Here is a 55090-nt window from a genome sequence, read left to right as displayed (position 1 = left end):
ACTGGCCATTGTCAGCGGCAGCACTGCTGGTATCGGTTTGGGCATCAGCCAGTCGCTGGCCGAGTCCGGCGCTACTGTCGTGGTGATCGGTCGCGACACGGGCAAGGTCGAACAGGCGTTGGCGAGCATTCGCGAGAAGGTGCCGGGTGCGCAGCTGCGTGGTTTGACCGCCGATCTTGGTACTGCCGAAGGCGCACAGAAATTGTTCGCCGCTGAACCGCGTGCCGACATTCTGGTGAACAATCTCGGCATCTTCGACGCCGTGGATTTCTTCGAAGCGCCGGACAGTGAGTGGACGCGCTTCTATGAGGTCAACGTGATTTCCGGCGTGCGTCTGGCGCGGCATTACGTGCCGGCGATGGTCGAGCAGGGCTGGGGCCGGGTGATCTTTTTGTCTTCGGAGTCCGGCGTGGCAACGCCAGCGGACATGATCAACTACGGCGTGACCAAAAGCGCCAATCTGGCGGTGTCCCACGGCCTGGCCAAACGTCTGGCTGGCACCGGGGTGACGGTCAATGCGATCCTGCCGGGGCCGACATTCACCGATGGCCTGGAAGACATGCTCAAGGATGCCGCCGCCGAATCCGGGCGCAACCTGCGTGATGAAGCCGACGCCTTTGTGCGCAAGGCCCGCCCGACCTCGATCATCCAGCGTGTCGCGGATGTCGAAGAGGTCGCGCATCTGGTGACCTACATTGCTTCGCCGCTGTCCTCGGCCACCACTGGCGCAGCCTTGCGCGTCGATGGCGGCGTGGTCGACAGCCTGACTATCTGAATTCTGGAGAGACGTTTATTTATGCCAACAGCATCCGCAACCATCGATATCCCGGCTTCGGCCGATCAGGTCTGGCAATTGATCGGCGGCTTTAACACGCTGCCCGATTGGCTGCCGTTTATTCCCAACAGTGAACTGAGCGACGGCGGCCGTGTGCGCACCCTGCAAACCGCCGATGGCGGCGTGGTGGTCGAGCGACTGCAAGCGTTCGACAACGCTGCCCGGACTTACAGCTATTCAATCGAACAGGCACCGTTCCCGGCCACTGATTACCTGGCGACGATCAAGGTCGAAGCCCAGGGGCAGGGCGCGCGGGTGACGTGGTCGGGGCGCTTCAACGCCAAAGGCGTGAGTGATGAGGAAGTGGTGGCGCTGTTCAGCGGCATCTATCAGGGTGGACTCGAAGCACTCCGAGCCAATTACCCAACCTGAGTTGATGATCGTTCCCACGCTCTGCGTGGGAATGCAGCCCGGGACGCTCCGCGTCCCTTTCGCAAGCTGGAACGCGGAGCGTCCCTTGAGATATTCCCACGCAGAGCGTGGGAACGATCATGTCGGGAGTCAGGAGTTTTCGATCAGGCTCTGCCGGCAATCGAGCACCAGTTTCGCTCCACCCAAATCGCTGCTGGCGACTTCAAGACTGAAGCCATGCAAGCTGACAATCGCCGCGACAATCGACAGCCCCAAACCAAAACCACCCTGCGGTTGCCCACCTTCGGCACGATAAAAGCGCTGGAACACCGCCTCACGCTCAGCCTCGGGAATCCCTGGTCCTGAGTCGTGCACCTCAATCCGCGTTTGCCCCCCGGCGTTGACGCCACGCAGCATCACCGTGCCGCCGACCGGGGTGAACTTGATCGAGTTGCTCAGCAGATTCGCCAACGCTTCGAACAACAACGCCCGATCACCGTTGAGTGGCGGCAGTGTTTCCGGCATGTTCAGGTCGAAACGCAGCTCGCCTTCCTCGGCCAGCGGCAGGTAAAACTCATGCAGTTCTTCCAGCAACTGCACCGGATCGAGTTGGACAAAACCTGAACGGCGCTGACGATCCTCCAGTTCGGAAATCCGCAGCAAGCCGCGGAACCGCGCCATCAGCGTGTCCGCTTCGGCCAGCACCAGATCCAGTTGCGCCGCTTCCTGCGAGCCTTCGCCAGCCTGCTGCTGCATGCGATACAACTGCGCGCGCAGGCGCGTCAGTGGCGTGCGCAAATCATGGGCGATGTTGTCGCAGACGCCTTTGACTTCATTCATCAAGCGTTCGATGCGCTCGAGCATGGCGTTGACGATGGCGGCGAGCATGTCCAGTTCATCGCGGCGATTGGACAACGGCAAACGGTGCGTCAGGTCGCCGGCCACAATCGCCTGGGCGCTGTCCTGAATCGCCCGAATTCGTCGCAACGGCCGACGGCGCAGCAAATGCCAACCGGCGATGCCCGGCAGAATCGTCAGCGACACCCCCCAGAACAACGCATGCAAAATGATCCGCGTCACCGCAAACAGCGAGCCGTTATCGCGCAGCAACACCAGCCAACGGCCGTCGCGAGTTTGCGTGGCCACCGCATCGCAGCTGTCATTGGGCAGGGTTGGGTCGTCGGAGTCGGCGCAGTCGGCGAGCATGTGGATCTTGCCATCCAGCGGCAGGCCCTCGGGGATCTGCTGCAACGCGCCGCCGAGGTAAACGCCATCGGCGTCGAACAAGCCATAGGCATCTATGCCGCGAATATCGAAAGTCATGCTGGCGGCGAGAGCGTCTTCCAGCTGTGCGCCGCGAAAGTGCGAGAACAAGTGCTGACGTTGCATCAGCGAGTGTTTGGCAAGGTTGTCGAGGTAGCCGGAGACCTCGTAATACATGACCCCCATGAGGATCGCGCTCCAGGCTACAAACAGCGAACTGTACAGCGCCAGTAAGCGGCTGCTGGAGGAGCGCCAGCCGTCAGACGGGTTCGGCAATGACATAACCCGAGCCCCGTACGGTGCGGATCAGCGGCACATGGCCGGCGGCGTCGATCTTCTTGCGCAGACGGCCGATGTGCACGTCGATCAGGTTGGTGCCGGGGTCGAAGTGATAGCCCCAGACCTCTTCGAAAATCATCATCCGCGAGAGAATCTGGCCGCTGTTGCGCATAAGGAATTCGAGCAGCTTGTATTCGGTTGGCAGCAGCGTCAGCACCTGCTCGGCACGTCGCGCTTCGTGGCTGATCAAGTCGAGTTCGAGGTCGGCGACCTGCAGCGTCGTTGCCTGAGTGGCGCCGCTGTTCTGCCGACGCAGCAATACTTCAACCCGTGCGGCCATCTCGTCAGTGGCGAACGGTTTGGTCAGGTAATCATCACCGCCAGCGCGCAAGCCGCGTACGCGCTCATCGACATCGGAGAGGGCGCTGATCATCAGAATCGGCGTAGCCACGCCCATGGTGCGCAGTGTAGTGACGATGGCCAGGCCATCGAGTTCGGGCAACATGCGATCAAGGGTTATCAAGTCGTAGTTGCCGCTCACGGCGCGGTCGAGGCCTTCGCGGCCATTGTCGACCCAGTCAACCTCTAGCCCGTGGCTGCTCAGTTCGGCGACGATTTCCCGGGCGGTCACGGCGTCGTCTTCGATGGTCAAGATACGAGTCATAGGCAGGCCTGCTGATCGGTTCAAACGGAATGGCAGCATTTTGCCAAGAAAATCCGCTGACGCTTTAAATTAACTTTCATGTTGTAGCTGTCGTTTGCGCGCCTTGGCGATTTATTTGCCGTAACGTTGATATCATCTGGCCATAAAATCAATCGGGAGTGGTTTCGTGCGTATTTCGCTTCGCCGTGGCTGGATGCCAACCATCGGTCTGTTACTGGTGCTGCTCAGCGCCTCGGCATGGGCGGCCAACACCCCGTGTTCCGGGAAGAAAGGTGGGATTGCCCGCTGCGACGGCGACCTGTTCCTGTGCAATGACGGCTCCATCAGCGGCTCGAAGAAAAGCTGCGCGGCGATGTTTGGCGAGCGCCAGCAGGCCCGTCCGCAAAGCTTCCTGCAAAGCGATGATGGCTGCGCTTGCGGCACCGGTTCGTTCTGCACCGGCCCACGCGGTGGCGTGTATTGCCTGACGCCCAGCGGTAACAAGAGCTACAAACGCAAATAACTGGCATTTGTGCCAATGCATAAAACCCGCTGTTATTCGGCGCTTGTTGCAATTTGCATGGTCTTAGGAAGTTCATTCTTTCTAACTGATTGAAACTAAAAGATTTATTTATTTATCGCGACTGGCACGGTCACTGCAATTCCTCTGATGACGAGTTGTAACACCATTTTTCATGCCTGGAGCAGAACAACAATGAATAGATCCCCTGATGGGTTTTATCCCGCCGTTGAAGAGTCGAGCAGCGTTTCGGGCGTGTCCTGGGGCGCGATTTTCGCCGGTGCTGCGGCTGCCGCTGCGCTGTCGATGATTTTGGTCCTGCTCGGGTTCGGTTTGGGTTTCTCTGCCGTTTCACCGTGGGCCGGAGAGGGCGTCAGCGCCAAGGGCCTGGGCATTTCAACGATTGTCTGGCTGGCGGCGACGCAGATCATCGCTTCCGGCATGGGGGGCTACATCGCCGGTCGCCTGCGGGTGAAGTGGGCGAACATGCACGGCGATGAAGTGTATTTCCGCGACACCGCGCACGGCTTCCTCGCCTGGTGTGTGGCCACGTTGGTCACTGCTGTTCTGGTGGTCGGTTCGGTCAGCAGCGTCATCAGTGGTGGTGTGCAGGCCGGTGCCAGTGTCGCTGGCGGTGCAGCCAGCGCCATGACCCAAGCGGCCGGTTCTGCTGCGGCCAACACCGACAGCAACCAGTACGGCTACTACATCGACAGCCTGTTCCGCGATGACCGCCCAGCCTCCGTCAGCGATGATGCCGCCCATGGCGCCGTGGCCCGGATCTTTGCGCAAAGCCTGGCCAACGGTCAGTTGAGCGCCGAAGACCGTACCTACCTGGCGCAACTGGTGGCGCAACGTACCAACCTGACTCAGGCCGACGCCGAACGTCGTGTTGACGAGATCTACGCACGCACCCAAAAAGCCCTGGCCGACGCCAAGCTGAAAGCTCAACAAGCCGCTGACACCGCTGCGAAAGTCGCTGCCTGGACCTCGCTGTGGATGTTCGTCTCGCTGTTGGCCGGTGCGTTCTTCGCCAGCCTCGCAGCCACCTTTGGCGGTCGTCGCCGCGATGCGGTCGAATACGTTGAAGTCGACACCTACACCACGACCACTCCAGTCCGTTAAACAAGGAGCATGACCATGCGCTCACTACTGCTGTTTTTCCTCGGCGTACCGATTCCGATCATCATCCTGATCGCCCTGTTCGTGCACTGATTGCTCGACTGAGGCCTATGCCTCGGCCGTTTCCACCTTCGGGTGGAAGCGGCTTTTTGCTTTCTGGCGATCAACAAGGGGAGAATCCGCGTCGGCAACGGGGCGGCCGTTGCGCGCATGTTTTAAGGATGAATACGTTGAACAAGCAAGCAATCAAACGAAAAGTCGTCGAAATGCTCGATAGCGGGCATTCCAGAACCGCAACCTTCAAGGCGCTTTCGGGTGGCAAGGTCAAGGATCGAGTGCTGGCGGGCTGGATCGGGGCGCATCCGGATCCCGCCCTGAGAAAACGACACGCCGTTAAAGTCAACATACTGGTCGCACTGATGGGTATCTGGGGACTCTTCGGGGCGATAGCCGGGCTTCTTCAAATCAATGACGGCGGCATCGCTATGGCATTGACCATGGTGTTGATTATTGGCGTGATTCCGCTCTTGTTTGCGTGGGGCTTTTACAAGGGCATCGCGGTGGTTTACACAATCTATGTCACCTTCACGATCAGCCAGATTCCTCGTGAATTTTACGGCTTCAGTGAAGAGCCCATGTCGACTCTGCTTGGCGTGGCGTTCATTCTGGCCATGGTGTTCTACGCCGGCTGGGTCAAATGGCTGTTGTTTCCGGACCTCGCTTTGGTCGGTACAAGGAAGATCAAAGGACAGTTCGTCTTCTCCAATTGATCGTTGGACAATCCAACCGCTTTCACTGGCCTGGATCAATATTTCCTCTGGCGATATCACCTAACGTAAATGATCCAGGCCTTTGCTGAGGTATGAACTACAGTGCTTCACGCGCACCTTGTTGCGCTGACGGAGTACCCGCGTCGACGCCCCATCACAGCAACAATAAACGCGTCGACACGGTGTAGTGCAGCAAGGAGCTGACACCACCTCAACCGAACCTTCACGGATGAACATTGCAATGCACTGCCAAGAAAGAACTTTCGATATCCAGCCGTTGGCGCAGGCGGATATGAGCGTCCACATCAACGGTCAAACGGTCACCGCTGCTATCGGCGAAACCGTCCTCAGCGTCATTCAATCCCTCGGCGTACGCCAGATTGCCCGCAACGATCACAACCAGATCACCGGCGCCTACTGCGGCATGGGGGTGTGCCAGTGCTGTCTGGTGAAAATCAATGGCCGGCACAAACGCCGCGCCTGCCAGACCGTGGTGCGCGACGGCATGCAGATTGAAACCCAGGTCAACCGCATCACCGCGCAGGAGGTCGTATGAGCCTGCAACCGGTGATCGTCGGCGGCGGCCCGGCGGGGATGGCGGCGGCCATCGAACTGGCGCGCCACGGTGTGCGCTGCACCTTGCTCGAAGAAGCTTCACGCCTTGGCGGCGTGGTCTATCGCGGGCCGCTGCGTGACGGCGTGCAACTGGATTATCTCGGCCCGCGCTACTCCGAGGCGCTGGGCAAACTGCACGGTGATTTTCAGGAGCAGGCCGGGCTGATCGACGTGCGCCTCAACCATCGCGTGGTCGGCGCCGAAGGCACCCGCGCGCTGGTGGTGCTCGATGGCGACGAGCAACTGCACGAGATCGAGTATCCGCAGTTGCTGTTGGCTGCCGGTTGCCATGAACGCAGTGTGCCGTTTCCCGGCTGGACCTTGCCGGGCGTAATCATGCTCGGTGGTCTGCAACTGCAAATCAAAAGTGGTGTGGTCAAGCCGCAGGGGCCGGTGATCATCGCCGGCACCGGGCCGTTGCTGCCATTGGTGGCGACACAACTGCATGCGGCGGGCGTCAGCGTCGCGGGCGTGTATGAGGCGTGTGCGTTCGGCAAGATCGCCCGGGAAAGTCTGGCGCTGCTGAACAAGCCGCAATTGTTCCTCGATGGCTTGAGCATGCTCGCCTACCTGAAATTGCACGGTATCCCGATGAATTACGGCTGGGGCGTGGTCGAAGCCCACGGCGAGGGCGAGCTGAAAAGCGTCAGCGTCGCGCCGTATTCGGCCACGTGGGAACCGGACATGAGTCGCGTCGAGCGCTTCGAAGCCAAGACCCTGGCGGTTGGCTACGGCTTTATTCCACGCACCCAACTAAGTCAGCAGATGGGCCTTGATCACGGCTTTAGCGACGATGGTTATCTGCGTGCCAACGCGAACGTCTGGCAGCAAAGCAACGAAGCCCACGTGCATCTGGCTGGCGACATGGGCGGGATTCGCGGCGGTGAAGCGGCGATGCTCGCCGGCAAGATCGCCGCAACCTCGATTCTGCTGCAACGCGGCGTGCTCGAAGAGGAATTGGCCCGCGTGCGCCGCGACCGTTACTTGAGCAAGCTCAAAGCCATCGTGCGCTTCCGCGCCGCCGTCGATCGCTACACCGAACGCGGCGTCGGCCAGACCGCATTGCCTGCCGCCGACACGGTGATCTGTCGCTGTGAACACTCGACCCGCGCTGACATCGACCTGGCGCTGGAGCAGGGTGTGCAAGACATCGCCAGCCTGAAAATGCGCACCCGCGTGAGCATGGGCGATTGCCAGGGACGGATGTGCGTCGGCTACTGCAGCGATCGCCTGCGTCAAGCGACCGGCCGCAAGGATGTCGGCTGGCTGCGCCCGCGTTTCCCGATCGATCCGATTCCATTTTCCGCGTTCCAGTCCGTCGGCACGGAGGCCGCTAGCCATGAGTAAGTTCTATGACGTGATAATTGCCGGTGGCGGCGTGATCGGGGCGTCCTGCGCCTATCAACTGTCCAAACGCAAAAACCTCAAAGTGGCGGTCATTGATGCCAAGCGCCCCGGCAACGCGACCCGGGCTTCGGCCGGTGGCTTGTGGGCGATCGGTGAGTCGGTAGGCCTCGGCTGTGGGGTGATTTTCTTCCGCATGATGTCGGCCAACCGCAAGCGCGAAACCCAGGGCGCGGCAGTGGCGGTGGACGCGAGCACGCCGCACATTCTGCCGGAGTCATTCTTCGATTTTGCCTTGCAGTCCAACGCGCTGTATCCGGCGTTGCACCGTGAGCTGAAAGACAACCACGGGATGGATTTCAAGTTCGAAAAGACCGGGTTGAAATTCGTTATTTATGACGACGAAGATCGGCTCTACGCCGAGCATATCGTCGGCTGCATCCCGCACTTGGCCGATCAGGTGCGCTGGCTCGATCAGGCGGCGTTGCGCGAATCTGAGCCGAGCGTCAGCCATGAAGCACGCGGGGCGCTGGAGTTTCTCTGCGACCATCAAGTCAGCCCGTTCCGCCTCGCCGACGCCTACATGGAAGGTGCGCGGCAGAACGGCGTCGACATCTTCGTCAACACCAACGTCACCGGCGTGTTGCATCACGGCAGCCGCGTGACCGGTGTGCAGACGGCCGAGGAGGGCGTGTTCCACTGCAAGACGCTGATCAACGCCAGCGGTGCCTGGGCGGCGGATTTGAGCGAATGGGCCACGGGCATTCGCATCCCGGTAAAACCGGTTAAAGGCCAGATTCTGCTCACCGAGCGCATGCCGAAAATCCTCAACGGCTGCCTGACCACCAGCGACTGCTACGTGGCGCAGAAGGACAACGGTGAGATCCTGATCGGCAGCACCACCGAAGACAAAGGCTTCGACGTCACCACCACCTACCCGGAAATCGCCGGGCTGGTTCAGGGCGCGGTGCGTTGCCTGCCGGAACTCAAGGACGTCAATCTGAAACGCACCTGGGCGGGATTGCGTCCGGGCTCGCCGGATGAGTTGCCAATACTCGGGCCGATGCGTGGGGTGGAGGGGTATTTGAATGCCTGCGGGCATTTCCGCACCGGGATTCTGACGTCGGCGATTACTGGCGTGCTGCTGGACAAACTGGTCAATGATGAGCCGTTGCCGCTGGATATCACACCGTTTCTGGCGGACCGGTTTGAGGTGGCACCGGTCAAGCAAGCGTTGGAACTGGAACTGGCCTGACCTTGGCAAGATGATCGTTCCCACGCTCCGCGTGGGAATGCCTCAAGGGACGCTCCGCGTTCCAGCTTGCGAATTGGAACGCAGAGCGTCCCGGGCTGTATTCCCACGCGGAGCGTGGGAACAATCGGGTGTGGCTCAGGTTTGGCGGGATTCTTCTTCGAGTTGGTCGGATTCGAACAACCGCGCCAATTCCGCACGGGCTTCCTGGGCGGTTTGCAGGACTTTCGCCGCGTCGTCGTAAATCGCGTGTTGCGCCTCCAGCACCTGTTCGTCGTGATGCTTGAAGCGCTTGATCCGCGCATCGGCCTGGGCCTGGGTCAGACCAAGTCCCACCAACGTGCGCCGGCTCATTTCCAGACTCGAATAATAAGTCTCTCGAATCGCCTCCGCGCCGACGTCAACCAAGCGGTGCACATGCTGACGGTTACGCGCCCGGGCGATGATCTTCATGTGCGGATACAGCTTGCGCACCACCTCAGCCGTCTTAATGTTGGTGTCTGGATCGTCGGTGGCAATCACGAAATATTCCGCCTCGCCAACCTTAGCCGCATTGAGGATTTCCGGGCGCATCGGGTCGCCGTAGAACACCGGCACCCCGCCGAAACTGCGCGACAGCTCAATGGTTTCCACCGAGGTGTCCAGTGCGACGAATTTGATGTTCTGCGCTCGCAGAATCCGCGCCACGATCTGGCCCATCCGGCCCATGCCGGCGATCACCACACGCGGGGTGTCAGTGTCGATCTCACGGTATTTCTCCGGCACTTCCACCGGCTGCACTTTCGGGCTGACCAGTCGCGCACAGATCAGCAGCAACAACGGCGTCACCGCCATCGACAGGGTGATGGTCAGCACCAGCAGGTCATACAAACGCGGTTCGAACAGGCCCTGATCACGACCGATCTTGAACACCACAAAAGCGAACTCTCCACCGGCCGCCAACACGATGCCAAGACGAATCGCACTGACCTTGTTCAAGCCACCGGCCAGACGCCCGACGACGAACAGCAGCGGCAATTTCAGCCCGATCAACAGCAGCGTCAGCCCCAACACAGTGATCGGCGCACTCAGCAGCAAGCTGAGGTTGGCGCCCATGCCGACGCTGATGAAAAACAAGCCGAGCAGCAAGCCCTTGAACGGCTCGATCTGCGCTTCCAGTTCATGGCGATATTCCGAATCCGCCAGCAGCAAACCGGCGAGAAACGCCCCCAGCGCCATCGACACACCGACCAGATCCATCAACCACGCCGTGCCAATCACCACCAGCAACGCCGTGGCCGTCGACACTTCCGGCAGACCGGTTTTCGCCACCACGCGGAACACTGGACGCAACAGATAACGCCCACCGACCACGACCACCGCGATACCGCCGAGAACTTGCAACGCGTGATTCAGACTTTCGGCGCTGCTGGTGTCGTGAGCGCCTCCGGCGAGCATCGGCACCAGTGCAATCAACGGGATCGCAGCGATGTCCTGAAACAGCAGAATCGCAAAAGCCAAACGCCCATGGGGGCTGGTCAACTCTTTGCGCTCGGCGAGGCTTTGCAGACCGAACGCCGTCGAGGAAAGGGCCAGGCCGAGGCCCAACACAATTGCACTGTTCAACGGCTGGCCAAACACCGACAGGGCCAGCACGCCGATCACCGAGGCAGTCAGCAGCACCTGCGCCAGACCGACGCCGAACACCGATTTGCGCATCACCCACAGGCGTCGCGGCGACAGCTCAAGGCCGATGATGAACAGAAGCAACACCACGCCCAGTTCGGAAATGTGCGCCACGCTCTGCGGATTGCCGATCAGGCCCAAAACCGAAGGGCCGATAATCACGCCGGCAAACAGATAACCGAGCACGGCACCCAGTTGCAGGCGTTTGGCCAAAGGCACGGTGAGCACGGCCGCGAACAGAAAGACGACAGCGGCTTGCAACAGATTGCCTTCATGGGGCATGGGGGGTTACTCCTGACAACGGTACGGCGGGGGTGACAAGGATAAGGGTTACAAAGACCTATAGGCCACTGGAGATCCAATGTGGGAGCGAGCTTGCTCGCAAAAGCGGAGTGTCAGCCAATAGTGTTTTCACTGACAGATTGCATTCGCGAGCAAGCTCGCTCCCACAGGGGTTCTGATGTCGAGTCTGTAATAAATTGCATCAATTGGTTACATTTATAGCCTAAGCAAATCAATCCCCCGAGTCCCGCCATGGCCATCAACTTCGACCTCAACGACCTGCAAGCCTTTCGCGCCGTGGTCGAGCAGGGCAGTTTTCGCAAGGCCGCCGACACGGTGCGCCTCTCGCAACCGGCGTTGAGCCGGCGCATCGAGAAGCTTGAAGACGCCCTCGGCGTAAAACTCTTCGAGCGCACCACACGCAAGGTCAGCCTGACCCAGGCCGGGCGCGGATTCATGCCCAGTGTCGAGCGTTTGCTCGATGATCTCGACGTGGCGTTGCTGGGCATCAGCGAAGTCGCATCGACGCGCCTGGGCCACGTTACCGTCGCTTGTGTGCCCTCGGCGGCGTACTACTTCATGCCCCGCGTGGTCGCGCGCTATCACCAGCAATTTCCGCGCATCAAGGTCAAAGTGCTCGACTCCAGTGCGCACGATGTCTTGAGTGCGGTGGTCAATGGCGAGGCGGATTTCGGCTTGAGTTTTCTCGGCACGCAGGATGCCAAAGTCGAGTTCGAACCGCTTGTGCAGGAGTGCTACGTCGTCGCCTGCCGGCGCGATCATGCGTTGGCCGGGCGCAACAGCGTGAGCTGGGACGAGTTCTATCAGCAGGATTACATCTCGCTCGACAAGACTTCCGGCAACCGCTTTCTGCTCGATCAGGCCTTGAGCAGCGTGGTGCCGCAACGTCCGAGCATCTGCGAAACCCGGCATGTGACGACGATGATCGGTCTGGTCGAGGCGGGGTTGGGCGTGGCGGCGGTGCCGCTGATGGCGATGCCCGGGCCGGATCATCCGATCCTGACGCGGGTGCCGCTGACCGACCCGCAAGTGATGCGCAGTGTCGGCATCATCAAGCGCCGGGGTCGCACGTTGACCCCGGCGGCATTGGAACTGGAGCGGCTGGTGGTGGAAATGAAGGTCCAGCCGCCTACGATCAGCGCTTGACCGAATCCAGCCCGGTGGCTCGCACGTCTGCTTGCGCGGCCGGTGCGGCGAGGTAAGCGAGCAAGGCTTTGGCCTCTTCTGGATGCTGCGCGCCGACCGGAATCCCGGCGGCAAATCGCGTCACCGACTGCACCGACTCCGGGATCTTCGCGACGAAACTCACCCCCGGCACCGGCAGCAATTCGCTGACTTGCTGGAAGCCCAATTGATAGTCGCCAGTGGCAACCACCGAGCCGACCGGGATTTTCACAATCATTTTGGCCTTCGGTTTCAGCTGATCTTCGATGCCCAATTTCTTGAACAACTGCTGTTCGATGTAGACGCCGCTGGCGCTGTCGGAGTAGGCCACCGATTGTGCGTCGAGCAGGGTTTTCTTCAAGGCGTCGACGCTGTTGATGTCCGGTTTCGGCGCGCCTTCACGCACCACCAGGCCGATCCGCGAATCTGCCAGCTCAACGCGCGAGGTGGGGTCGACCTTGCCTTGCTTGATCAGGTCATCGAGGGCGTAGCCGACCATGATCACCACGTCGGCGTGTTCACCGCGCGCGAGGCGATTGGGGATCGCTTCGGGGGCTTTGCCCATCGATGGGCCAAGGCTGGTGGTCAATGTGTTGCCGCTGGTGGCAGCGAATTTCGGCCCGAGGATTTTATAGGCGGCAGTGAAGCCGCCGGAGGTCATCACGCTCAATTCTTCGGCCTGGGCCGCGAGGTTGAACGCGAGACCGGCGAGCAGGGCGGTGACAGTAAACAGTTTTTTCATGGCGAGTTTTCCTCAGGCCGCGACAGGTTGCAGACGACCACCGGCACGGCGGTACAGATAAAGAGTGGCGCACAAGGCACACAGCGCACCGATGCTCATCCAGTAACCCGGCGCGGCTTTATCGCCGGTGTACTGAATCAGGAAGGTCGACATCGCCGGAGTGAAACCACCGAAAATCGCCGTGGCCAGGCTGTAGGCGAGGGAGAAACCGGCAACGCGCACTTCAACCGGCATGATCTCGGTGAGCGCCGGAATCATCGCGCCGTTGTACAAGCCGTAGATAAACGACAGCCACAACAGCGACAGCAACATGTGGCTGAAGCTCGGCGCCTGCACCAGATACGACAACGCCGGATACGTCGTGGCCAGGGCCAGCAGCGACATGGCGATCAGCACCGGACGACGGCCGATACGATCCGACAACATGCCGCCAATCGGCAGCCAGAAGAAGTTCGACACACCGACCAGCAAGGTCACCAGCAACGCGTCGGAGGTGCTCAGGTGCAGCACGGTTTTGCCGAAGGTCGGTGCGTACACGGTGATCAGGTAAAACGCGGTGGTGGTCAGCGCGACCATCAACATGCCACCAAGTACCACGCCCCAGTTCTGACCGAGGGTGCGGAACACTTCGCCCATGCTCGGGCGGTGTTTGCGTGCGGCGAACTCTTCGGTCTCCGCCAGATTACGCCGCAGCACAAAGATGAACGGCACGATCATGCAGCCGACGAAAAACGGAATCCGCCAGCCCCAATCGGCAATCACATCCGGCGCCATCCACGCGTTCAAGGCGTAGCCCAGCGCAGCGGCGACGATGATCGCCACTTGCTGACTGGCCGACTGCCAGGCGGTGAAGAAACCTTTGCGACCCGGCGTGGCGATCTCGGCGAGATACACCGACACACCGCCCAGTTCCGCCCCGGCCGAGAAGCCCTGCAGCAAGCGCCCGATCAACACCAGCGCCGGTGCAAACAGGCCGATGCTTTCGTAACCGGGCACCAGCACAATCAATATCGTGCCGCTGGCCATGATCGACAGGGTGACGATCAAACCTTTACGCCGGCCGACATCATCGATGTACGCACCGAGCACAATGGCGCCCAGTGGACGCATCAAGAAGCCTGCGCCGAACACCGCAAAGGTCATCATCAGGGAAGCGAACTCACTGCTCGCCGGGAAGAACACCGCCGCGATTTGCGTGGCGTAGAAGCCGAACAGAAAGAAGTCGAACTGTTCGAGGAAGTTGCCCGAGGTCACCCGGAAAATGGCACCGGCCCGCGAGCCGTTGTGTGGGATTGAGGCTGTCATAGAAAAGTACTCCACCGCTTTTATGACGTGCGCGACGGGAGGGCGGCGCACGGTTTTTATTGAGGCGGATGGTGGCGCAGGTGTAACGAGATGTTAATTGCATTATTGGCATGGATTGATGTGCAAAGTGGATCAATGGTTTTTTTGGGGACAAATCCATTGTTGCGGTAACGGCTGCTTATGGTTTCGCCTGACGGCGACTCACTCGTTGGTTTGGTGGTGTGGCTACCCCTCACCCCAGCCTTCTCCCGAGGGAGAGGGAGCCGATTTCGGTCGGTTTTGAAACTTGCATTCGACTCGGAATCGCACGTCGGCGCACTTCTACCAAACACCTCGGTCAGTCCCCTCTCCCTCCGGGAGAGGGAGCCGATTTCGGTCGGTTTTGAAACTTGCATTCGACTCGGAATCGCACGTCGGCGCACTTCTGCCAAACACCTCGGTCAGTCCCCTCTCCCCCCGGGAGAGGGAGCCGATTTCAGTTGGTTTTGAAACTTGCATTCGACTCGGTACCGCACGTCGGCGCACTTCTGCCAAACACTTCGGTCAGTCCCCTCTCCCTCCGGGAGAGGGCTAGGGTGAGGGGCTCTTGATTTTGCTTTTGTCTCCAGGACCCCCGAATTCCAATGACCTCTAGCGGCCACCCCCGGTAAAAAAGGAATGATTCCCGCCCCACGCAGTCGGAGTTGAGGTACTACCCAATTCAGGAGGTTCACCGATGAACAGCAAAACCCTAATCGCCAGCCTGGCCCTTGTCGCCGGCATCGCCGGGATCAGCCCACTTGTTCAAGCGGCGCAAACCTCAAATGAACAGGCCGTTCAATCCCCGGTCAGCGACCGCGAACTGAAGGTCAACGACCGCGCCCCGGATATTTATCAGCGCAGTGAAAAAGCCATCGACTGGAAAGCCAAGGGCCTGAAAAAACCTGTTGATCAGGCGCAGTGGGTACAGATCAATGATCAGTACGTCATGGTGATGATCACCAACGGGACGATTGTCGAGATGAAACCGGTCCCGCGTTAAACCTCCGGCAATAATCAGCCATGGACGGTTGATTGCAATCGAGCGCCGTTCGGGTAAAACCCTTGGGGCGTTTTGGATGTTGGGAAGTCAGGAGCAACACGTTGGAAAAGAAACCGCTGTATCGCAAAGAAAACACCACCGCCCACAATGTCTGGCGCAACAACCCCGGCGGGCACTACCGCGATCAACGAAACAGCAAAGCGCAAAGCCGAAGCGAGGCCACGCGCGGCTCGATGCATGGCATCAAACACCACGGCTACGACTACACGCCGTTGTTTCGTTTTCTGTTATCCCGCGTCGGCGGTCATTGGGATGAGATTTTCAGCGAAGCAGTATCTCGCCTTGATCGGCCAGAGCCGGTGTTCTGGATGGTTGCCATCCATGAAGAGGATCGCGAGGACATTGTGCGACTAGGCGAGTCGGCCTACTTCAACGGCCTGTTCGTCGATGAGGAAAAGCAGCTGCAAATCGTCAACCCGCAGTTGACTGCCGAAGATATGAAACCTCATTGCCGTTGCTGCACGCATACCTTCAATGGTGTTCCGTTTGGCCTGCCCGCAGACTGATTCGGCTATTCAATGCGAACCTGATTCATCACCTGCCCACCCCCCAACCGATACTGATTATTGCCACTGCGCTTGGCCTCATACATCGCCAGATCGGCAATGTGCAGCAAGCGGTCCATAGCCGTCGCATGATCCGGAAACACCGCCACGCCAAGGCTGGTGCCGATGTGGCGCTGGTCGTTGCCGATGCTGATCGGGGGCGACAGTTCGATGAAAATTTTCTGGCAGATGCTGCGGGCTTCGTCCTGCAAACTCAGGCTCGGCGCCAGACCTTGCAGGATCACCACGAACTCATCGCCGCCAATGCGCGCGACGGTGTCGGTGGCGCGCAAGATGCGTTTCAACCGTGTTGCCGTAGTGATCAGCACCCGGTCGCCGGCGGCATGGCCGTAGCGATCATTGATGGTTTTGAAACCGTTGAGGTCGACGAATACCAGTGCGACGCGGGTCTCGGTCTGCCGCGCGTGATCCAGCGCTTCGGACAAGCGTTGCTCCAGTACCAAGCGATTGGGCAGGCCGGTCAGCGGATCGAAGTGAGCGAGGTGTTGCAGGAAGCTGGCCGAGGCTTTTTCTTCGGTGATGTCGCGCACCACGCCCATCATCTTCACCACCGCGTCGTGGTCGTTGCGCACCACGTTGCCGGTTTCCCGCAGCCAGCGAATCGTGCCGTCCGGCCAGACCACGCGGTACTCCTCATCATGGTTTTCACCAGTCTCCAGGCAGCGCAGTTCGCCCTCGCGCACCTTGGTGCGGTCGTCTGGATGGACGCAGGAACAGAACAGCGCATAGGACGGCGTGATCTCGCCGATCTTGAACCCGAACATGCCGTAGATCGCATCCGACCAGTACAGCCGATCTGTGTCGACTTCCCAATCCCAGGTGCCGATGCGCGCAAAGTACTGGCTACGCTTGAAGCGCTCAACGTCGCCGTCCTGCTGAATGTGTTGGCCATCGGCGGCCCGTCTCAGCAGATCCCGGTACTGCGCGAGCTGCCTGCGCAAACCGCGTTCGCGCCACAGCAGCAGGGCGATGATGGCCAGCATGATCGTGCCCACGGCAAGGCTGATCCAGAACAGAGTCATTCGGGCGCTGCCAGCATGTCGGGTCGATCCGTGGAGTAATGGCGGTTGGCTATGTTAATGCTTCAATACTCTGTTCCGATACCACGTTGATCTGCGCTGGCAGGTTGCCAATTACCGGCAATTCTGGGAAAACGGCTGCCGGCTGAACAATAGAGTGAATGTTATGAATGATGAACTGCAGGTAATCGATCTTCAGGTCGGCGAAGGCAAAGCCGCCGTCAAAGGCGCGCTGATCACCACCCAATACACCGGATGGCTGGAAGACGGCAGCGAGTTCGATTCTTCCTACAGCCGTGGCAAACCTTTTCAGTGCGTGATTGGCACCGGGCGGGTGATCAAGGGTTGGGATCAGGGCTTGATGGGCATGCAGGTGGGGGGCAAACGCAAATTGCTGGTGCCTGCGCATCTGGGGTATGGCGAGCGGACGATGGGCAAGATTCCGCCGAACTCGAATCTGGTGTTTGAGATTGAGTTGTTGGAAGTGCTGACGCGGGAGGATTGAGGTAACGGGAATGTTGGTTTGTTTGGCACTACTCAGGCTTAAGCGTTGTGTTTAGCCAGACTTACAATTCAATTACTACAATGTAGCCCGCGAAGAAAGATGCCTGCGCGGGCTTTTCTTTTGATACTCAGGTCTTAAAGCCCGGCAGTCCATTTGCATGACAATGGTCGCCTACAGTACGTGTCACGCCATCTGCTGAATCATCCTCGTCAGCCTCTGGATAGAACAGTAAGTCGCTACCAGATGGATGGGGGACAATCTTGTTGAAGTGATCGACAAGTTCACCCCGTTCATCCTCGGTTTTTGCATCTTCAATCGCCTGAATCAAAGCCTTGAACTCTTGTTCGGTGTAGTCAGCTAGATTGTTCTTCAATTCCATTACTCAACTCCCCTGTGAATGTCGATATGGCGTCTTGGGGTAACGACATTGATATTGTCCGTATCGTACACCGCACCACCATCCTTGATTAGTTCGATGTGGTGGAGTTCGAATGCGATTCGTTTTCCTGCGTGTCCGGCTCTCGGTGTTACAGGTGCTAACCCATTCAGCATCCCTTTCAAATTGCGATCGTTGAACTGCTGACTTAGGTCCGGGTCTTTGGCTACCAGTTCCCAAAAGGCTCGACGGAAGGAATCGAAATCCGTGAATTCCCGTCCCCTCAGTTGGTCTGCGATCTGTGAGGGAACAGGTACGCCCAGCCCTGCACCAGCGCCGGCCAGCCAAACGCCTATCACATCCTGTCCTTGGCCTGTAACAGTGCCTGGCTTTCGACGGACGTTCATCACGATGTAAAGCGGCAGTACCCCCGAGTCAGCTGGGAACACCAGAATGAAATCTTTATATTCCGGCGGGTAGATGGGGTTGACGATGATGCTATCTGCTTTTTCAGACTGCGGATAAATCCATATCTGTGGGGCTTGAGGTGCACCTTCCAGTGACGGAATCCCTGTCGTATTCGATGGGTCAACGGCAGGCGTCCAGATCAGCGTTACACCATCGCCAAAGTCTGCCACCTGCTGAGAGCCTTGCTCAACGAATTGCACAACGGGGATCATCTCCCAGTCGGTGCGTTTCTGAGTGTTATACCCGTATCCCTTTAAGGTGCCATCGGCCCGCTGTTCGACATGCAATCGCACACGGGTGCGACCTTGTTTGAGGGATTGAAGCTGTTCTTCTGTGTACAGGCTGCTATCGCCCAGACTGGAAGGCCACAGCAATGCGACAAAGCCTGCTAACGCACCAGCAGCTACACCAGCAACTCCACCTGTGGCTGCGGTAGTACCTACACCCGTTGCAGCACTACCACCAGCAACAGCGGCACTCGCAGTGCACAGGCCACCACATGACGCGCCAGCAGTTGCGGCCGCCCCACTTAACAGGAGAGTTCCAAGCGTTGCCGGTATTGCACCGCTTACCTTCCTGAGGGGGATGTTTCCATTTGCGTCCGTCTCTCGGCCACCTAGGATGGTAAGTTCGCCAAAGTTACCGACCTTCTCGACGGGGATAAATCCGGCTGGCGTCTTGTGATCAATCACGCCGTCTGGAAGGTCACAACTCTTGGCAAATACACAGCCGAACGTGTTGGGCTTGGTGTCCTTTTTGGAAGGGAGGTCTTTGTATTCAGCCCAGCGTTGTGCATGGGTATCAACAGGTTCAACGCCGCTATAGCGGTAGTTCTTTGGCGGGTTGGGTACATAACCGCTCATGAATCATCCTTGTTCGTCCTTGGGGTTCCTGTCTCTAACCGGGCAGTAACTCTTTGGGAGCTAAGGTCTCAAATGCTGTGCCGAAAACTCCCTGTATTCCATGTCGTTTTCTAACGGGGGGCGAAGGATAAAGGGTTCTGGAGGGGCTTTGAATGGTGGCTCCGGGCTATCTTCACCATTATGAATCAATGATTTTTTGAATTTTGTAAATGAATGGAGCTTCCTTGGGATATCAGGTGAATACGTCTATGTCGTCGAGCGTGTCTTCAATGATCCCTTGCAGCGAAGCATGGGTTCGCTTGGCTGATTCGAGTGCCGCAAAAACTGTTTCAGTATCCACTTCGCCATGTCGGCGAGCGATGTGCCCGAGCGCAGTAGTCGCAGCGGCCACAATTGCTTCGGTTTTGCTGGGGAGGTATTTCAGACAGATGTCCTGAGCCCAGTTTCTATCGGTTTCATTCAGGCCTATTGATACGAGTGCGGCGATTACGTTTGCATCCGTGTCACTGGAAAGGAGTCTTATGGCCTCGTCATGGCTTATGGATGGATTTTGATAGATGAGGCCCATTGCCGAAGTTAACCCCTGATGCCGATAAAAAGATCGAGTTCCGATGGCAGTTGTTCGTTAATCGCCATGCCGATTTTTTGAGCTTGATCGAGTGTCAGCAGCCATTCGCCGTCGGGACTTTCGTCAGGGCTTTTCCAACCCATTGCAGCCAAAACTGCCGGTTCAAATTTCGGCCCAACTGTAAGTTCGTATTTTAAGGTGTCGTCTTCGTCGTCACCTTTTAAGAAACCGCTAATCCATAAAAACATCTGTAGCTTCCTGTCTGCCTCACCCATTGGAGTGGCTGGTCTGACGGGGGAGTTCTCTCGTGAAAGCGTGCGCCTCAACTTGGCCAGCAGGCGCATATTGGCGGCGTCCTGCGGTGTGTCTTCCAGTGCATCCCAGACACAAGAGAAGCTTTGGAAGCGGGGATGATGTTCCTTCATGGTTTAAGCCTTCCTGGTATTTGGCTTTCAGATATTCGTCCGCAGAAAGAACGCCATCGCGAGCAGGCTCACTCCTACAGTGGGTCGGCGGTGTACTCAAATACCATGAGCCACCACCGATCCAATGTGGGAGCGAGCCTGCTCGCGAAGAACGATCACGCGGTCAATCAGGCCGCATGCGACATCTCGGCCAGTGTGTCGGCCACGGTTCTTTGCAGTGAGGGGAACCGGCGGGTCACGCGGCGCAGTGCGGGTAGCACGGCGTCGATTTCCAGTTCATCGAGTTGGGGTAGGACGGTGACGGCGGAGGCGACGATGGATTCGCGTTCGCTTTCGAACAGCACCAGGCAGGCGTTCTGTGCCCAGCGTCCGTCCCGTTCGTTGAAACCCATGGCCACCAGTGCCGCGACGACTTGTGCATCTGTTTTATTGAACATGGTTATTGCCTCAGGGCGGGGTCGATTTTGTCGAGGGCGCGGTTGACCGCGAGTTCGCCGAGCATGACCACTTGCTGGATGCCGAGCACGGTGTTGCGGTAAGGCGAGTCGAGCAGGGCGGCGAAGTCGCTGAGCATGACGCTGGCCGAGGCCATGGATTCGCAGGCGTGGGCCATGAGGTCTTCGGCGCCGGTGTTGGGGTCGACAAGGAACATGGTGCTGGGTTTTCGCGGTGGCGCTGGGGGAGTGGGTTTCAGGTAGTGGTCGAGGGCGCGTTCGGCGGCTTCGTGGAGTTTTCTGGAGCCCGGTTCGGAATAGGGGGACGTTGGATTTTGATCAACTTCCGCATCTGTTTCGGGCGGATTCGGCGTTATTTTGAACATATGCTGGGGAACCTCAATGAGGCTGACACCGTTCTGCGACTAAACATTAGGTGGCAGCTATACGCAGGTTAGTCGACCGGCATCCCAAGCATTACCGGCGCGCTCGAAAGCGCCCTGCGCACAGCCGCCATTGAGTGCAGGCATGGAAATGCCAGACTGAATAACAACTCGCGAACTTGAGAAACAACCGAGCGACTAAACCCGATCACTGACCCTTCAGTGACGCGAACCAAGTTACCGGCAGCCTCCAAGCCGCACAAGCCGGCGGATTCTGGCGTAGTTGTAGGCAAAGGCGCAAGGCGCTGTAGCCTCATGGCTGATGTCTAAATGATGCTGCGTTTTACCCGGCGCTTTCGCGAGCAGGCTCGCTCCCACCTTTGAAATGCGTACCCCCCCGTGGGAGCGAGCTTGCTCGCGAAGGCGCCTGCAAAATCACCTCAGGATTCAACCCGCACGCCCCGCCCAAACCGCTCCCGATACACCGACGGCGGCACACCCACGACCCCACGAAACGCCACACGAAAACTCTCCACCGACCGATAGCCACAGCGCTCAGCAATCTGCTCGGTGTTGTCCGGCGTACTCTCCAGCAACTCCCGTGCCCGCGCCAACCGTTCATGCTGCAACCACGCCTTCGGCGACTGCCCACTTGCCTCGGTAAAGCGCCGCAGAAACGTGCGCTCACTCATCGCCGCTTCGCTGGCCAGATCACGCACTTCCAGTGGTTCATGCAAACGCTCGCGCGCCCATTGCATCACCCGCGACAGATCGTTGCGCGGCGTCGGGCTGACCGGGGTCGGAATAAATTGCGCCTGACCGCCGGTGCGTTGCGGCGACATCACCAGGCGCCGCGCCACCGAGTTGGCGACTTGCGTGCCGAAGTCACGCGCCACCAGATGCAGGCAGGCATCGATGCCGGCCGCGCTGCCGGCCGAGGTGATCAACTGACCGGAATCGACGTAAAGCACATCGGCATCAACCGCAATCGCCGGGAAGCGCTGCGCCAGTTCCGCCGTGTAGCGCCAATGCGTGGTGGCCCCGTGGCCGTCGAGCAAACCGGTGGCCGCCAGCACAAACACCCCGGAGCAGATCGACAGTAACCGCGCACCCCGGGCATGGGCCTGGCACAGCGCGTCGACCAATGCTGGAGGCACCGCCGCGTTACGGTCGCGCCAACCGGGAATGATGATGGTGCGCGCCTCGGCCAACAATTCCAGACCGCCATCGGCCAGTACCTGAATCCCGCCCAAAGCACGCATCGGGCCTTGATCGACTGCCGCGATGGCGTGGGTGTACCACGGGAAATCGAACTCCGGCCGGGTCAGGCCAAAGACCTCCACGGCGATGCCGAACTCGAATGTGCAGAGGCCGTCGTAGGCCAGAATCGCAACCAGACCTGGTGATGTCGGCATTTGGCGGAAAATTCCCGGTGAGTGTCTTGTGCGCCACTTTAGCTGCAAGCGACCGCTCGATAAAGTCTGTTCACACCCGTTCAGATAAAGGAGCAACCCCCATGACCAGCCTCGTTCGTGACATCCCTGCGGCACCGTCGGCGATCGCCCTGATGCACTTCAGCAATCGTCTGACCTTCGAGACCGATTGTTCCGACGTGTTCAGCAGCCAGGAGGCTGGCGAGATTGATTTTGTCCTGGTCGACGTGCGCGGGCCGCTGGCCTTCGAGCGCGGGCATGTGCCGGGCGCGATCAATATTCCGACGCGATTGCTCAAGGCGGCAGGGCTGGCGAACTACCCGAAAACCACGCTGTTCGTGGTCTATTGCGCCGGCCCGCACTGCAACGGCGCGAACAAGGCAGCGGTGAAACTGGCGGCGTTGGGTTATCCGGTCAAGGAGATGATCGGCGGCGTGACTGGATGGCTGGATGAAGGTTTTCAATTGAGCGTTGAGCAAGTCGGCAAAACCGCCATCGGCTGCGAATGCTGACGTTCGTTTAGGAGAATTCCTGAGCAAAAAAAGCGCTTGTCCTACAGCCCTTGCACCACGACGGCGCACCCGTTGACCCCGGTCAATCGGTGCGCCGATCTTTCATAAGTATTTGTCGCTTAAACACAATTTACCCTGTGCGCGCCGCCATAGACTGCCGGCCACTTCGGTTTTTGTAGCCAGTTGGCCATGACCGAACGCTGAATCGAAAGCTGCCAATAAAAGCCTCCGCACACAGGAGTTATAAATGAAGAAGCTAGTGATGTTCGGTGCCCTGGCACTGTCGATGTTGTCCCTGACCGCCGTGGCCGAAGACGTCAAGCCGATCCGCATCGGTATCGAAGCCGGTTACCCGCCATTCTCGATGAAAACCCCTGACGGCAAACTCACCGGTTTCGACGTCGACATCGGCGATGCGCTGTGCGCGCAGATGAAAGTCAAATGCACCTGGGTCGAGCAGGAATTCGATGGCCTGATCCCGGCGCTGAAAGTGAAGAAAATCGACGCGATCCTGTCGTCGATGACCATCACCGACGACCGCAAGAAAAACGTCGATTTCACCATCAAGTACTACCACACCCCGGCGCGATTCGTGATGAAGGAAGGCTCCGGTGTCAAAGACCCTCTGACCGAGCTCAAGGGCAAGAAAGTCGGCGTGCTGCGTGCCAGTACCCACGACCGTTACGCCACCGAAGTGCTGGTGCCAGCCGGGATCGACCTGGTGCGTTACGGTTCGCAGCAGGAAGCCAACCTCGACATGGTTTCCGGGCGTATCGACGCGATGCTGGCCGACTCGGTCAACCTCAGCGACGGTTTCCTGAAAACCGACGCGGGTAAAGGTTTTGAATTCGTTGGCCCGACCTACGAAGACGCCAAGTACTTCGGCGGCGGCGCAGGCATTGCGGTGCGCAAGGGCGATACCGCGCTGGCCGAGCAATTCAACAAAGCCATCACCGAAATCCGCGCCAATGGCGAGTACAAGAAAGTCCAGGACAAGTACTTCGACTTTGATGTGTACGGCCATTAATACGCCGTAGAAAAAAGTGGCCCCGTTTGCGCGGTGGCCACTTTTTTTGCGCTCTGATAAAACCACAGGGGATCAGTGTGATCCGGAAATTGGAGATTTTCCCATGCAACGCATCGACCATGTTCTGCCCTGGAGCCACTTGGGCAGCGAGCGCTCTCTCAGCGTGTTTCGCTATGGCGCGGGCACCCGCAAGGTGTACATCCAGGCCAGCCTGCACGCCGATGAACTGCCGGGCATGCGCACCGCATGGGAACTCAAGCAGCGCCTCAACGCGCTGGAACAGCAAGGCCGTTTGCAGGGCGTGATCGAACTGGTTCCGGTGGCCAACCCGATCGGCCTCGATCAACATGTGCAAGGCGCGCACATGGGCCGCTTCGAACTGGGCAGCGGCAAAAACTTCAACCGCGCCTTCGTTGAACTCAGTGCACCGGTCGCGGCGTTGATCGGTGAGCGTCTGGGCGCGGACGCCGAGGCCAACGTTGCGCTGATCCGCCAAACCATGGGCCAAATATTCGAGGAGCTGCCGGCGCCGGCTTCGCAACTGGAAGCGTTGCATCGTTTGTTGCTGCGCCATGCCTGCGATGCCGACATCACCCTCGATCTGCATTGTGATTTTGACGCGGCGATTCATTTGTATGCGCTGCCGCAGCACTGGCCGCAGTGGCAATCGCTGGCGGCTCGTTTGAAGGCCGGCGTGGCGCTGCTGTGTGAAGATTCCGGCGGCAGTTCGTTCGATGAATCCTGCTCGACACCGTGGCTGCGTCTGGCACGGGCGTTTCCGAATGCCGCAATTCCGGCGGCGAATCTGGCGACCACGCTGGAACTGGGCAGCATGGGCGACACCCGGGTCGATCAGGCTCAGGCCAATTGTGAGGCGATTCTCGGTTTCCTTGCCGAGCAGGGTTTCATCAGCGGCGAATGGCCGGCGGCGCCGGGCGAGTGCTGCGAAGGTCTGCCGTTCGAGGGCACCGAATACCTGTTCGCACCGCACCATGGCGTGGTGAGTTTCCTGCGCGATGCTGGCGAGTGGGTGGAGAAGGGCGATGCGTTGTTCGAGGTGGTCGATCCTTTGCAGGATCGCGTGACCACCGTGCGCGCCGGCACCAGCGGGGTGTTGTTTGCGCTGGATCGCGGGCGTTATACCGAGCCGGGGATCTGGCAGGCGAAAGTGGCGGGGCGGGTGGCGTTTCGTACAGGGAAACTGACTAACGACTGACGGATCTTTGTTGGATTCAACGGCGCTTTCGCGAGCAAGCTCGCTCCCACAGGGGAATGCATTTCCAATGTGGGAGCGAGCTTGCTCGCGAAGGGTCCATCGGCAGCACCCAACATTTGGATCCTCGCCGCAGGATGTTAGGCTCCCCCCCCCGAACCCGACACTCTGTGAAAGGAAGGCTCTATGTTGAAGGTCTTTGCTCTCTTGACCCTGCTGGCGTCCACTGCCGTGCAGGCGCAAATCACGCTGCAATCCGATCTCCCGCTCAAGTACATCGAACAGGTTCACGCCGACGCCGAGGCGCGTCCGTTGGTGATTTTTCTGCACGGCTACGGCAGTAACGAGGCCGATCTGATCGGCATGAAATTTCAGCTGCCGGCGCAATACAACTACCTGTCGGTGCAGGCGCCGTTGTCGTTGGGTGAAGGGCGTTTCCAGTGGTTTCGCAAGAAAGGCGAAGGCGCCTACAACGGCGAGACCGATGATCTGAAGGTCAGTGGCCAGAAGCTGCGCGACTTTATCGCGCAGGCGGCGCAGAAATATCACACCACCCCGAGCAAGGTGTACCTGATCGGCTTCAGCCAGGGCGCGATGATGACCTATGAAGTGGGGCTGCGGCCGCCCGTCGCCGTCGGTGGGATTGCGGCATTGAGCGGGCGTTTATTGCCAGTGTTGAAGGCTGAACTCAAAAGCGAACAGCAGCCGTTGCCGCTGAACATCTTTATCGGCCATGGCACGGCCGATGATCCGGTGCCGTATAGACTCGGCACCGAGGCCAACACGCAACTCCAGAAACTCGGCTACAAACCGCAGTTCCACGCCTATCCCGGCGTCGGCCACAGCATCAGTGCGGCCGAGCTGCGTGACTTGAACGGCTGGTTGCAGCAGCTCAATCCTTGAGGATGGTTTTCACCAACGCATCGTGACCCTTCTTGTCGCTGGCGCGGGAGATCACCTGCACCAACGCCATCTTCGTGCCGGAGCCGGCCATCAGCGTGGTGTTGAGGGTCTGGCCACCGCCCTGGGTCGCGGTGCTGTCGACCTGACGCAGGCCAAGGCCTGTGCCTTTTTGGGTCAGGCTCTTTTCGCTGAGTTTGTTGAAGTCCGGCAGGGCCTTGCGCTGGTCGTCGATGAAACTCGCCACGCTGCCGTCGAGGAACTGCCCGTCGTTGTCCTTGACGTGCTGGCCTTCGGGAATCTTGTTTTCAGCGGTAATGACCACGGTTTTTGTGGCCTCGTTGGTGTACATCGTGCCCGTGGTCCCGCTCGGACTGGTCGGCAGCGGGTCGGCGACGAAACCTTTAGGCAGGACAAAAGTAAACTTGCCCTCGAGCATCGAGACTTTCTCGGCGGTGGCTTTTTCCTTGGCCGCTTGCGCGTGGAGGGCGCCGAAACCGGCGAGGGCCGCCACCAGCAGGACGACGGCTTTTTTGCTCAACAATGACATGTGAATCTCCGGTGGATGGTCGCGCGAGGCGGGCGATCATCCCACGGAGGGGGGCGGGCGTTCCAGCGTGAATCGTCTGAGCGGTTACTGCGCCTGCGCTTTCGCCAGCGGACGGGCCAACAGGCGTTTGGTCACGCCGAGCATGGCCACCGACACCGCAACGCCGACGGCAAAACCGCTCAGGCCCATGCTTGGCAAGGTCAGCGCCGAGACCAGACAAAACGCCGAAAACGAATACATGCCGGTCGCCGTCGCCCGTAACAATGCGGCGGTAAATGCCGGGCCGCGAGTCTGTTGCGAGAACACCGCCATCACACTGCCGAGTACCGGGAACACCGCGAGCAAACCGCTCCAGCGCTCGCCGACGGTGCTGGCGAGCATCGTCACCACCAGCGTCAACGCGGCGCCGGCGATCATCCGCCAGATCAGTTTGTCCGACTTCGGCGCCGGGCCGTTCAACACCGGTTGCACCGTGGGAAACAGATACGGCGATGCCAGCAACGCAATCGCCGCCGCCACCACAGAGAATGGCAAGGACGCTGGAATCAATGACAGCACCCAAGCGATCACGGCCCAGACCGACAACGACGCGGTCAGCGCCAACGGCCAGTTCGCCCGTTGCGCGACCTGCGCGTAGGTGATGCAGAACGCAATCATCGCGAACATCGCCGATAACGCCGCCACCGCCGACTGCGCGGCAAACGCCGAACCCTGCTCGATGGCGAGGAAAAACAGAATCGGCCCGACCACCACCGGCAATCCCGACAGCCACCCGGCCACACTCGGCCCCCAACGTTTGCCCGCCAAAGAAATCAGCAGCAGAAAACCGGGAATCAGCAGCAGTTTGAGGATCAGCACGCAGGTGTCTCCATCCGTTGAAGGTGCGCCACGTTAGCATTGTCGATCGGCGATTGCTGCCTATGTGCGCAGTTTTTGTATACAAAGTGCCGAAAGCGATAGCCGGCTATGCTCTGATTATCAGGGCTTGCCGGAGTCGATGCCGCGATGAACAGAACACCAAAGGTGTTGCGAGGATGCTGCGGCATCGGCTTGTGGGCGCTATTGCTGACGCCAACCTGGGCCAATTGGCAGGACGCCGTGCCCGGTGCGCAGATCATCGGCACCGGCGATTACAGCGTGTTCGGTTTCGATGTCTACAACGCGCGCCTGTGGAGTGCCGCGCGGCCCTTGGTTGACGGCCAGCCCTTTGCGCTGGAGTTGATCTACCGTCGCAACATTTCCCGCGACGATCTGGTCAAGGCCAGCGTCGACGAAATCAAACGTCTGGCCAATGGCCGCGTCAGCCCGGCGCAATTGGCCGGGTGGCAGATACAGATGCAGCAATCGTTCGTCGATGTGCAGGCTGGCACGCGGATTACCGGCGTATATCTGCCTGGGCAGGGCGCGCGTTTTTTTGTCGGTCAGCAATTGCAGCACGAGATTGATGACCCGCTGTTTGCCCGGGCGTTTTTTGCTATCTGGCTTGATCCGCGCACGCGCAGTCCCGAGTTGCGCGAACAGTTATTAGGTATGAGCCAATAGATTTTTTTGCGCTTCAAGGCTCAGGCGGAAACCTCTAAGCTGCGTCTTTCCGACTTGTTTCTGGATGTGTGCGTGAAATTCAGTTTGCCCAAAATCGCCACCGCGCCGTTTTGCCCGCCGGAAGTGGCTGGCAGTGTTGCGGTTGATCCCAATGCCGCGTTCTTCAAACGCGTGCTGCGTTTCGCCGGTCCCGGGTTGCTGGTGTCGATCGGCTACATGGACCCCGGCAACTGGGCCACCGCCATCGAGGCCGGTTCACGCTTCGGTTACAGCCTGTTGTTTGTGGTGTTGCTGGCGAGTCTGGCGGGCATGGTCGTGCAGTGCCTGTGCTCGCGATTGGGCATTGCCACCGGGCGCGATCTGGCGCAACTGTCCCGCGAGCGCTACAGCACGCCGACCGCGCGGCTGCAGTGGGTACTGGCGGAAATCTCGATCATCGCCACGGACCTCGCTGAAGTGCTTGGTTGTGCGCTGGCGTTTCACTTGTTGCTCGGTTGTTCGCTGACCTTCGGTATCGCTCTGACGGCGTTCGACACTTTGCTGGTGCTGGCCCTGCAAAATCGGGGTTTCCGCAGACTGGAAGCGATCATGTTGGTGCTGGTCGCAACCATCGGCGTGTGTTTCTTCGTTGAACTGTTGCTGATCAAACCCTACTGGCCGGACGTCGCCCAGGGTTTCCAACCGTCGCTGGCGGCGATTGGCGAAGCGGCGCCGTTGTACCTGGCCATCGGTATTCTCGGCGCGACGGTGATGCCGCATAACCTGTATCTGCACACCTCGATCGTGCAGACGCGGATGATCGGCAAGGACCTGCCGAGCAAGCAGGACGCGGTGAAACTGGCGCGCATCGACACCATCGGTTCGCTGGCCTTGGCGTTGCTGGTCAATGCGGCGATCCTGATTCTCGCAGCGGCGGCGTTTCACCAGTCCGGGCACACCGATGTGGTGGACATTCAGGACGCCTACCACTTGCTCGATCCGCTGGTCGGCGGCGCGCTGGCCAGTGTGTTGTTCGGCGTCGCGCTGCTGGCGTCGGGGCAGAGTTCGACCTTCACCGGCACCATCGCCGGCCAAGTGATCATGGAGGGTTACCTGAACCTGCGGATTCCGTGCTGGCAGCGACGCTTGATTACTCGCGGGCTGGCGTTGATTCCGGCGTTTATCGGCGTGTGGCTGATGGGCGATAACGCGATCGGCAAGTTGCTGGTGTTGAGTCAGGTGGTGTTGAGTCTGCAGTTGCCCTTTGCCTTGTATCCCCTGATCCGCATGACCAATGATCAAAAACTGATGGGGCCGTTTGTGAACCGCTGGCCAACGCGGGTGTTGGCTTGGGGGTTGTTTGTGGTGATCAGTGGTGCCAACAGTTGGCTGATTTTGCAGTGGGCGGTCTGATCCAGCATTTGCAGTGACTGGGCTGGCCTCTTCGCGAGCAAGCTCGCTCCCACAGGGGTATTGGGTGTGCACACTATTGTGATCAACCGATAACTCATGTGGGAGCGAGCCTGCTCGCGAATGCGGAGTTTCAGGCGCCGACATCGCTAAATATTGGAATGCGCCCATTGAGCGAAGGTCTGTAGTGCCAGTTCAGGCGATTCAGATCGGTGCCCTTTGCGAGTATTTCCCGCACCGTAGCTCCGGCAATACTCATCGCCAACGCTTGCCCCGGGCACTGATGTCGACCACTGCCAAAACTGAAACTGCGGCGGTCGGCGCGCTGTGGCAGAAACTGCTCCGGCTGTTCGTTGAGCGCCGGATCCCGATTGGCCGAAGCCAGCAGCACCAGAATCACATCGCCTGCTTCGACACGCACACCGGCAATCTCGCAAGGTGCGGCGACAAAGCGCCGGGTGTTCTGCACAGGTGGGTCGAAGCGCTGGACTTCGTTGAGTAGGGCTTCGATGGATTCGCTGTGCAGTGCCGGCTGCCGACGTAGAGCCAACAACGTATTGCCGATCAGCCCGGCGCAGGCTTCGAACGTCTGCGAACAGAGGCCGATCAGGTTGGCGATCAGGGTTTCCTCATCGCCGACAAAGCGCTGCTGGATCGCGCTGAGCAAATCGCTGGCGGGTTCGGCGAGCAGTTCGATGAAGTAGCCGCGCAGGTGTTCGGCCGCCGCGTCCGCTGCGGCCAATTGCAGGTCATTGCTCAACGGCGACAGACAGGCGACGAAGTCCGCCGTCAGTTCACTGACCACCCGCGCCTGCGCCGGCATGAATCCCAAAAGCGCCGCGACCGCGCACGCCGGGCCTCGAAACATTGCCTTGTACACACCGTCGGCGTCCGCTGTGATCAGCCGCGCGGCGACCAGTCTGTCGACGGCCTCATGGTCGAGCGCGGCCAACTCAGGCTCGATCGCCGAACGCGGGCAGCGCTGGCGTTCGCCGTCATTCATGCGCATCAGTTGGCCGAAGACTTTGCCGGCCATGCTTCCGGCAATCGCTTTGGGCACCGGCTCCTGCGCCGGACGCACGCGGCAATCGGCGTGGGCCAGCACCGCACATACCGCCCGGGCGCTGCTGGCGACCCATAGATTCAGGCCTGGGTGAAATGTCAGTCCGCCCTCGGCGCGCAACTCGGCGTAATAAGGGTAAGGGTCAGCATGCGTCGCAGCGATGATCGGGTCCATGGTTCATGGCCTTGTCGATGGGAAAGTGATGCGAGTATCTTCGGTGCGCAACGACGACGATTCGTCCGGGAGCGAACTATGCATGCAGAACATCAAGATATCGGCGTATCGCAGGTGGCCGCCGCCATTGCCGAGCCGGCGCGAACGAAAATCCTCTGCTCGCTGATGGACGGCCACGCCCGTACCAGCACCGAGCTTGCGACGATCGCCGAAGTCAGCGCCTCGACCGCCAGTGTGCACTTGGCGAAACTCAAGGACCTGGCCTTGGTGCGCCTGCATGTGCAGGGCCGCCATCGCTATTACAGCCTCGCTGATCAGCGCGTGGCGCAGGCGCTGGAAGCGTTGATGGTGATTGGCCAGAACGCCGCGCCGACGTTCAAGGCGCACACCCCGGATCGCCTGCAATTCGCGCGCACTTGCTACGACCATATGGCCGGGACGCTGGCGGTGTTGCTGCATGACCGTTTGATCGCAGGCGGTTGGCTGGTGCAAACCGACGAGCAGGCGTATCGCTTGAGTGAGACGGGCGAGGCGTTGTTTTTCGGTCTGGGCATCGAAGTGGAGGATTTGACGACGCTGCGCCGCAAGTTTGCCTGCCCGTGTCTGGACTGGAGCATGCGCCGGCCGCATCTCGGGGGTTCGCTGGGGGCGGCGTTGTTGCAAACGGCATTGAAGCGCAAGTGGGTGACACAGGATCTGGACAGTCGGGCGCTGGCGTTGACGGCGGTGGGGCGCAAGGAACTCGGTGTGCGGTTTGGCGTTGAGTTGCCGGTAGAAGCGCAGATCAAAAGATCGCAGCCTGCGTCAGCGCCTACCCAATCAATCTAGGAACTCGCCGCTGGCGGCGATCTTTTTCATTCTGACCTCCTGCCGACGAGGGGTCATCTCTGATCTTGTGCCTGCTCGCCTGACCCTATACTGTATATGCAAACAGTATAGGGCCCGCGCCATGCAAATCATCGACAAGCTGAGCATCCTCGCCGACGCCGCCAAGTACGACGCCTCCTGCGCGAGCAGCGGCGCGCCCAAGCGCAGCTCCGAGGGCAAGAGCGGGCTGGGCTCGACCGATGGCATGGGCATTTGCCACAGCTACACGCCGGACGGGCGCTGCGTGTCATTGCTGAAGATTCTGCTGACCAACTTCTGTCTTTACGATTGCCAGTACTGCGTCAACCGCCGCTCCAGTGATGTCCCGCGTGCCCGTTTCACCCCTGAAGAAGTCGTGGCGCTGACCATGGATTTCTACCGGCGCAACTGCGTCAGCGGGCTGTTTCTCAGCTCCGGGATCATTCGCTCGGCGGACTACACCATGGAGCAACTGGTGCGGGTGGCGAAGCTGCTGCGCGAAGAGCATGAATTTCGCGGGTACATCCATCTCAAGACCATTCCCGAAGCCGATCCGGCATTGATTGAAGAGGCGGGGCGCTACGCCGATCGCCTGAGCGTCAACATCGAACTGCCGACCGATGCCAGCCTGCAAGTGCTGGCGCCGGAGAAGGACATCAAGTCGATCAAACAGGCGATGAACACCATCTACACCGGCGTGCAGACTGTGTTGAACGAGCCGCGTTCGGCGAAGTTCGCCCCGGCCGGGCAGAGCACGCAATTGATTGTCGGCGCCGACGACACCGATGACAGCACCATCCTCCACAGCGCCCAGGCCTTGTACGGCAATTTCCGACTGCGCCGGGTTTATTACTCAGCCTTCAGTCCGATCCCCGACAGCCCGAAAAGCGTGCCGCTGGCCGCACCGCCGCTGATGCGCGAACACCGTTTGTATCAGGCCGATTTTCTTTTGCGCAGCTACGGTTACAGTGCCGATGAATTGCTCAAAGGGCCGGGCAATCTAGCGTTGGACATCGACCCGAAACTGGCGTGGGCGTTGCAGAATCGTGAAGTGTTCCCGCTGGATCTGAACCGTGCCGAAGCGTCCCTGATCGCGCGTATTCCCGGTATCGGCTTGCGTACCACCGAACGTCTGGTCGAGCTACGCCGTCAGCGGCGCATCCGTTACGAAGACGTCGCACGCATGCGCTGCGTGCTGGCCAAGGCCAAGCCGTTCATCATCACCAGCGACTATCACCCGCAGCAGGCCGAGGTCACCAGCCATTTGCTCTATCAGCAATTGCGCGACCGGCCGATGCCGCAGCAGATGGGGCTGTGGGGATGATCAATCTCGATTGCGATGATCTGTTCGACACCTGGCGCCAGCAGGCGCGCTGGCTGCTGAGCCATGAAGTCGATCCGAGTCTGGTCAGTTGGGCGTCGGAAGGCGTGGGCGATCTGTTTGCCAGTGATGATCCGGTGCCTGAAGGGCAGGGGCCGTTTCAGGCACGTATTCCACGAGCGCTGCTCGACACCCTGGAACAGGCCTCGCGCTATCGCGGCGATCAACGCTGGAGCCTGTTGTATGAAGTGTTGTGGCGCGTCAGCCACGGCGACCGCACGGCGATGATGGCCGGGGACAAACTCGGTAGCGAATTGCAGCGACGGATCAAACAAGTGAATCGAGAAGCCCATCATCTGCATGCGTTTGTGCGTTTCATCGAGCGGCCGTCCTCCAGCGCGGGTCCACAATACGTGGCGTGGCATGAACCGGCCCACGACATCTTGCACAGCGCCAGTGAACATTTCATTGGACGAATGGGCAAGCATCGCTGGTTGATCGCCACGCCGCGGGATGGGGTTTATTACGATGGCGAGCAACTGATCCATCAGCGCCAATGCCCGCTGGAATGGCAGCAACTGGCGCAGAATGTCGATGATCCTCATGGAGATCTGTGGTTGACCTATTACAGCCACATCTTTAACCCGGCGCGGTTGAACGAGAAGGTCATGCAGGGGCATTTGCCGGCGCGGTTCTGGAAGAATCTGCCAGAGGGGGAGTTGATTCCGGGGTTGATTACGCAGGCGCGGATGGGCAAGCAGCAGAATGGGCAGGCGAGTGGGATTGCTGATCGACTTGGTAAACGGATTGCCTTGAAGAGCGAAAAGCCTACCCTCACCCCAGCCCTCTCCCGGAGGGAGAGGGAGCCGACCGAGGTGTTCAGACTTGATCCATCGACCTGAACGATCAAGTCGAGCTCAGGTTTTGAACAGCACAACGATCTGCTCCCTTCCCCCTCGCCCCCTTGGGGGAGAGGGCTGGGGTGAGGGGGAAAGAATCTCAAACACGCCACAAATACTGCGCCAAACCCCATAAAAAAGCCCCCCACCAATCACTCGGTGGAGGGCTTTTCTACATCAACAGCCGTCAGATCAAACCTTGACGATCCAGCCCGCTGGCGCTTCGATGTCGCCGGTCTGTACGCCAGTCAGCTCTTTATAGAGCTTCTGGGTCACAGGACCCACTTCAGTCTCACTGTGGAACACATGCAGATGGTCGTTGTAGCTGATGCCGCCGATCGGGGTGATCACCGCAGCCGTACCGCAAGCGCCGGCTTCCTTGAAGTCCGACAGTTTGTCGATCAGCACGTCGCCTTCAACCACTTCCAGGCCCAGACGCGATTTCGCCAGCTCGATCAGCGACAGGCGGGTGATGCCTGGCAGAACCGACGGCGAGTTCGGGGTGATGAACTTGTTGTCGTGGGTGATCCCGAAGAAGTTGGCCGAACCGACTTCTTCGATCTTGGTGTGGGTCATCGGATCCAGGTAAATCGCATCGGCGAAGTTGGCTTTCTTCGCTTTCGAGCCCGGCATCAGGCTGGCCGCGTAGTTGCCACCGACCTTGGCCGCGCCGGTGCCTTGTGGGGCGGCGCGGTCGTAGCTGGAGATCTGGAAGTTGTGCGGGGTCAGGCCGCCCTTGAAGTAGGCACCGACCGGGATGCAGAAGATCGAGAAGATGAACTCGGGTGCAGTGCGCACGCCGATGTTGTCACCCACGCCGATCACGAACGGACGCAGATACAGCGCGCCGCCGGTGCCGTATGGCGGAATGAAGCGTTCGTTGGCACGAACGACTGCTTTACAGGCTTCGATGAACTGGTCGGTGTCGACCGTCGGCATCAGCAGACGCGCGCAGCTGCGCTGCATGCGCAGGGCGTTCTGGTCCGGGCGGAACAGGTTGATCGAGCCGTCCTTGCAACGATAGGCCTTCATGCCTTCGAAGCACTGCTGGCCATAGTGAAGGGCCGTCGAGCCTTCGCTGATGTGCAGCACGTTATCTTCGGTCAGGGTGCCTTTGTCCCACTCGCCATCGCGAAAGTACGACAGATAGCGTTTGTCGGTCTTGATGTAATCAAAACCCAGCTTGTCCCAATTGATGCTTTCGTTACCCATGACACCCTCTATCACTGAACAACCGTCGAAACGGTTCAAGGCTTCTGACGTTTTTTGGATGGGCACAACAATACTTCATTCTTGAGCGGTTTCGCAGCCCGGACTATCGGATGACAGACAGATAAATCGCGTTGCTCTCAAGAAATCGCTGGCAGGCTAGCTCCCACAGGGGAATGCATTCCAAATGTGGGAGCCAGCCTGCTGGCGATGGGGCCTACAGGTGGAGTGCATGCCCCAAAGCACGCAACGCCGCTTCCTGCACGGCTTCACCCAGGGTCGGATGCGCATGAATGGTGCCGCCGATGTCTTCCAGCCGCGCGCCCATTTCCAGGCTTTGCGCAAACGCCGTCGACAACTCTGAAACACCCACGCCCACGGCCTGCCAACCGACAATCACATGGTTATCCCGACGAGCGACCACGCGCACGAAGCCGCTTTTTGATTCCAGCGTCATCGCCCGACCATTGGCGGCGAACGGGAAACTGGAAACAATGCAGTCCAGACCCGCAGCCTTGGCTTCGTCCGGGGTCTTGCCGACCACCACCAATTCCGGGTCGGTGAAGCACACGGCAGCAATGGCGGTCGGGTTGAATTCGCGGGTCTTGCCGCTGATCAACTCGGCAACCATTTCGCCCTGCGCCATGGCCCGGTGAGCGAGCATCGGCTCGCCGCTCAGATCGCCGATGGCGTAGACGTTACGCATGCTGGTCTGGCAGCGGCTGTCGATCTTGATCGCCGAGCCGTTCATGTCCAGATTCAGCGCTTCCAGATTCCAGCCCTGGGTATTCGGTTTGCGACCGACGGCGACCAGCACCTGATCGGTTTCCAGGTTCAGGGTGTCTCCCTCGGGATCACGCACCTGCAAAGTGCCATCGAAACCCAGCACGCTGTGCTTCAGATACAGCTTCACGCCCAGTTGTTTCAGCGCGTCATGCACCGGTTGTGTCAGTTCAGCGTCGTAGGCTGGCAGGATGCGATCCTGTGCCTCGACCACGCTGACTTCAGCGCCGAGCTTGCGATAAGCGATACCCAGCTCCAGACCGATGTAACCACCGCCCACCACCACCAGACGTTTCGGCACGGATGTCGGTGCCAATGCTTCGGTGGAGGAGATGATCGGCCCGCCAATCGGCAGGATCGGCAGATTGACGCTGGTCGAACCGGTGGCCAGCACCAAGTGCTCGCACTGGATGCGCGTGTCGCCGACATCCACGGTTTTACCGTCGATGACCTTGGCCCAGCCATTGATGACTTGAACCTTGTTCTTCTTCAGCAGCGCAGCCACTCCGGTAGTCAGACGATCAACAATGCCGTCCTTCCATTCGACGCTTTTAGTGATGTCGAGGGTCGGCGCGGAAACGCTGATGCCCAGCTCTGAATGCTGGCTGTGATGCTCGGTCTGGTGAAACTGTTCAGCCACATGAATCAGCGCTTTCGACGGGATGCAGCCGATGTTCAGGCAGGTGCCGCCCAGCGATTGGCCTTCGACCAGAATCGTCGGGATGCCCAGTTGCCCGGCGCGGATCGCCGTCACATAACCGCCGGGGCCGCCGCCGATGATCAGCAGCGTAGTGTTCAGAGATTGCATGCGCGCCTTACTCCACAAACAAAGTGGCAGGTTGTTCGATCAGGCCGCGAATGGCCTGGATGAAGAGTGCCGCGTCCATGCCGTCGACCACGCGGTGATCAAACGAGCTGGAGAGGTTCATCATCTTGCGGATCACCACCTGGCCTTTGACGACCATCGGCCGTTCGACGATTTTGTTGACGCCGACGATCGCCACTTCCGGCAGGTTCAACACCGGGGTGCTGACGATGCCGCCCAACGCACCGAGGCTGGTCAGGGTGATGGTCGAGCCCGACAGCTCATCGCGGCTAGCCTTGCCATTGCGCGCGGCGTTGGCCAAACGCGAGATCTCGGCGGCGCTGTCCCACAGGCTGCGCGCCTCGGCATGACGCACCACCGGCACCATCAAGCCGACATCGCTTTGCGTGGCGACGCCGACATGCACCGCGCCGAGGCGGGTGATGACCTGGGCTTCGTCGTCATAACGGGCGTTCATCTGCGGGAAGTCGCGCAGGGCGACGACCAGCGCGCGGACGAGGAACGGCAACAAGGTCAACTTGCCACGGTTGGCGCCATGTTTTTCGTTCAGATGCGCGCGCAGTTCTTCAATCGCGGTGACGTCGATTTCCTCGACATAACTGAAGTGTGCGGCACGCTGGGTAGCATCCTGCATGCGCTGGGCGATCTTGCGGCGCATGCCGATGACTTGAATCTGTTCTTCGTCATTACGCTGGGCGTAAGCAGCGGCAACCGGCGCCGAGGCGTTCGACTGACCTTGCGCCAAATAGGCTTCAAGGTCTTCGTGCAACACGCGACCGGCCGGGCCGGAACCGCGTACCAGACGCAATTGAATGCCCAGATCCAGCGCATGTTTGCGCACGGCCGGCGAGGCCAGCGGACGTTCGTCTGCTTCGCGCGCAACCATCGGGCCTTGGCAAACCGCAGCGGGGCGTGGCGCGGCTGGAGCAGGTTTGCTCTCAACAACGGTTTCAACTTTCGGCGCAACCGGTGCTTCTTTAACAGGCGCGGGTGCGGCGGACTCTTTCAAGTTGCCAGCACCTTCAACCTCAATGCTGATCAGCACACTGCCAACCGCCATCACTTCACCCGGCTGACCACCGAGAGCAATCACCTTGCCGTGGACCGGCGACGGAATATCGACCATCGCCTTGTCGGTCATCACGTCCGCCAGCACCTGATCTTCAACGACCAGATCGCCAACCTTGACGTGCCATTGCGACAGTTCTACTTCTGCGATGCCTTCGCCGATGTCCGGCATCTTGATAACGTGCGTGCCCATTCAGACCTCCATGACCCGTTTCAACGCCGCGCCCACTCGGGACGGCCCTGGGAAATACGCCCATTCCTGCGCGTGCGGGTAGGGGGTGTCCCAACCGGTGACGCGTTCGATCGGCGCTTCCAGGTGATGGAAGCAATGCTCTTGCACCAACGACACCAGTTCGGCGCCGAAACCGCAGGTGCGGGTGGCTTCGTGAACCACCACGCAACGACCGGTTTTCTTCACCGATTTGACGATGGTTTCCAAGTCCAGCGGCCACAGGCTGCGCAGGTCGATGACTTCGGCATCGACGCCGGACTCTTCGGCAGCGACTTGCGAGACGTAAACGGTGGTGCCGTAAGTCAGCACGGTCACGTCCTTGCCGGGACGGGTGATTGCGGCGACGTCCAGCGGCACGGTGTAGTAACCGTCCGGAACCTGGGCTTGCGGGTGTTTCGACCACGGCGTTACCGGGCGGTCGTGGTGGCCGTCGAACGGGCCGTTGTACAGGCGTTTCGGCTCAAGAAAGATCACCGGGTCATCGTTTTCGATGGAGGCGATCAGCAGGCCTTTGGCGTCATACGGGTTGGATGGCATGACGGTGCGCAAGCCACACACCTGAGTGAACATCGCCTCGATGCTCTGGCTGTGCGTTTGACCGCCGTAGATGCCGCCGCCGCAAGGCATGCGCAGGGTCATCGGCGCGGTGAACTCGCCGGCCGAGCGATAACGCAGGCGCGCCGCTTCGGAAATGATCTGGTCGGAGGCTGGATAAACGTAGTCTGCGAACTGAATCTCGGCGACCGGACGCAGACCGTAAGCGCCCATGCCGACGGCCACGCCGACGATGCCGCTTTCGGAGATCGGTGCGTCGAATACGCGCGAGGTGCCGTACTTGGTCTGCAGGCCTTCGGTGCAACGGAACACGCCGCCGAAGTAGCCGACGTCCTGACCGAACACCACGACATTGTCATCACGCTCAAGCATCACATCCATGGCCGAGCGCAGGGCCTGGATCATGGTCATGGTGGTCGTGGTCATGGCGGTTTCCAACTGAATATTGTTGTTGTGATCGTTCATGTCAGATCCCCAACTGCTGACGCTGGCGCTTCAAGTGCTCCGGCATCTCTTTGTAAACGTCTTCGAACATGGTTGCGGCGCTTGGAATCTGGCCGCCGGCGAGGGTGCCGTACTGTTCGGCCTGTTTCTGCGCGGCAATCACTTCGGCTTCGAGCTCGGCGCTGACGGCGGCGTGTTCTTCATCCGACCAGTGGCCGACCTTGATCAGGTGCTGTTTGAGACGGGCAATCGGGTCGCCGAGCGGGAAGTGGCTCCAGTCATCGGCCGGGCGGTATTTCGACGGATCGTCGGAGGTCGAGTGTGGGCCGGCGCGGTAGGTGACCCATTCGATCATGGTCGGGCCGAGGTTGCGGCGGGCGCGTTCGGCAGCCCAGGCAGAGGCCGCGTAAACCGCGTAGAAGTCGTTGCCGTCAACGCGCAGCGAGGCGATGCCGCAACCGACGCCGCGTCCGGCGAAGGTGGTGGCTTCACCACCGGCGATGGCCTGGAAGGTCGAGATTGCCCACTGGTTGTTGACCACGTTGAGAATCACCGGCGCGCGATAAACGTGGGCGAAGGTGAGGGCGGTGTGGAAGTCCGATTCGGCGGTAGCGCCGTCACCGATCCACGCCGAGGCGATTTTCGTGTCGCCCTTGATCGCCGAAGCCATGCCCCAGCCGACCGCTTGAATGAACTGGGTCGCAAGGTTGCCGGAGATGGTAAAGAACCCCGCCTCTTTGACCGAGTACATGATCGGCAACTGGCGGCCCTTGAGCGGATCGCGCTCGTTGGACAGCAGTTGGCAGATCAGGTCGACCAGTGGCACATCGCGGGCCATCAGAATGCTTTGCTGGCGGTAGGTCGGGAAACACATGTCGTCGATATTCAAGGCCAGCGCCTGAGCGCTGCCGATGGCTTCTTCGCCGAGGCTCTGCATGTAGAACGACATTTTTTTCTGACGCTGGGCGACCACCATGCGGTTGTCGTAGATCCGCGTCTTGAGCATGGCGCGCATGCCTTTACGCAGGATCTCGACCGGCACGTTTTCGGCCCATGGGCCGAGGGCGTTGCCCTGATCGTCGAGCACACGAATCAGCCCACGCGCCAGGTCGGCGGTGTCGGCAGGTTCTACATCGACGGGAGGTTTGCGCACCGTACCGGCATCGGTCAGATGCAGGTAGGAAAAGTCGGTTTTGCAGCCTGGGCGGCCCGAGGGTTCAGGGACGTGCAGGCGCAGCGGTTCATACGCTTGGGTCATGGCTTCTACGCTCGATCTTGTGAATTTCTTGTAGTGAGCTGGCAGTCATTCCTCGGTAGAAGAAATCTTGTCCTACAACAATCATAGGCCCGGGCAAGAAGAATATTTATCTCTGTTTCGTTGCGCTGGCGATCATTTGCAGATAGAAATTCTGCATAAACATAAAAAACAGGTGGTTTTGTCTCATGCGCAAACTGGACCGTACCGATATCGGCATTCTCAACAGCCTTCAAGAGAATGCGCGCATCACCAACGCCGACCTCGCACGCTCGGTCAACCTGTCGCCGACACCGTGTTTCAACCGGGTGAAAGCGATGGAGGAGTTGGGGCTGATTCGCGAGCAAGTGACGCTGCTGGACGCCGACCTGCTGGGGCTGCATGTGAACGTGTTCATCCATGTCAGCCTGGAGAAACAGGTCGAGGAGGCGTTGCAGCATTTCGAAGAGGCGATTTCCGATCGCCCGGAGGTGATGGAGTGTTACCTGATGGCCGGAGACCCGGACTACCTCATCCGGGTCCTGGTGCCGACGATCCAGTCGCTGGAGCGCTTCATGATGGACTTCCTGACCAAAGTGCCCGGGGTGGCAAACATTCGCTCAAGCTTTGCGCTCAAGCAGGTGCGTTACAAGACCGCGTTGCCGCTGCCGGTCAACGGTCTGATTCTGGGTGCCTGATGGCGGCTTCATCACTGAAGTCATACCGATATTCAAGTGCCGCCGTGTCGAGGACTTCTCCAACCTTCCAGGTTCTTTGCCAAGGTGCTGGCTCGATGTCTGGATGAAAGATCAGGGTGGCATCAAGCAAATCCTGGGGAGCGTCATCGGCAAACGAGATCGCGGGTTCGGCCGGGTGCTGAAGCTTCCACTTTTCCCACAGGTAATCGAGGTGACAGTGGTGCAGAAAGAATATCGGGTCGTTCGGCGAGGCGCTGTGCCCATGTTGCCGCCGACCCATGAATGCACTTTATTGTGCATCTCCTCCATCTGGTTTTCCCAACCTTCGGGTTTGGACCAGTAGGGTGTTCGGTTCATGGCCGAGTCGATCTCTGCGGCGGTAGGCAGTGGCGAACCGGCGGCGCCGAAGTTGCGCCTCAGCACCGGAATCCCTTCGTCACCATCCCAGACCCTGACGCTGAAAATGCCACCTTCGAAAGCAAATGGCCCGAGGGTTACACGCTGGTCCAAGTGGGGATCGCCATCTCTGCCCATGAATTCATCCACGAAGGGATTGTCTGCACCGCTCATGCTCCAGTTCCAGTAAGGCAGGGTAATGCCGGGGTCGTTGGCCACGACCTGCAGTTCCCATTCGAACTGGCGAATCAGGATCCGGTGCCAGGGAAAAAACAGCGGATTGCGATGGGGGTTGGGGGAGATCGGATTGCCCAGCCCCATGGAGTTCTTGTGAATCTGTACAAAGTCATCGTAGCGATACTGCTGGCCGGGGCGCAGGATGCTGGGGGTTTGATTCTTCAGAATCAGGATGGCCCTGATGAACGCGTTTTTCTGTGCCGCTGACATGTCTCGGTGATTACGACGAATATCCATATTGCGAAAACTCCATTGAATGTTTGCCCAATGGAGTCTGATCGCTGAGAGGATTTTCACCAGTTCATCACTATCGCCAGCGTTCGTAGGAAAAATAAGCTGATGATGGTTCGAGCGACTCTTCCTAGAGAGAATTGAGCGGTATCTTCAGGTACACCACGCCGTTGTCTTCGGCGGGTGGCAGGTTCCCCGCCCGCACATTGACCTGAATCGCCGGCAGCAACAGCGTCGGCATGCCCAGCCCGGCATCACGTTTGGTGCGCATCTCGACGAATGCCGCTTCATCAATGCCGTCATGCACATGAATATTGACTTTGCGCTGCTCTCCGACGGTGGTCTGGCACTGCGCGGCGCGACCCTCCGGCGGGTAGTCGTGGCAAACGTAGAGTTTCACGCTGGCCGGAAAGGCCAGCAGTTTATGAATCGAGTTGAACAACTGATGGGCGTTGCCGCCGGGAAAGTCGCAGCGCGCGGTGCCGACGTCGGGCATGAACAGCGTGTCGCCCACCAGTATCTGTTCGCCGTCGATCAAGTAGGCCATGTCCGCCGGGGTATGCCCGGGGACGTGGAGGGCGGTGGCTTTGAGGTTGCCGATGCGAAATGACTCGTTCGGCGCAAACAGATGATCGAACTGCGAGCCGTCGACGCAGAACTCCGGTTCCAGATTGAACAGCGCCTTGAACACGTTCTGCACTTTGCTGATCGATTCGCCAATGGCGATCTTGCCACCCAGTTCCCGGCGCAGATACGGCGCGGCGGACAGGTGATCGGCGTGGGCATGGGTTTCCAGCAGCCACTGTACTTGCAGATTGTGCGCGTGAACGAAGGCGATGATTTTGTCGGCCTGCGCGGTGCAGGTGCGTCCGGCGGCGCCGTCGTAATCGAGCACAGGATCGACGATCGCACATTGCCCGCCGTCGGTTTCATAGACCACATAGCTGTAGGTCGAGGAGGCGGGGTCGAGGAAAGCTTCAATCTGCGCGGGCATGGACACCAACCTGAACAAGGAAAATGGGTTGCAACACTTTATCTAAAAACATAATGTTCGCAGCTTAAGTGACCTTGAAGGCATCGTGCAAATGCAATCCAGTCTGACCGAATGTGAAGTCGCCCAGCTGCGCGCCTCGGCCTCCAAGGCCTGCGCGTTGCTCAAGGCCATGGCCAATGAGGATCGTCTGCTGATCCTGTGTCAACTGACCCAGGGCGAACGCAACGTTGGCGAACTGGAAAAGATGACCGGCGTGCGTCAACCGACGCTGTCGCAGCAATTGGGCATCCTGCGCGATGAAGGACTGGTCGCGACCCGTCGTGAAGGCAAGTACATTTTTTACGGTCTCGCCAGCCCGGAAGTCATTCAGGTGATGAAGACCCTGTCCGGACTGTATTGCGGCGCCGTGCTGAAAAGTCTGGGCCACCAATAAATGCCAGCCATGACACTGGTTCAATGTGGGATTTGTGTTTCAGCTAGAACAATCCTTGCGTGCAGCAAAAGGAACAAGCAATGAACGATCAACACTGGGGCCCATCCATCAGTGCAGACATCGTGGTTATCGGCGGCGGAACGGCCGGTATCGGTTTTGTCGCCAGCCTGCTCAAGCGTGATCCGAGGCTTAAAATCACGGTCATCGAACCGAGTACCCATCATTACTACCAACCGGCGTGGACGCTGGTCGGCGGTGGCGCCTATGACGTGAAAAACACAGCCAGGCCCATGAACAAGGTCATGCCCAGGCAAGCGAATTGGCTGCAAGCGGCAGTCACCGCAATCGACCCGGACAAACGCCAACTCACCCTCAACGATCAACGCACGGTCAGCTATCAGAACCTGATCGTCTGCCCCGGCCTGCGTCTGGCCTGGGAGAAGATCGAAGGCTTGCAAGAGAGCCTCGGCCAGCACGGCGTGACCTCCAACTACAGCTATCAGCACGCGCAATACACCTGGGATCAGGTGCAGAAACTGCACGGCGGCAAAGCGCTGTTCACGCAACCGGCGATGCCGATCAAATGCGCTGGCGCGCCGCAAAAAGCGCTGTACCTGTCTTGCGATCACTGGCGTAAAACCGCTGTGCTGAACAACATCAATGTCGAATTCAATCTGGCCGGCGCCGCGCTGTTCGGCGTGGCCACGTTTGTGCCGCCACTGATGAAGTACATCGAAAAATACAACGCGCAACTGGCGTTCAACTCTAACCTGGTCCAGGTCGACGGCCCGGCGAAAACCGCGTGGTTCGAGATCAAGGACGCTGATGGCAACGTCACCCGAGTGGCGAAAACTTTCGATCTGCTCCACGTCGTGCCGCCGCAGGTGTCGCCGGATTTCATTGCCCAAAGCCCGTTGGCCGACGCCGCCGGCTGGTGCGAAGTCAACCCGCACAGCCTGCAGCATCCGCGTTATCCCGAGGTGTTCGCCCTCGGTGATATCTGCGGCACCAGCAACGCAAAAACCGCCGCAGCGGTGCGCAAACAAATCGTGGTGGTCGCGGAAAACCTGCTGGCCCTGCGCAAGCAGCAACCGCTGCCGCTGAAGTACGACGGTTATGGTTCCTGTCCGCTGACGGTGGAGAAGGGCAAGGTGATCCTCGCCGAGTTCGGTTATGCCGGTAAGTTGCTGCCGACTTTTCCACTGGACCCGACCGTGGCGCGGCGTTCGGCGTGGTTTCTCAAGGCGACGCTGCTGCCGTGGTTCTACTGGAACGGCATGCTCAAGGGCCGCGAGTGGCTGACGCGTCTGTCCAGGGTCGACTGAGAAAACCTTATGTTGCTGGCAAGTCTGTTTGGCATGGTGATGGGATTGGTCCTCGGTCTGACCGGGGCCGGCGGTGGCATTCTTGCGGTGCCGGCGTTGGTCCTCGGGCTTGGCTGGACGATGACCCAGGCAACGCCGGTGGCGTTGTTTGCGGTGGGCAGTGCGGCGGCGGTCGGGGCTATCGACGGCTTGCGTCATGGCCTGGTGCGCTATCGCGCGGCGTTGTTGATTGCCGCTTTGGGCGCGGTGTTTTCGCCGTTGGGGATCTACTTCGCGCATCAGTTGCCGGAGAAAATCCTGATGATCCTGTTCAGTCTGCTGATGGTCATGGTGGCCTGGCGCATGCTGCGGCGCGAGCGTCAGCAGGAGGGGCCGAGCGATCACGGTCACGCCAGTTGGGGTCAGAAGAACTGCATGCTCAATGAACAAACCGGACGCTTTGACTGGACGGCCAAATGCACAGCAACGTTGGCTGCGTTAGGCGCAATTACCGGCGTGGTGTCGGGTTTGCTCGGGGTCGGGGGCGGCTTCCTGATTGTGCCGGCGTTCAAGCAACTGACCGATGTGCAAATGCGCGGCATCGTCGCGACGTCATTGATGGTGATCAGTCTGATTTCGGCGATTGGCGTGATCGGATCGTTTCACGCAGGCGTGCGGATTGATGCGCAGGGTGGGGCGTTTATCGTGGCCAGCATTGTCGGCATGATCATCGGACGCAAGCTCTGCGCACGGGTGCCGGCGCGGACGTTGCAGGTGGGGTTTGCAAGTGTTTGTCTAGTGGTGGCGGGGTATATGTTGTTGCGGGCGTGAGGTTCAAAAGAAATCGCAGCCCCTCAAGGGCTGCGATCTTTTTATCGGCTTACAACACCAGGTGCGGCAACCACAGCGAAATTGCCGGAACGTACGTCACCAGCATCAGCACCAGAAACAGCACCGCGTAGAACGGCAGCAACGCTTTGACAGTGCTTTCAATACTCACTTTGCCCACCGCTGACCCGACAAACAGCACCGCGCCCACCGGCGGCGTTATCAGTCCGATCCCCAGGTTGACCAGCATGATCATGCCGAACTGCACCGGATCAACGCCGATGCCAAGAATCACCGGCATCAGGATCGGCGTGAGGATCAGGATCAGCGGCGCCATGTCCATCACCGTGCCGAGCAACAGCAGCATGACGTTGATGCACATCAGGATCACGTAGCGGTTGTCCGACAGGGTCAGGAACAGCGTGGTGATTTTCGCCGGGATCTGCATCAGCGTCATGATGTAGCCGAAGCTCGCGGCGAAACCGATCAGGATCATCACGATCGAAATCGTCCTCACCGTGCGGTGCATCAGTTTCGGCAGCTCACGCCACTTGTAGTCGCGGTAGATGAACATGGTGACGAAGAACGCCCAGAGCACGGCGATCGCTGCCGACTCGGTCGCGGTGAAAATCCCCGAGAGAATCCCGCCGAGAATGATCACCATCGCCATCATGCCCCAGAGGGCTTCGCCGACGATTTTCAACGCCTGGCGCATCGGGATCACTTCACCCTTTGGGTAGTTGCGCTTTTTCGCGAAGATCAGGCACAGCACCATCAGGCAGGCGCTCATCATCAGGCCCGGGACGATGCCGGCCATGAACAGCGAGGCAATCGATACCGTGCCGCCGGCGGCCAGCGAGTAAAGCACCGAGTTGTGGCTTGGCGGGGTCAGCAGGGCTTGCACCGAACCGCTGACGGTCACGGCGGTGGAGAATTCCCGTGGATAGCCTTTGCGCTCCATTTCCGGAATCAGCACCGAACCCACCGACGCGGTGTCGGCCACCGACGAACCGGAGATCGCGCCGAAGAAAGTCGACGCGACGATGTTGACCAGTGACAGGCCTCCGCGCACGAATCCGACCAGCACCCCGGCACATGCCACCAAGCGGCGCGACATGCCGCCCTCGGCCATGATCGCACCGGCCAGCACGAAGAACGGAATGGCCAGCAGCGAGAATTTGTTCACTCCGGAGGCAACCTGGATCATCACCGCCTGGAACGGAATGTCGATCCACCATGCCCCGATCAGGGCAGCAGCACCCAGCGCGTAGGCGACCGGCATGCCGACCAGGATCAATACGATAAAACTGCCCAGCAGAATCAGAGCGTCCATTAAGCGGTACCTTCACTTTCTTCAACCAGGTCGAACTGCACGACTCGACGTTTGCTCTGGTCACCGAGCAAGAGTTTTTCCACGACGAAAATCAGCGTGAGCAAGCCGCCCACTGGAATCGGCAAATAGGTCACGCCAACCCGCAGATCGGGCAGGGCGGCCATGAACTGGTTCCAGGTGGACATGCAAAGCTTGAAGCCCCAGATAGTCATGAAGAGGCAGATCAGGCCCATGAGCAGTTGGGAAAAAATCGACGCTGCGGATTTCAGTTGCGGCGGCATGCGGTCGGTGAGCATGGCCACGGCCATGTGCGCGCCAGCGCGATAACTGGCGGCCGCGCCAATAAAAGTGAACACCATCATCAGCAGAATCGCCGTGGGCTCGGGCCAGCTCGAACCGGTGCCCAGCACATAGCGGGCAAACACGCCCCAAGGGATCATCAGGGAAATCGCCAGGACGGAAAGGCCGGCGACCCAGATGCACGTCATGTAGATCTTGTCGTTGATACGCAGCAGCAAATTCTTCATCGGGTTCCACCGTAACCGGACGCGCCTCGAACATCGGGCGCGTCGGGCCTTTTCATGAGTATGGAGCGGGAGGCGTTACTGAACGGCTTCGATCTTTTTGATCAGATCGGCATACGGCGCGCCGTATTTCTCACGAACCGAGGCGGTGGCGTCGTAGAAGGGTTTCTTGTCGACGGTGATGAACTCGACGCCGGCAGCCTTGAGTTTTTCTTCGCTGGCAGCGGACTTCTTGTCCCACAACACGCGTTCTTCGGCCTGGGCAGCCTTGGCGGCTGTTTTGACTAGCGCCTGTTGATCCGGGGTGAGTTTTTCCCAAGTGATTTTCGACATCACGATCGGCTCGGGCAGGATCAGGTGACCGGTCAGGCTGTAGAACTTGGCGTTCTGGAAGTGGTTGTGTTCAAGCAGGGTCGGCGGGTTGTTTTCCGCGCCATCGATCACGCCGGTCTGCAGGGCGCTGAAGATTTCGCCAGTGTCCATGGCGATGCCGTTACCGCCCATGGCGTTCATCATGTCGATGAACATCGGGTTACCCTGGACACGGATTTTCATGCCCTTGAGGTCTTCAAGTTTGCGCACCGGTTTCTTGGTGTAGATGTTGCGCGTGCCGCCGTCCATCCAGGCCAGGGCCACCAGGCCGAATTCGGAGTTGGTGATTTTGCCGAGGATTTCGTCGCCTACCGGGCCGTCGATGACGTCACGCATGTGTTGCTGGTCGCGGAAGATGAACGGCATGTTGAACACGTTCACGTCCGGCACCACTGGGCCGACGATACCCAGGCTGACGCGCGACAGTTGCACCGCGCCGACCTGCATCTGCTCGATGACTTCCTTTTCCGAACCGAGCACACCGCCCGGGAAGTACTTGAAGGTCAGCTCGCCGTTGGTTTCCTTGGTCAGGGTCTTGCCCATGCTTTCTTCGGCTACGACAGTCGGGTAACCGGCGGGGTGAATGTCAGCGAATTTGAGTTCCAGCGCCTGAGCGGCACCGGCAAAGGTGAACATCAGTGGAAGTGCAGCGGCGAGCAAGGTGCGTTTGAAGTCCATGGGGGTGTCTCCAGTCTTGTTATTGTTGTGTTCAAGGCGCAGCGGTGCAGCAGAGGGTTTAAAGCAAATCGTTGAACAAGGGTTCCGGAAGGCCTTTGACGCCAGGCTTCAAGGCGAATACGCCGCCGGCCAGGGATTGCGCATCGTGGTCGTCGCCCGGACGAATCGAGGCGACGAACAAGGTGTCCATCTGGCTGCCACCGAAGGCGCACATGGTCGGTTTCTTCACTGGCACTTCGAGCGAGAAATCAAGGCGCCCGTCCGGCGCAAAGCGGTGAACCAGGCCGGCGTCGTTGGCGCAGATCCAGTAGCAACCTTCGGCGTCCACGGCGGCGCCATCGGGCCGACCGGGGAAATGGTTCATGTCGACGAACACGCGACGATTCGACGGTGTGCCAGTGTCCGTGTCGTAATCGAACGCCCAGATCAGTTGCACGTCGGGATGCGAGTCGGACAGGTACATCGTCTTGCCGTCGGGGCTGAAACCGAGGCCGTTGGGCACGATGAAGCCGTCGAGCTGCGCTTCGATCACGCCAGACTGTCCGGCGCCGTAGCGATAGAGCCGGCCTTCGGGCGCGTTCAGACCCATGTTCAACACCATGCTGCCGGCCCAGAAACGGCCCTGACGATCACAACGACCATCGTTGAGGCGCATGTCTTTGCGCGGGTGCTCAACGCTGGCCAATCGTTCGCTGTCGAGACTGCCGTCGCTGTGCGGGTGCAGATGAAAAAAGCCGCTCTCCATGCCGGCAATCCAGCCGCCACCGCTGTGACGGGCAATGCAGGCGAGCATTTCCGGGGTTTTCCAGGCATGCACGTGGCCGGTGTCGGCGCTCCAGCGTTGCAGGCCGCCGTTGGGAATGTCCACCCAGTACAGCGCGTTTTCCTCGGCCACCCAGACCGGGCTTTCGCCCACGGCGTTGCGGGCATCGACGATCAATTCGGCTTGCATACTCATTCCTTTGCGTCGTTGTCAGCGTGATCAGTCGCCGAATGGTCCGGCGGCGACAAACGCGCCGCCCTGATAGATCCGCGCCGGGTCATCGGCGGCCGGCATCGGTTGCGCTTCGACTTTTTCGCGGAACACTTCCGAGCTGTCCTTGGCCTCGAAGCCGAGGTGGCTGGCGAAGCGGTTGTCCCACCAGACGTCCTTGTTGTCGGACATGCCGTAGACAATGGTGTGGCCGACGTTCGGTGTGTACAGACAGTGTTCGAGCAGTTGCGTGAGGTCGTCGAAGCTCAGCCAGGTGTGCATCATTCGGCGGTTTTGCGGTTCGGGGAACGAGGAGCCGATGCGGATGCTAACGGTCTCGATGCCGTAGCGATCGAAATAGAAACTGGCCATGTCTTCGCCGTAGGACTTGGACAAGCCGTAGTAACCGTCGGGGCGACGTGCGGAGCTGGCGTCGAGTGGCTCGTCCTGTTTGTAGAAGCCGATGACGTGGTTGGAACTGGCGAAGATCACCCGCTTCACGCCATGCCGACGCGCCGCTTCGTAGATGTGGAAAACACCGCAGATGTTGGCGCCGAGAATCTCTTCGAACGGGCGCTCAACGGAGACGCCGCCGAAGTGCAGGATCGCATCGACGCCTTCGACCAATTGGTGCACGGCGTGTTTGTCGGCCAGATCGCAGACGGCGATTTCTTCGCGCTCATCGACAGCCGGGGCGAGGGCAGCGATGTCCGACAGGCGCAGGACATTGGCATAAGGGCGCAGGCGTTCGCGCAGGACTTTGCCCAAGCCGCCGGCAGCGCCGGTCAGCAGCAGGCGATTGAATGGAGCACGGGGTGTGGAGGTAGACGTCATGGCAATCCCTGAACACATTGTTATTAGGTTTGTTGTAGGTTGTCGTATGACTGCGCTGAAGTATCGGTAGGGTTTCCGGAACTTGTCAACGCGACTTTTGGTGTAGATGACGGAAGGGGCTGATTCACTTTTCGATCACCTCGATTCCTTGGTTGCAATGCAATCACCTTGTGGGAGCGAGCTTGCTCGCGAAAGCGGTATGTCATTTCGAAGTGATGTCGACTGACACGCCGCCTTCGCGAGCAGGCTCGCTCCCACAGGTAAACTCGGTGTGGCGACTGGCTTTACAGCAACGAAATCGGATAACTGATAAAAATCCGGTTCTCGTCAAACTCGTTGGTGCTGAAGTCCCGGCGAATCGTCGCGTTACGCCATTTCACGTTGAGGTTTTTCAGCGGGCCGCTCTGCACCGTGTAGGCCAGTTCCGACTCGCGCCCCCATTCCTTGCCATCGGTGATGGTCCCGGTGTGCACGTTATCGCCGCTGATGTAGCGGTTCATCATCGTCAGCCCCGGAATGCCGAGGGCGACGAAGTTGTAGTCGTGGCGCAACTGCCAGGAGCGTTCCTTGGCGTTGTCATAACTGGCGTTGTAGCTGTCGTTGGCGAGGGTGCCGCCGCTGGTACCGTTGACCCGCATCCACGGATCGTCGCCGTTGAGTTTTTGCAGGCCGACGTAGAAGGTGTTACCGCCGTATTTGGCCGAGAGCATGGCGAACGTGGTCTTGTTGTCGAGGTCGCCGGCCTGGGCGCTGCCGTCTTCCTTGCCGGTGAAGAAACCGAGGTTGGCGCCCAGCGTCCAGTCGCCCAACGGCTGGCTGTGGCTGAGGTTGAAATACTGCTGTTGGTAGATATCGCTGAGTTCGGCGTACCACACGCCGACCAACGTACGCTTGTCGTTGAAGGTGTATTCGCCGCCACCGAAGTTGAAACGATCCGAAGTAAACGCGCCGCGACCGTTCATCGACATGTCTTCCATGCTCGCGTCGTTGCGCGGACTATTCCCACGGAACTGGCCGCCGTAGACGGTCAGGCCGTTGATCTCGGTGGAGGTGATCTGGCCGCCGCGGAAGGTTTGCGGCAGCGAGCGGCCGTCATCGGAACGCAGGATCGGCAGCACCGGCATCCATTCGCCGACCTTCAGTTCAGTCTTCGAAACCTTGGCTTTCAGCGCCACGCCCAGGCGACCGAAATTGTCTGCCGGGCGCCCGTCATCGTGGATCGGCAACAGCTGCGTGCCGCCGGTGCCTTTGCCGCCATCGAGCTTCTGCGAATACATCCCCAGCACATCGAGGCCGAAACCGACGGTGCCCTGCGTGAAGCCGGATTTGGCATCGAGGATGAAGTTCTGTGTCCACTCTTCAGCCTTGCCTTGCGGGTTGGCCGGGTTGACGAAGTTGCGGTTGAAGTAGGCGTTGCGCAGGTTCAGCGTGGCTTTGCTGTCTTCGAGAAAGCCTTCGGCATCGGCGCTCATCGGTAGGGCAAGGGCCAGGCTGCTGCAGCCGATCAGGCTCAGGGTGCAACGGTTGGAAAGGCGGGTTGGGCGGACGGAATTGCGGACACGTGTGCTCACTGTGACGCTCCCTGTTTCGATTGTTGTTTTTATTATTTGTCATACGTCGTCGTACAACATGGTTGCGGATATTTCCTAGGTTTACCGGGAATGTCAACAGCAAGTTATACGATGACTATCTGTCATCACACCGAACCCTTGTGGGAGCGAGCTTGCTCGCGAATGCGGACGTTCATCCGCCGATGTTGTCGACTGACACACCGCTTTCGCGAGCAAGCTCGCTCCCACAGGGGGAAAAGTGTTTTAGCAATGAATTTGCGGCAAACTTAACCACCTTCCGCACAAGGCCTTTCAATGGATCAATACGCCCCGCGCAACTGGCAGCCCCACGAAAAGCCCAGTCTGCCCGGTTCCCCCTCGACGCCGTTGCACTCCACCCCCAAGCGCCTGGCCTATGCGCTGGTCGGCGTGCTGGTGGCGGTGACCGGTGGTTTGGGCAACTCGCTGGTGGTCGCCAACCTGCCTTACCTGCAAGGCGCACTCGGCGCGACCACGGCGGAAATGGCCTGGCTGCCGGCGGCATTCGTGATGACCAACGTGTCGATGAACCTGCTGCTGGTGAAGTTTCGTCAGCAGTTCGGTTTGCGCGCATTCACCGAGGTGTTTCTGGTGCTGTATGCGCTGGTGACCTTCGGCCATTTGTTCGTCAACGATCTGAATTCGGCGGTGGCGGTGCGGGCGGCCCACGGCATGGTCGGCGCGGCGCTGAGTTCTCTGGGTCTGTATTACATGGTCCAGGCGTTCCCGGCGAAATGGCGGATGAAGGCGCTGGTGCTCGGTCTCGGCACCTCGCAACTGGCGCTGCCATTGGCGCGATTATTTTCTGAAGACTTGCTGCAGATCGCCGAATGGCGCGGCTTGTACCTGTTCGAACTCGGCATGGCACTGCTCTCGCTGGGCTGCGTATTGCTGCTCAAGTTGCCGCCGGGCGACCGCTTCAAAACCTTTGAAAGACTCGACTTTCTGACCTTCGCCATTCTCGCGACGGGTGTGGCGTTGTTGTGCGCCGTATTATCGCTGGGGCGGATAGATTGGTGGCTGGAGGCGGACTGGATTGGCGTCGCTCTGGCATCGTCCATCGCGCTGATTATCGCCGGCCTGGCCATCGAACATAATCGCAGCAACCCGCTGCTGATGACCCATTGGCTGGGCAGCGGAACGATGATCCGCCTAGCGCTGGCGGTGACCCTGATTCGCATGGTCACCTCGGAGCAGTCCACCGGTGCGGTAGGTTTCATGCAGAACCTGAACATGGGTTATGAGCAGTTGCACAGCCTCTACGTAGTGATGCTGATCGGCAGTGTCGCAGGGCTGTTGACCAGTGCGCTGACCATCGACCCAAAGCACTTGTTGATGCCGCTGATCATCTCGCTGGGTCTGATGGCTACCGGGTCGGTGATGGACAGCTTTTCGAATAACCTGACGCGCCCGGAAAACCTGTATTTCAGTCAGTTCCTGCTGGCCTTCGGCAGCACTTTTTTCCTCGGCCCGACCATGGTCTTCGGCACCCGTAACGTGCTGACCAATCCGCGCAATCTGGTGAGCTTTTCGGTGCTGTTCGGGATCTGCAATAACCTCGGCGGCTTGCTGGGCGCGGCGCTGCTGGGCACCTTCCAGATCGTCCGGGAAAAATTTCACTCCAGTCACATCGTTGAGCACCTGACGCTGTCTGACCCTTTGGTGGCTGCGCGCGTGCAGAGCGGCGGTTCGGCGTACGGCTCGTTGCTGGCCGATCCGAGTCTGCGCAACCTTGCCGGTATTCGCAGCCTGTCCAACGCCGCGACCCGCGAGGCCAATGTGCTGGCCTACAACGATGTGTTCATGCTGATCGCCGTGATTGCGGTGCTGACCATGATCTGGCTGTCCATTCGTGCGCTGTGGCTGATGAGCACCACCAAAGCCGTCGTCCCTGCGCCATCCTCACCTTCGAGCGGTACCACTTCTTCATGACCGAGCCGACCACCACGACCACCAATGCCATTGCCGCGACGCCCGAGGGTGTCGCGCCGCCGTCATCGCCGAACACCGAGCCACGCTCGCTGCGAGTGCGGATCATCTCTTCAATGGGCTTCGCGGCGATTGCCATCGTCGGTGTATTGATCGTGCTGTATGCCTGGCAATTGCCGCCGTTCAGCAGCGCGGTCGAGACCACCGAAAATGCCCTGATTCGCGGGCAAGTGACGATCATCGGCCCGCAGCTCGCCGGTTATGTCTATGAAGTGCCGGTACAGGATTTCCAGTACGTGAAGGCCGGGGATTTGCTGGTGCGTCTGGACGACCGCATCTATCAGCAACGTCTCGACCAGGCACTGGCGCAACTGGCTGTGCAGAAAGCGTCATTGGCCAATGTCGTGCAGCAACGCAACAGCGCCGAAGCGACGATTAAATTGCGTCAGGCCGTGCAGGCCGACAGCGAAGCGCAATTGCGCAAAAGCGAGGCCGATCTGCGGCGGAATCAGGAATTGGTGCGCGACGGTTCGGTGTCCAAGCGTGAGATGGACGTCGCGCTGGCGGCCAATGCGCAAAGCATTGCAGCGGTGGCGCAGGCCAAGGCCAATCTGGAAATCGCCCGTCAGGATCTGCAAACAGTGATCGTCAATCGTGGCTCGCTGGAAGCAGCGGTGGCCAGTGCCGAAGCGGCGGTGCAACTGGCGCGGATCGACTTGTCGAATACGCGCATCGTCGCCCCGCGTGACGGCCAGCTCGGGCAGATCGGCGTGCGCCTCGGCGCCTACGTCAACTCCGGGGCGCAGTTGATGGCGTTGGTGCCGAACCAGAAATGGGTGATCGCCAACATGAAGGAAACCCAGATGGACAACGTCCGCGTCGGGCAGCCAGTGCGTTTCACCGTCGATGCGCTGAACCACCGCCGATTCACCGGGCATGTGCAGCATATTTCGCCGGGGACGGGGTCGGAATTTGCCCTGTTGCAGGCGGATAACGCCACCGGCAACTTTGTGAAAATTGCTCAGCGGGTGCCGGTGCGGATCACCATTGATGCGGATCAGCAGGAAGAGGAGCGGTTACGGCCGGGGATGTCAGTTGTTGTCAGCATCGACACCGCAGCCGGCGACACCCAACCCCACTGACACAATGCATAACCCTGTGGGAGCGAGCCTGCTCGCGAAAGCGTCGTATCAGTAACATTTCTTTATCTGACACAGCGCTTTCGCGAGCAGGCTCGCTCCCACATTTGAACTGTGTTTATCCAGCGATCATTGGCGGCAGGGTGCCGAGCAGCGAGACGGCCGCCACCGCACCAATGCCGAGCAACCACTCCAGCATCACACTGCGCCTGATTGCGCCCATCCGCTGTTCGCAATCTTCCATGCGCAAGCGATTGAACAGCGCCAGCCCAAGCATCCCCAGCACGATCAGCGCCTTGATCAGCAGAATCAACGCAAACCCGCTGAACAACGGCGTCGGCCACCACTGGCCGGTGAGCACGCGCACGTTGATCAAACCGGTGATCAGCAGCCCTGCGACCAGCGCATAACCGACGCCGCTGAAGCGCCGCAAAACCTCGCGCATCGGCTCACTCGGCTGACGCAGAATCAGCACCAGCAACAACAACCCGCCCAGCCACGCCGCCACGCAGGTCAG

At 59.7% G+C, this 55090-nt stretch carries 56 protein-coding genes and 1 pseudogene (1 of these 57 cut by a window edge); 27 read left to right on the top strand and 30 right to left on the bottom strand.

Annotation, left to right across the window (positions count from 1 at the left end):
- Both ACZZ0G_RS00285 and ACZZ0G_RS00280 read left to right on the top strand, forming a co-directional pair.
- Nucleotides 1-775, top strand: the 3' portion of a protein-coding gene (locus ACZZ0G_RS00285; RefSeq protein ID WP_150650361.1) for an SDR family NAD(P)-dependent oxidoreductase. It extends 23 nt beyond the left edge of the window; 775 of the gene's 798 nt are visible here — the last part of the coding sequence; its start codon lies beyond the left edge, outside the window; it ends in the stop codon at nt 773-775.
- 21 nt (nt 776-796) lie between these two features.
- A complete protein-coding gene (locus ACZZ0G_RS00280; protein ID WP_463554887.1) occupies nt 797-1207 on the top strand; it encodes an SRPBCC family protein in 411 nt (136 codons plus the stop codon).
- Nucleotides 1208-1336: 129 nt separating this feature from the next.
- On the opposite strand, the gene ACZZ0G_RS00275 is transcribed toward ACZZ0G_RS00280, so the two are convergent.
- The gene (locus ACZZ0G_RS00275) at nt 1337-2731 is read right to left on the bottom strand and encodes a sensor histidine kinase (protein ID WP_463554886.1); all 1395 of its coding nucleotides are present in this window, start codon (nt 2729-2731) and stop codon (nt 1337-1339) included.
- Complete coding sequence (locus ACZZ0G_RS00270) at nt 2709-3392, bottom strand: response regulator transcription factor (protein WP_007914996.1); 684 nt, start codon at nt 3390-3392, stop codon at nt 2709-2711. The genes ACZZ0G_RS00275 and ACZZ0G_RS00270 overlap by 23 nt, the downstream gene beginning before the upstream one ends.
- 193 nt (nt 3393-3585) lie before the next feature.
- Between ACZZ0G_RS00270 and ACZZ0G_RS00265 the strand changes: the two genes are divergently transcribed.
- The 6 genes from ACZZ0G_RS00265 to hcnC all read left to right on the top strand — a co-directional run bounded on the left by ACZZ0G_RS00265 (nt 3586) and on the right by hcnC (nt 8997).
- Nucleotides 3586-3894 (top strand): YdcA family protein, encoded by a 309-nt coding sequence (locus ACZZ0G_RS00265; protein WP_463558805.1) that lies wholly within the window; start codon nt 3586-3588, stop codon nt 3892-3894.
- Between the two features lie 192 nt (nt 3895-4086).
- A complete protein-coding gene (locus tag ACZZ0G_RS00260; RefSeq protein WP_150775062.1) occupies nt 4087-5016 on the top strand; it encodes a hypothetical protein in 930 nt (309 codons plus the stop codon).
- A 227-nt stretch (nt 5017-5243) separates the two neighbouring features.
- Nucleotides 5244-5783 carry a hypothetical protein gene (locus ACZZ0G_RS00255; protein WP_463554885.1) on the top strand — a complete coding sequence of 180 codons (540 nt, stop codon included), beginning with the start codon at nt 5244-5246 and terminating at the stop codon, nt 5781-5783.
- Nucleotides 5784-6024: 241 nt separating this feature from the next.
- Complete coding sequence (hcnA, locus tag ACZZ0G_RS00250; protein WP_463554884.1) at nt 6025-6339, top strand: cyanide-forming glycine dehydrogenase subunit HcnA; 315 nt, start codon at nt 6025-6027, stop codon at nt 6337-6339.
- Entirely contained in the window at nt 6336-7745 is a 1410-nt protein-coding gene (gene hcnB, locus ACZZ0G_RS00245) for a cyanide-forming glycine dehydrogenase subunit HcnB (protein ID WP_463554883.1), read from the top strand. The genes hcnA and hcnB overlap by 4 nt, the downstream gene beginning before the upstream one ends.
- Nucleotides 7738-8997, top strand: a complete 1260-nt coding sequence (gene hcnC / locus ACZZ0G_RS00240; RefSeq protein ID WP_463554882.1) for a cyanide-forming glycine dehydrogenase subunit HcnC — start codon at nt 7738-7740, stop codon at nt 8995-8997. The genes hcnB and hcnC overlap by 8 nt, the downstream gene beginning before the upstream one ends.
- A gap of 135 nt (nt 8998-9132) precedes the next feature.
- Here hcnC and ACZZ0G_RS00235 read toward each other — a convergent pair whose 3' ends face one another.
- The gene (locus tag ACZZ0G_RS00235; protein ID WP_463554881.1) at nt 9133-10941 is read right to left on the bottom strand and encodes a monovalent cation:proton antiporter-2 (CPA2) family protein; all 1809 of its coding nucleotides are present in this window, start codon (nt 10939-10941) and stop codon (nt 9133-9135) included.
- Between the two features lie 252 nt (nt 10942-11193).
- On the opposite strand from ACZZ0G_RS00235, the gene ACZZ0G_RS00230 reads away from it, so the two are divergent.
- The gene (locus tag ACZZ0G_RS00230) at nt 11194-12108 is read left to right on the top strand and encodes a LysR family transcriptional regulator (RefSeq protein ID WP_463395710.1); all 915 of its coding nucleotides are present in this window, start codon (nt 11194-11196) and stop codon (nt 12106-12108) included.
- On the opposite strand, the gene ACZZ0G_RS00225 is transcribed toward ACZZ0G_RS00230, so the two are convergent.
- Both ACZZ0G_RS00225 and tcuC read right to left on the bottom strand, forming a co-directional pair.
- Nucleotides 12098-12868 (bottom strand): substrate-binding domain-containing protein, encoded by a 771-nt coding sequence (locus tag ACZZ0G_RS00225; RefSeq protein ID WP_463554880.1) that lies wholly within the window; start codon nt 12866-12868, stop codon nt 12098-12100. The two genes, ACZZ0G_RS00230 and ACZZ0G_RS00225, sit on opposite strands and share 11 nt — an antisense overlap.
- A 12-nt stretch (nt 12869-12880) precedes the next feature.
- Nucleotides 12881-14173 carry a tricarballylate/proton symporter TcuC gene (tcuC, locus tag ACZZ0G_RS00220; protein WP_463554879.1) on the bottom strand — a complete coding sequence of 431 codons (1293 nt, stop codon included), beginning with the start codon at nt 14171-14173 and terminating at the stop codon, nt 12881-12883.
- A gap of 715 nt (nt 14174-14888) precedes the next feature.
- Between tcuC and ACZZ0G_RS00215 the strand changes: the two genes are divergently transcribed.
- Nucleotides 14889-15194, top strand: coding sequence for an RcnB family protein (locus ACZZ0G_RS00215; RefSeq protein ID WP_122598649.1), 306 nt, complete (start codon nt 14889-14891; stop codon nt 15192-15194).
- Nucleotides 15195-15295: 101 nt separating this feature from the next.
- A complete protein-coding gene (locus ACZZ0G_RS00210) occupies nt 15296-15760 on the top strand; it encodes a hypothetical protein (protein ID WP_463554878.1) in 465 nt (154 codons plus the stop codon).
- Between the two features lie 5 nt (nt 15761-15765).
- On the opposite strand, the gene ACZZ0G_RS00205 is transcribed toward ACZZ0G_RS00210, so the two are convergent.
- Entirely contained in the window at nt 15766-16842 is a 1077-nt protein-coding gene (locus tag ACZZ0G_RS00205) for a diguanylate cyclase domain-containing protein (protein ID WP_463554877.1), read from the bottom strand.
- Nucleotides 16843-17005: 163 nt separating this feature from the next.
- On the opposite strand from ACZZ0G_RS00205, the gene ACZZ0G_RS00200 reads away from it, so the two are divergent.
- The gene (locus tag ACZZ0G_RS00200; RefSeq protein WP_053121462.1) at nt 17006-17344 is read left to right on the top strand and encodes an FKBP-type peptidyl-prolyl cis-trans isomerase; all 339 of its coding nucleotides are present in this window, start codon (nt 17006-17008) and stop codon (nt 17342-17344) included.
- A 127-nt stretch (nt 17345-17471) separates the two neighbouring features.
- Here ACZZ0G_RS00200 and ACZZ0G_RS00195 read toward each other — a convergent pair whose 3' ends face one another.
- From ACZZ0G_RS00195 to ftrA, 7 genes are all read right to left on the bottom strand, one after another.
- Nucleotides 17472-17723 carry a bacteriocin immunity protein gene (locus ACZZ0G_RS00195; protein ID WP_463554876.1) on the bottom strand — a complete coding sequence of 84 codons (252 nt, stop codon included), beginning with the start codon at nt 17721-17723 and terminating at the stop codon, nt 17472-17474.
- Complete coding sequence (locus tag ACZZ0G_RS00190; RefSeq protein ID WP_463554875.1) at nt 17723-19051, bottom strand: S-type pyocin domain-containing protein; 1329 nt, start codon at nt 19049-19051, stop codon at nt 17723-17725. Before ACZZ0G_RS00190 ends, ACZZ0G_RS00195 begins: the two co-directional genes overlap by 1 nt.
- Before the next feature lie 232 nt (nt 19052-19283).
- On the bottom strand, nt 19284-19619 hold the full coding sequence (locus ACZZ0G_RS00185) for a hypothetical protein (RefSeq protein ID WP_463554874.1): 336 nt from the start codon (nt 19617-19619) through the stop codon (nt 19284-19286).
- Nucleotides 19620-19627: 8 nt separating this feature from the next.
- On the bottom strand, nt 19628-20044 hold the full coding sequence (locus ACZZ0G_RS00180) for a pyocin S6 family toxin immunity protein (protein ID WP_463554873.1): 417 nt from the start codon (nt 20042-20044) through the stop codon (nt 19628-19630).
- A gap of 167 nt (nt 20045-20211) precedes the next feature.
- A complete protein-coding gene (locus tag ACZZ0G_RS00175) occupies nt 20212-20481 on the bottom strand; it encodes a hypothetical protein (RefSeq protein WP_463554872.1) in 270 nt (89 codons plus the stop codon).
- 2 nt (nt 20482-20483) lie between these two features.
- Entirely contained in the window at nt 20484-20864 is a 381-nt protein-coding gene (locus ACZZ0G_RS00170) for a DUF6124 family protein (protein WP_457465102.1), read from the bottom strand.
- Nucleotides 20865-21301: 437 nt separating this feature from the next.
- Complete coding sequence (ftrA, locus tag ACZZ0G_RS00165; protein ID WP_463554871.1) at nt 21302-22276, bottom strand: transcriptional regulator FtrA; 975 nt, start codon at nt 22274-22276, stop codon at nt 21302-21304.
- 101 nt (nt 22277-22377) lie between these two features.
- Here ftrA and ACZZ0G_RS00160 point away from each other — a divergent pair, with 101 nt between their 5' ends.
- From ACZZ0G_RS00160 to ACZZ0G_RS00145, 4 genes are all read left to right on the top strand, one after another.
- Nucleotides 22378-22806: a rhodanese-like domain-containing protein gene (locus ACZZ0G_RS00160; protein WP_463554870.1), complete on the top strand. Its 429-nt coding sequence runs from the start codon at nt 22378-22380 to the stop codon at nt 22804-22806.
- Between the two features lie 247 nt (nt 22807-23053).
- Nucleotides 23054-23833: an ABC transporter substrate-binding protein gene (locus ACZZ0G_RS00155; protein WP_463554869.1), complete on the top strand. Its 780-nt coding sequence runs from the start codon at nt 23054-23056 to the stop codon at nt 23831-23833.
- A gap of 103 nt (nt 23834-23936) precedes the next feature.
- Nucleotides 23937-25049: a succinylglutamate desuccinylase/aspartoacylase family protein gene (locus ACZZ0G_RS00150; RefSeq protein ID WP_463554868.1), complete on the top strand. Its 1113-nt coding sequence runs from the start codon at nt 23937-23939 to the stop codon at nt 25047-25049.
- Nucleotides 25050-25232: 183 nt separating this feature from the next.
- Complete coding sequence (locus ACZZ0G_RS00145; RefSeq protein WP_463554867.1) at nt 25233-25949, top strand: alpha/beta hydrolase; 717 nt, start codon at nt 25233-25235, stop codon at nt 25947-25949.
- On the opposite strand, the gene ACZZ0G_RS00140 is transcribed toward ACZZ0G_RS00145, so the two are convergent.
- Together ACZZ0G_RS00140 and ACZZ0G_RS00135 are read right to left on the bottom strand one after the other, a co-directional pair.
- Entirely contained in the window at nt 25939-26496 is a 558-nt protein-coding gene (locus tag ACZZ0G_RS00140) for a DcrB/PsbP domain-containing protein (RefSeq protein WP_463554866.1), read from the bottom strand. The genes ACZZ0G_RS00145 and ACZZ0G_RS00140 overlap by 11 nt on opposite strands.
- Nucleotides 26497-26580: 84 nt before the next feature.
- Nucleotides 26581-27354, bottom strand: a complete 774-nt coding sequence (locus ACZZ0G_RS00135; protein WP_463554865.1) for a hypothetical protein — start codon at nt 27352-27354, stop codon at nt 26581-26583.
- Between the two features lie 147 nt (nt 27355-27501).
- Here ACZZ0G_RS00135 and ACZZ0G_RS00130 point away from each other — a divergent pair, with 147 nt between their 5' ends.
- Nucleotides 27502-28038, top strand: coding sequence for a chalcone isomerase family protein (locus tag ACZZ0G_RS00130; protein WP_463554864.1), 537 nt, complete (start codon nt 27502-27504; stop codon nt 28036-28038).
- 72 nt (nt 28039-28110) lie between these two features.
- Nucleotides 28111-29430, top strand: a complete 1320-nt coding sequence (locus tag ACZZ0G_RS00125; RefSeq protein ID WP_463554863.1) for an Nramp family divalent metal transporter — start codon at nt 28111-28113, stop codon at nt 29428-29430.
- 130 nt (nt 29431-29560) lie between these two features.
- On the opposite strand, the gene ACZZ0G_RS00120 is transcribed toward ACZZ0G_RS00125, so the two are convergent.
- Nucleotides 29561-30664 carry a cytochrome P450 gene (locus tag ACZZ0G_RS00120; RefSeq protein WP_463554862.1) on the bottom strand — a complete coding sequence of 368 codons (1104 nt, stop codon included), beginning with the start codon at nt 30662-30664 and terminating at the stop codon, nt 29561-29563.
- Nucleotides 30665-30742: 78 nt separating this feature from the next.
- Here ACZZ0G_RS00120 and ACZZ0G_RS00115 point away from each other — a divergent pair, with 78 nt between their 5' ends.
- From ACZZ0G_RS00115 to ACZZ0G_RS00105, 3 genes are all read left to right on the top strand, one after another.
- On the top strand, nt 30743-31492 hold the full coding sequence (locus tag ACZZ0G_RS00115; RefSeq protein ID WP_463554861.1) for an ArsR/SmtB family transcription factor: 750 nt from the start codon (nt 30743-30745) through the stop codon (nt 31490-31492).
- A gap of 121 nt (nt 31493-31613) precedes the next feature.
- Nucleotides 31614-32834, top strand: a complete 1221-nt coding sequence (locus tag ACZZ0G_RS00110; RefSeq protein WP_007915071.1) for a putative DNA modification/repair radical SAM protein — start codon at nt 31614-31616, stop codon at nt 32832-32834.
- Nucleotides 32831-33733 (top strand): TIGR03915 family putative DNA repair protein, encoded by a 903-nt coding sequence (locus tag ACZZ0G_RS00105; RefSeq protein WP_463554860.1) that lies wholly within the window; start codon nt 32831-32833, stop codon nt 33731-33733. The genes ACZZ0G_RS00110 and ACZZ0G_RS00105 overlap by 4 nt, the downstream gene beginning before the upstream one ends.
- 189 nt (nt 33734-33922) lie before the next feature.
- On the opposite strand, the gene ACZZ0G_RS00100 is transcribed toward ACZZ0G_RS00105, so the two are convergent.
- From ACZZ0G_RS00100 to ACZZ0G_RS00080, 5 genes are all read right to left on the bottom strand, one after another.
- A complete protein-coding gene (locus tag ACZZ0G_RS00100) occupies nt 33923-34942 on the bottom strand; it encodes a branched-chain amino acid aminotransferase (protein WP_463554859.1) in 1020 nt (339 codons plus the stop codon).
- Between the two features lie 214 nt (nt 34943-35156).
- Nucleotides 35157-36530, bottom strand: a complete 1374-nt coding sequence (gene lpdA, locus ACZZ0G_RS00095; RefSeq protein ID WP_463554858.1) for a dihydrolipoyl dehydrogenase — start codon at nt 36528-36530, stop codon at nt 35157-35159.
- 7 nt (nt 36531-36537) lie between these two features.
- The gene (locus ACZZ0G_RS00090) at nt 36538-37809 is read right to left on the bottom strand and encodes a dihydrolipoamide acetyltransferase family protein (RefSeq protein WP_463554857.1); all 1272 of its coding nucleotides are present in this window, start codon (nt 37807-37809) and stop codon (nt 36538-36540) included.
- A complete protein-coding gene (locus ACZZ0G_RS00085; RefSeq protein ID WP_003224000.1) occupies nt 37810-38868 on the bottom strand; it encodes an alpha-ketoacid dehydrogenase subunit beta in 1059 nt (352 codons plus the stop codon).
- Nucleotide 38869: 1 nt separating this feature from the next.
- Entirely contained in the window at nt 38870-40105 is a 1236-nt protein-coding gene (locus ACZZ0G_RS00080) for a thiamine pyrophosphate-dependent enzyme (RefSeq protein WP_463554856.1), read from the bottom strand.
- A gap of 185 nt (nt 40106-40290) precedes the next feature.
- Here ACZZ0G_RS00080 and bkdR point away from each other — a divergent pair, with 185 nt between their 5' ends.
- Nucleotides 40291-40779, top strand: a complete 489-nt coding sequence (bkdR, locus tag ACZZ0G_RS00075) for a Bkd operon transcriptional regulator BkdR (RefSeq protein WP_103305884.1) — start codon at nt 40291-40293, stop codon at nt 40777-40779.
- On the opposite strand, the pseudogene ACZZ0G_RS00070 reads toward bkdR, so the two are convergent.
- Both ACZZ0G_RS00070 and ACZZ0G_RS00065 read right to left on the bottom strand, forming a co-directional pair.
- Nucleotides 40754-41496: pseudogene (locus ACZZ0G_RS00070) on the bottom strand (tyrosinase family protein). The gene bkdR and the pseudogene ACZZ0G_RS00070 overlap by 26 nt on opposite strands.
- A gap of 277 nt (nt 41497-41773) precedes the next feature.
- Nucleotides 41774-42637, bottom strand: a complete 864-nt coding sequence (locus ACZZ0G_RS00065; protein WP_463554855.1) for an MBL fold metallo-hydrolase — start codon at nt 42635-42637, stop codon at nt 41774-41776.
- A 91-nt stretch (nt 42638-42728) separates the two neighbouring features.
- Here ACZZ0G_RS00065 and ACZZ0G_RS00060 point away from each other — a divergent pair, with 91 nt between their 5' ends.
- The 3 genes from ACZZ0G_RS00060 (at nt 42729) to ACZZ0G_RS00050 (ending at nt 45205) form a co-directional block, all read left to right on the top strand.
- Nucleotides 42729-43070, top strand: coding sequence for an ArsR/SmtB family transcription factor (locus ACZZ0G_RS00060; protein ID WP_007915092.1), 342 nt, complete (start codon nt 42729-42731; stop codon nt 43068-43070).
- A gap of 80 nt (nt 43071-43150) precedes the next feature.
- A complete protein-coding gene (locus ACZZ0G_RS00055) occupies nt 43151-44395 on the top strand; it encodes an NAD(P)/FAD-dependent oxidoreductase (protein ID WP_463554854.1) in 1245 nt (414 codons plus the stop codon).
- Nucleotides 44396-44404: 9 nt separating this feature from the next.
- On the top strand, nt 44405-45205 hold the full coding sequence (locus tag ACZZ0G_RS00050) for a sulfite exporter TauE/SafE family protein (protein WP_463554853.1): 801 nt from the start codon (nt 44405-44407) through the stop codon (nt 45203-45205).
- Between the two features lie 49 nt (nt 45206-45254).
- On the opposite strand, the gene ACZZ0G_RS00045 is transcribed toward ACZZ0G_RS00050, so the two are convergent.
- From ACZZ0G_RS00045 to ACZZ0G_RS00020, 6 genes are all read right to left on the bottom strand, one after another.
- On the bottom strand, nt 45255-46535 hold the full coding sequence (locus ACZZ0G_RS00045) for a TRAP transporter large permease (RefSeq protein WP_397481281.1): 1281 nt from the start codon (nt 46533-46535) through the stop codon (nt 45255-45257).
- Nucleotides 46535-47062, bottom strand: a complete 528-nt coding sequence (locus ACZZ0G_RS00040) for a TRAP transporter small permease (protein WP_463554852.1) — start codon at nt 47060-47062, stop codon at nt 46535-46537. Before ACZZ0G_RS00040 ends, ACZZ0G_RS00045 begins: the two co-directional genes overlap by 1 nt.
- A 75-nt stretch (nt 47063-47137) precedes the next feature.
- Entirely contained in the window at nt 47138-48109 is a 972-nt protein-coding gene (locus tag ACZZ0G_RS00035; RefSeq protein ID WP_397481279.1) for a TRAP transporter substrate-binding protein, read from the bottom strand.
- Between the two features lie 58 nt (nt 48110-48167).
- Nucleotides 48168-49061 (bottom strand): SMP-30/gluconolactonase/LRE family protein, encoded by an 894-nt coding sequence (locus ACZZ0G_RS00030; RefSeq protein WP_463554851.1) that lies wholly within the window; start codon nt 49059-49061, stop codon nt 48168-48170.
- A 30-nt stretch (nt 49062-49091) separates the two neighbouring features.
- A complete protein-coding gene (locus ACZZ0G_RS00025) occupies nt 49092-49916 on the bottom strand; it encodes an NAD-dependent epimerase/dehydratase family protein (RefSeq protein ID WP_463554850.1) in 825 nt (274 codons plus the stop codon).
- A gap of 284 nt (nt 49917-50200) precedes the next feature.
- Nucleotides 50201-51487: an OprD family porin gene (locus ACZZ0G_RS00020; protein WP_463554849.1), complete on the bottom strand. Its 1287-nt coding sequence runs from the start codon at nt 51485-51487 to the stop codon at nt 50201-50203.
- A 294-nt stretch (nt 51488-51781) separates the two neighbouring features.
- Here ACZZ0G_RS00020 and ACZZ0G_RS00015 point away from each other — a divergent pair, with 294 nt between their 5' ends.
- The gene (locus ACZZ0G_RS00015) at nt 51782-53437 is read left to right on the top strand and encodes an MFS transporter (protein WP_463554848.1); all 1656 of its coding nucleotides are present in this window, start codon (nt 51782-51784) and stop codon (nt 53435-53437) included.
- Nucleotides 53434-54576 (top strand): HlyD family secretion protein, encoded by a 1143-nt coding sequence (locus ACZZ0G_RS00010; protein WP_463554847.1) that lies wholly within the window; start codon nt 53434-53436, stop codon nt 54574-54576. Before ACZZ0G_RS00015 ends, ACZZ0G_RS00010 begins: the two co-directional genes overlap by 4 nt.
- A 115-nt stretch (nt 54577-54691) precedes the next feature.
- Here the strand turns inward: ACZZ0G_RS00010 and ACZZ0G_RS00005 are convergent.
- Nucleotides 54692-55090 (bottom strand): CopD family protein (locus tag ACZZ0G_RS00005; RefSeq protein WP_463554846.1); only part of this gene is annotated, 399 nt, incomplete at its 5' end.

Source organism: Pseudomonas sp. AC169, from assembly GCF_979258515.1.
This window is presented reverse-complemented; position numbering and strand designations above follow the sequence as displayed.

Excerpts from the sequence above, each read along its gene's own strand:
- ACZZ0G_RS00155 (WP_463554869.1), top strand. The coding sequence starts at position 23,054 with ATGAAGAAGCTAGTGATGTTCGGTGCCCTGGCACTGTCGATGTTGTCC.
- ACZZ0G_RS00260 (WP_150775062.1), top strand. The coding sequence starts at position 4,087 with ATGAATAGATCCCCTGATGGGTTTTATCCCGCCGTTGAAGAGTCGAGC.
- ACZZ0G_RS00145 (WP_463554867.1), top strand. The coding sequence starts at position 25,233 with ATGTTGAAGGTCTTTGCTCTCTTGACCCTGCTGGCGTCCACTGCCGTG.
- hcnB (WP_463554883.1), top strand. The coding sequence starts at position 6,336 with ATGAGCCTGCAACCGGTGATCGTCGGCGGCGGCCCGGCGGGGATGGCG.
- ACZZ0G_RS00045 (WP_397481281.1), bottom strand. The coding sequence starts at position 46,535 with ATGGACGCTCTGATTCTGCTGGGCAGTTTTATCGTATTGATCCTGGTC.
- hcnC (WP_463554882.1), top strand. The coding sequence starts at position 7,738 with ATGAGTAAGTTCTATGACGTGATAATTGCCGGTGGCGGCGTGATCGGG.
- ACZZ0G_RS00050 (WP_463554853.1), top strand. The coding sequence starts at position 44,405 with ATGTTGCTGGCAAGTCTGTTTGGCATGGTGATGGGATTGGTCCTCGGT.
- ACZZ0G_RS00085 (WP_003224000.1), bottom strand. The coding sequence starts at position 38,868 with ATGAACGATCACAACAACAATATTCAGTTGGAAACCGCCATGACCACG.
- ACZZ0G_RS00195 (WP_463554876.1), bottom strand. The coding sequence starts at position 17,723 with ATGGAATTGAAGAACAATCTAGCTGACTACACCGAACAAGAGTTCAAG.
- ACZZ0G_RS00035 (WP_397481279.1), bottom strand. The coding sequence starts at position 48,109 with ATGGACTTCAAACGCACCTTGCTCGCCGCTGCACTTCCACTGATGTTC.
- ACZZ0G_RS00140 (WP_463554866.1), bottom strand. The coding sequence starts at position 26,496 with ATGTCATTGTTGAGCAAAAAAGCCGTCGTCCTGCTGGTGGCGGCCCTC.
- ACZZ0G_RS00190 (WP_463554875.1), bottom strand. The coding sequence starts at position 19,051 with ATGAGCGGTTATGTACCCAACCCGCCAAAGAACTACCGCTATAGCGGC.
- hcnA (WP_463554884.1), top strand. The coding sequence starts at position 6,025 with ATGCACTGCCAAGAAAGAACTTTCGATATCCAGCCGTTGGCGCAGGCG.
- ACZZ0G_RS00130 (WP_463554864.1), top strand. The coding sequence starts at position 27,502 with ATGAACAGAACACCAAAGGTGTTGCGAGGATGCTGCGGCATCGGCTTG.
- ACZZ0G_RS00235 (WP_463554881.1), bottom strand. The coding sequence starts at position 10,941 with ATGCCCCATGAAGGCAATCTGTTGCAAGCCGCTGTCGTCTTTCTGTTC.
- ACZZ0G_RS00040 (WP_463554852.1), bottom strand. The coding sequence starts at position 47,062 with ATGAAGAATTTGCTGCTGCGTATCAACGACAAGATCTACATGACGTGC.
- ACZZ0G_RS00010 (WP_463554847.1), top strand. The coding sequence starts at position 53,434 with ATGACCGAGCCGACCACCACGACCACCAATGCCATTGCCGCGACGCCC.
- ACZZ0G_RS00100 (WP_463554859.1), bottom strand. The coding sequence starts at position 34,942 with ATGGGTAACGAAAGCATCAATTGGGACAAGCTGGGTTTTGATTACATC.
- ACZZ0G_RS00160 (WP_463554870.1), top strand. The coding sequence starts at position 22,378 with ATGACCAGCCTCGTTCGTGACATCCCTGCGGCACCGTCGGCGATCGCC.
- ACZZ0G_RS00060 (WP_007915092.1), top strand. The coding sequence starts at position 42,729 with ATGCAATCCAGTCTGACCGAATGTGAAGTCGCCCAGCTGCGCGCCTCG.
- ACZZ0G_RS00150 (WP_463554868.1), top strand. The coding sequence starts at position 23,937 with ATGCAACGCATCGACCATGTTCTGCCCTGGAGCCACTTGGGCAGCGAG.
- ACZZ0G_RS00115 (WP_463554861.1), top strand. The coding sequence starts at position 30,743 with ATGCATGCAGAACATCAAGATATCGGCGTATCGCAGGTGGCCGCCGCC.
- ACZZ0G_RS00120 (WP_463554862.1), bottom strand. The coding sequence starts at position 30,664 with ATGGACCCGATCATCGCTGCGACGCATGCTGACCCTTACCCTTATTAC.
- ACZZ0G_RS00230 (WP_463395710.1), top strand. The coding sequence starts at position 11,194 with ATGGCCATCAACTTCGACCTCAACGACCTGCAAGCCTTTCGCGCCGTG.
- ACZZ0G_RS00265 (WP_463558805.1), top strand. The coding sequence starts at position 3,586 with ATGCCAACCATCGGTCTGTTACTGGTGCTGCTCAGCGCCTCGGCATGG.
- ACZZ0G_RS00175 (WP_463554872.1), bottom strand. The coding sequence starts at position 20,481 with ATGTTCAATAAAACAGATGCACAAGTCGTCGCGGCACTGGTGGCCATG.
- ftrA (WP_463554871.1), bottom strand. The coding sequence starts at position 22,276 with ATGCCGACATCACCAGGTCTGGTTGCGATTCTGGCCTACGACGGCCTC.
- lpdA (WP_463554858.1), bottom strand. The coding sequence starts at position 36,530 with ATGCAATCTCTGAACACTACGCTGCTGATCATCGGCGGCGGCCCCGGC.
- ACZZ0G_RS00275 (WP_463554886.1), bottom strand. The coding sequence starts at position 2,731 with ATGTCATTGCCGAACCCGTCTGACGGCTGGCGCTCCTCCAGCAGCCGC.
- ACZZ0G_RS00080 (WP_463554856.1), bottom strand. The coding sequence starts at position 40,105 with ATGACCCAAGCGTATGAACCGCTGCGCCTGCACGTCCCTGAACCCTCG.
- ACZZ0G_RS00055 (WP_463554854.1), top strand. The coding sequence starts at position 43,151 with ATGAACGATCAACACTGGGGCCCATCCATCAGTGCAGACATCGTGGTT.
- ACZZ0G_RS00280 (WP_463554887.1), top strand. The coding sequence starts at position 797 with ATGCCAACAGCATCCGCAACCATCGATATCCCGGCTTCGGCCGATCAG.
- bkdR (WP_103305884.1), top strand. The coding sequence starts at position 40,291 with ATGCGCAAACTGGACCGTACCGATATCGGCATTCTCAACAGCCTTCAA.
- ACZZ0G_RS00105 (WP_463554860.1), top strand. The coding sequence starts at position 32,831 with ATGATCAATCTCGATTGCGATGATCTGTTCGACACCTGGCGCCAGCAG.
- ACZZ0G_RS00110 (WP_007915071.1), top strand. The coding sequence starts at position 31,614 with ATGCAAATCATCGACAAGCTGAGCATCCTCGCCGACGCCGCCAAGTAC.
- ACZZ0G_RS00205 (WP_463554877.1), bottom strand. The coding sequence starts at position 16,842 with ATGACTCTGTTCTGGATCAGCCTTGCCGTGGGCACGATCATGCTGGCC.
- ACZZ0G_RS00090 (WP_463554857.1), bottom strand. The coding sequence starts at position 37,809 with ATGGGCACGCACGTTATCAAGATGCCGGACATCGGCGAAGGCATCGCA.
- ACZZ0G_RS00185 (WP_463554874.1), bottom strand. The coding sequence starts at position 19,619 with ATGGGCCTCATCTATCAAAATCCATCCATAAGCCATGACGAGGCCATA.
- ACZZ0G_RS00180 (WP_463554873.1), bottom strand. The coding sequence starts at position 20,044 with ATGAAGGAACATCATCCCCGCTTCCAAAGCTTCTCTTGTGTCTGGGAT.
- tcuC (WP_463554879.1), bottom strand. The coding sequence starts at position 14,173 with ATGACAGCCTCAATCCCACACAACGGCTCGCGGGCCGGTGCCATTTTC.
- ACZZ0G_RS00270 (WP_007914996.1), bottom strand. The coding sequence starts at position 3,392 with ATGACTCGTATCTTGACCATCGAAGACGACGCCGTGACCGCCCGGGAA.
- ACZZ0G_RS00025 (WP_463554850.1), bottom strand. The coding sequence starts at position 49,916 with ATGACGTCTACCTCCACACCCCGTGCTCCATTCAATCGCCTGCTGCTG.
- ACZZ0G_RS00065 (WP_463554855.1), bottom strand. The coding sequence starts at position 42,637 with ATGCCCGCGCAGATTGAAGCTTTCCTCGACCCCGCCTCCTCGACCTAC.
- ACZZ0G_RS00200 (WP_053121462.1), top strand. The coding sequence starts at position 17,006 with ATGAATGATGAACTGCAGGTAATCGATCTTCAGGTCGGCGAAGGCAAA.
- ACZZ0G_RS00015 (WP_463554848.1), top strand. The coding sequence starts at position 51,782 with ATGGATCAATACGCCCCGCGCAACTGGCAGCCCCACGAAAAGCCCAGT.
- ACZZ0G_RS00170 (WP_457465102.1), bottom strand. The coding sequence starts at position 20,864 with ATGTTCAAAATAACGCCGAATCCGCCCGAAACAGATGCGGAAGTTGAT.
- ACZZ0G_RS00030 (WP_463554851.1), bottom strand. The coding sequence starts at position 49,061 with ATGCAAGCCGAATTGATCGTCGATGCCCGCAACGCCGTGGGCGAAAGC.
- ACZZ0G_RS00225 (WP_463554880.1), bottom strand. The coding sequence starts at position 12,868 with ATGAAAAAACTGTTTACTGTCACCGCCCTGCTCGCCGGTCTCGCGTTC.
- ACZZ0G_RS00215 (WP_122598649.1), top strand. The coding sequence starts at position 14,889 with ATGAACAGCAAAACCCTAATCGCCAGCCTGGCCCTTGTCGCCGGCATC.